The organism is Microcystis sp. T1-4, from assembly GCF_000297435.1.
Lineage (GTDB): Bacteria > Cyanobacteriota > Cyanobacteriia > Cyanobacteriales > Microcystaceae > Microcystis.
Genome location: NZ_CAIP01000155.1, coordinates 1 through 49420 on the forward strand (window position 1 = coordinate 1; position 49420 = coordinate 49420).

Below are 49420 nucleotides of genomic sequence, written 5' to 3' on the forward strand. Positions count from 1 at the left end.
GGGTTTCATTACTTATAACCCCCTCCATTGCATAGGACAAACCGAAGAACCATAACTGATAACTGATAACTGATTACTGATTACTGATAACTGATAACTGATAACTGATAACTGATAACTGACAGCTATAAAAAAACCGACCAACAAGAGAGAATTCCTGTCAGTCAGTCGGTGATGATAGGCTGAATTTTAGTCAGCTTTATTTCTTAGCGGGGGCAGCCTTAACGAGTTCCAATTCACTTTCAGCGAAGTTATTGGTATTCAGTCCACCGGCGCTACCACTAAAACCGTGGTAGTTAACAGTGTTAAAACGGACGATAACGGGATAGAGGATACCACTTTTATCAACACTGGCTACGGTTCCTACATCGTTGTACCAGTAAGACTCTTTCCGTTTGACTCTAACTTCGGCTCCGCGTTCGATTCCAGGCATAGCTGTTGTTTTTTTTTAAGGGTTTAGTTAACAGGTTACAATCAGAGCGAATTTGCCGAAAGGGTTTTTACTTTAAGTTTTATTGCAAATCTTGCCACTCTGTTTGGACGAAATGCCCCGAACGTCCCCATAGGTCTGCCTTTGGGGCAATATTAACGATTGTTAAGTTAAAGGGAATGGCCGTAGTCAGGTATTTTTGGGCCGACATTCCCACATCTGGCCCGATTTGAAAAGCGGCTGCAGTGGCTAAACCTAAGCCTAATAACTGAGAAATCGGACCTCTGGGGAAGATAAGATGAGTTCCTAAGACTAAGCCGGCGGTTAAGGCTAAAGTTACCGATAAATTGGTGCCACAACGCGGATGTAGTGCCAATTGCCCCTCGCCATTTTTGAGACGATGAAGAGCCTGTTTGGCCGCCATTTGCAGTTCATTTGTATTAACCTGTCCGTAGAGATAAAAACCCCTATCGGTGGACAGTCCCCCCAGGGCCTCGTTATCCGCAGGGGAATGGTCAAAGGGTGATTGACGACGGGCAGCCATTTCGCTTAATACCCAGACGGTGGCGTGTTCCAAGGCGTGAACCTGTCGCAGGGTGAGAAATTCTTTCAAACCGGGGATAAAGCCGATTTGTGCCAGTAAATCGCTGTCTTGCCGGGGGGAGGGGTTTAACCAGTCAAAAGAGAGGTTAGAAGGGCTACTAGGGGTCATAAAGTTGTGGTAGGGGGCGTTTTTTCGAGGAGGACGAGGGTGCTATAGGGTTGCAAGGCGGTGTCCCAGTAGGTGTCTTTAATGGGGATTGACCAGGGTGGTTTCGGCAAAAGGTGGAAAATCTGGCCACAGGGAAACCGCTGCTAGTTCTTGCTTTAGGTAAGAAGCGAAATGATTCCAGTTATCTGGATTGCTGGTCTTGGTCATAGAAACTCTAGTCAATTAGCTGTCTAAATAGGCGTTAATGATAGCAAGAGCCACTAAGGGAGCGGTAATTGTTCTCAAAATGCGTTTTCCCAATGATACAGGTAGAAAATCAGCGGCGAGCGCTTGTTCTATTTCTGCCTCCGTCCATCCCCCTTCCGGTCCGATGGCCATGGTTATCTCGGTTGATGTTTGCAATTGAGAAAGTAGCGGGGCCACTGTTCTACGGGTAACACCAATATAACAAGTTGTCTGTGGGTTAGCTCCCCGCTTAAGGATGGCTAAAAATGATTGTGGTTCTTCGATAATGGGAATAATCTGTCTTTCTGATTGTTCTACAGCTTCCCGGGCAATTTTTCGCCAACGGTCGATTTTTTGAGGACTAGGATTGACTAAACCCCGTTCTGTCAGCAGCGGGATAATCCGATAAACTCCTAATTCGGTGGCAGCGCGGACGATATCATCAAAGCCATTTTTGGGAATTGCTACCATTAAATTCACTTGTACTGGTAGTTCGCTAGTTTCGTTTATCGCTTCTAAAAGATGGGCCGAATTATCAATTATTTCTGCTAACCACGCTTGTCCTTGTCCATTGAGGGCAATAAAACGTTCATGGGATTTTAAACGAACAACTTTTTTAAGATAATGACTTTGTTCGGGTGTTAAGGTAATTAACCCGTTTTCTAGGTTGTTAAAATCAAGAAGAAGACGGTAATACAAGGCGGTTTAGTCTATATTGATATTGTGATTAGGATCACTGTCAGCTATCTATTTTAGCTTTTATGGTGTTTTTGTATAGGGTTGAGAGTAGATTAGCTTATAGCAGTTATCTTAATGATGAAGTACGTAGTTTTCCTTTTGGGTAGTCAGTCGTCAATACCAAATTAGGTTATACTTCCTGTTGATGACAAAGGCTATAACTTACTATGGCCTCACCTACTCATATCTGTTATAAAATTTATCCTCATCAAGGTATCTCTTGGCAAATAAGAATTAAGACTTGACAGTCTCCACTCCCCAACCCCTAACCCCCAGAAAATCCATGGACATCACTGCTAAAATTAAAGATCTGGCACAAAAATATGATATACCTCCTCAACTGCTCAAAGAAGCCATGGCTTTAGAAGTGGAAAAATTTGCTCTAAAAAATCGGCGGCTATCACCTAAAATTATCGAACTTATCGAAAAATATACCGACTCCCCACAATCATAAATTTTATAGCTCTCTTGCATAATTTATTTTTGGTAAGTAGGGAGGCACAATTATTTGTAGGATGGGTTAGCGGTAGCGTAAGATGATCAGGCGTTGGTTTTCATGCTTCAAACCAACCTACGTTCATCTTATATTTAATGCCACCCACCCACTTAGTTTAAAAACGACAAAAATAAATATCAAGTTGCATAAAATCTCTAAATAAACCATTTAATTGGATTATTATTCATTCTTAATTCTCCTGATTACTGACTACTGGTTACTGAATCCTACCCAACCACAAAATTTTTGATTTTTACAAGAGTTATTATGACTTTGAGACTGAAACAAATTCGCTTAACTAATTGGAAATGTTATCCTAGTCAAAATATTACTTTTAACCTGCATCCCGACAGAAAAATTCAGATTATCTTCGGTAATAATGGCCACGGTAAAACTTCTCTGATGACAGGGATTTTATGGTGTCTCTATGGGGTAGATATTGTATCTAAAGAGACTCTGAAAACCTATTTTTATCGAGGTAAGGATGATTCTTCATCAGCAGAAGAAAAAGAAATGCGGGTAGAATTAAATTTTACTAAAAACGAGAAAAATTACTTTATCAGTCGCACAGCGAAACTAAAATTTAATGGTAGCAGTTCCTATCCTAGCGTAGAGGAAGCATTATTTTATGAAGATGGAACCATGAGAAGTAACTCTAGGGAATATATCGAAGCATTGCTTCCTAAATCTATTCGAGATTTTTTCTGTTTTGATGGCTCAAAAATCGAACAATATACCCAGATAACTCAAACTAAAGAAGCAAAAGAAGCAATTGAAAAAGTTTTGGGTATCCCTGAATTAAGAAACCTGCGCGATGATACAGAAAAAGCCTTACAAGAATTAGAAAAACGTTTAAATAAAGCAGAGGGAACCAGTCATGATTTTAGAGATAAGCTGCAACAATTGGGAGAATTAGAAGAAGATATTGACCTTAAAAAAGGTCAGCTTAAAAATGCCAAAGATAACGAAAAAAATGCTGTAGTTATTCATCAGGATGCTCAAGAAAAAGCTGCTCAGATTGAAAGTTTACAAGAAAAATTGGAGGAAATTCATGATTTAGAGAACAAGCGTATTGATTGGCAATCTCAGTTAAATAACCTACAAAAGTCTATCGATTCTTGGTTAAAAAAAGCTGCGATACCTTTGCTGATTAACTTTGTGCAGGAAATGGCTGACGATTTACAAGTTACTAGCTTAAAAAGCACTTCTAAAACTAATTCTACAGCAGTTTTAAAAGCAATACTTGAGGATAAAAGCTGTCTATGTGGTCGTTGTTTAGATAAAAATTCTCGTGATTTTATCCTTGAAAAAATTGCCGAACTAGAGTCCTTAGAAGTGGACAACGTCACCAGAATAGAAAAAGAGCAAATTAGAATTGATTTACAGGGAATTATCCGAGATAATGCCAAATTTAGTAATTATAGTCAATGGTTTTTACAAAGAGATCGTTTAGAAGAAGAAATTGAAGAAATTAATCAACATATTAGACAGCTAAAACGGGAAAGCACAGGAATAAATCAAGACTCGGTGAGGGAGATTTGGCGAAAAGTTATCGAATCGGAAGGAAAAGTTAAGGAGATTGAAGAAAAGATCGAACGCTTGCAAAAGGAAATCGAAATCAAAGAAAAGCAATTAGAAAATTTACGCAAAGAAGTGGAAATTTTAGCTAGTGAAAATCAAACCACCTCGATGTTATCTAATCAGGTTAAAATGGCCAGAGGTTTAAAAAATGCCACTAACGAATTAATCGAATGGCATATCGATAATTCCCAAAAAATGATTAATCAAGTAACCAGCGATCGCTATTTACAAGTAACCAATAAACCAGAGGAATATAGAGGAGTAGAAATCACTCCCGAATACACTTTAGGAATCCGTACCATCACGGGAAAATTATTAAATCCCGATGTCTTAAGTGCCGGAGAAAAGGAAGCTTTAGCCTTTGCTTTTATCACTGGTTTAAATCAAATAACCGATACTTGTGTACCCCTAATTATGGATACACCTTTCGGCCATTTAGACAAAGAACATCAAAAAAATATTATTAATTCCCTCCCTAATTTAAACTCCCAAGTAATTATTTTAGCCACCGATCGCGATCTTCCCGATCGACTTTTAAATCTGCTGCTCCCCTATACTACTGATATGTTCAAAATACACCGTTTGGCTGCCGATGAAGATGCTTCCGTGATTGAAGTGATGGAGAGTTACTAATGCAGAGAATCGATCCCAGTTTGAAGATTTATGCCTCAGAAACTTCCAGAAATTATCTACAGGTACTAAAAGATAATAAAACCTTTGAGCGCATGGTAGATGCTTATTTATTCGCCGCTGCTTTTGCCATTAAACAAGACTTCAGTATCTACGGAACCACTTTGAGCAATCGACAGGATTTAATTACTATTAGCCAAATCGAGCCAGAAGTTATTTTAGCTTTAACCGCGGGAATTTATATTATCTGTAAAAAGAATTCCTATCCTCAACCCAGCGACGGTAAAGAAGTTTTAGATAAGATCTGTCAATACGCAGAAGTGGGATTAAGGGAATTAAAAGAACGCTGGCAAGGCAAAGTCAGCAATCAAATCCAAGCTGACATTGAGAGAATTATCAATAATCTCTAAAATTCTCCCTATCTAACTATCTTTTTTAGCGATAACGACAAATTAGATTCTTTCCACACTGCCAAAAAAGACGGGTTCCACACGAATAGCAACGATACTAGCCGGACGTAAAACCATATATTCCCCTTGGATATTTCTGATCGGAACATTGATAAAATCGAGGGAATCGGCTTTCGGAATTAATTCGTTACTGTACCACTTTTGAAATTCTTGGATAGTCAAAAAACGGACTTCCTCGCGATGTCCGCTGCTTAAGAACAAATGTACGGCGTATTCGTCAGCCTTTCTACTCATTTTTTTAACTAATCAGATGGAATTTTTGTAATAAAGTTGCCATTAAAGGCGGAAAAGTGAGACGCAATTCGCTCAGATCCGAGAAAATTAATTTTTGGTAGCTTGGCAGGTCAAAAGCTAGTTTACCCTTTAATTCCGCCCGATTTTGATAGGTTAGCAGAATTTGTCCGCCCTGTTTACAAGCGATCGCATAACCTAATTCTACACCCACTAGGGGACTAGGCAGTAATTCCGTTTCCTTTTGGCTAATCGCCGTAGCATCGGCAATAAATAATAAACTTTTGCGAATTTGGCGTAATTGACTATCACTCAATCTGGTGACATTGCCCTCAGTTCGGGGCGTTTCTTCGATTTTTAAGGGCAAACGGGAGCGTTTATTGAGATTTTCGACGGTTTCGGTCAAAACTGTTTTTAAAGCGGTGCTAGAGTCCTTAAATTGGCTTTGGGAGCTAAAATAAATGACGGGATCCAACCAAGCGCTGAGGTCCTGTTTAGTAAAATAAATTTCTTGGGAAATCAGGTCAATATTCGAGATGACGTAACCGCCACTACCTTCGAGGTAAAATTCCACCCTTTCCCCTTCTAGATAGCGTTGGAACCAGACAGAACCCTGTATTGTCAGACTATCATCGAGAAAATCGGCTCTTAAACCCGATTTTAAGAGACTATTGCGACTTAAGCGCAAGTCGTGGGGACGTTTGACAACCTCGCGGATAGGTTCGTATTGGTCCAGATACCAAGCTTTCAGGGCAATGATGGCCATAGGTGTGGCGATTAAAGACACTCACCCATTTTAGCAGTAAGCACCGATATCCTCTCCACATTCATCGGCAAGGTAAGAAAGAGCGCGAAATCTTAACATCATCAGGTTTTCGTAGAGGGGATTTAGCTTGCAAAGGGGCGGAATCTCTAGAATTTTCCAGCTAAATAGGGTAATTTTCCGCGCAAAGGGACATTGAGCCGGAATTAGACGACAAATTCGATGAGCTAGTGCGGGTGTATTAATCTCTAGGCGATCGATTCGTTGCCGCAGGGGTTGCCATAAATCCCATTTTGGTTGCGGTGACGGATTTTTCCGATTGCCTTTCGACCAAGGGGCGATCCAATTAGACACAATTATTTTATTTGTGGTATAATCTGATACATCAGCATCGGCCATAGCTTTATCTTCAATTGATTGACTCATAAGGTTCTATCTGAGACTACGGGAGGGCAAATGCTCTTTGCCTAAAATCCTCTAGGACTTTCGGACATTTGACCGCTTTAACGATAACATCTCTGGGATAAAATTACCCGTTAAGACTGCACGGGAACGCTGGGGCTGCGGCGAGGAAACTTGAACATTTGTACTAACTTTCCATCTCCGAGTTATCACCTGAAAGCTAATAGGCAACAGACGACAATAAGATAACGTCACCAGTGAGTTTAACTAGATTAATCTCTAAGCTTCCCCCAAAGATATTGGCTCTGATTAGAGCTATTTCTAGGTTAGCAAAAAGTCAGGTTTTTTCACGTCAGCATAGTACACTTTTTCTGGGTATAAAATGGCACCCAGTTTTGTCAAAGATACGCAATGCAAGGGGTGGGGTGTGGGAATTATCAATTATGAATTATCAATTATGAATTGGGTAGTTGGCTCTCTTAGGTTTGGTGGGCAAAATGTATTCTAAGATACAGTCCTGCTGGCGGTCGCAACGCGCTCGCTACGCGAGACCGAGTGGAAGGAACCACAAAGACACAAAGGACACAAAGATTGATCGATCATAGTGTAAGTTAAACTTATCACACAGAACCTAGAAGAGCCAGGAGTTTTTTGCTGTGAACTGATAACTGATAACTGATAACTGATAACTGATAACTGATAACTGATTTACATTCTTTCCAAAACGGGAATTCCCAGGAGATATAAGCCTAATTTTAGGGTTCTTGCCGTTAAATCACACAAAAGTAAACGAGAGGTTTTAATCGGTTCTGCTGCTTTCAGAACGGGACAATTCTCATAAAAACGATTATACTTTTTACTGAGTTCATAAAGATAATCACATAAACGATTGGGTAATAAATCTTCTTCCACGGCACTAATTACTTCCGGCAGTTGCAGTAATTGTTTAGCCAGAATTAATTCGCTTTCATCCTTGAGAATTAGCGGTGAATTGGCACTTAAATCCTGAAAATTAATACCACCTTCGCGACTGATACTCTGAACCCTAGCGTAAGCGTACAGCATATAGGGGGCGGTGTTGCCTTGCAGATTGAGCATTTTGTCGTAACTGAAAACGTAGTTACTATTGCGATTTTGGCTGAGATCGGCGTATTTAACGGCACTTAATCCGACAGTTTCGGCAGTCTTAGCCATAAAATCGCTGGTTTCTTCTCTTTCCTCGCTTGTCAGTCTTTTTTCTAAGTCAGCTAGGGAACAGGCGATCGCTTGATCGAGTAATTCTTGTAATTTTACTGTCTCCCCGGAACGAGTTTTTAATTTTTTACCATCTTCCCCTAAAACTAATCCAAAAGCGACGTGAACCACTGCCACATTATCGGGTAAAAATCCCGCTTTTTTAGCCACCTGAAATACTTGGGCAAAATGGTTAGCTTGTCCAGCATCGGTGACATAAATTATTCTTTCGGCTTTATCTTGACGCACTCGATAACAAATTGCCGCTAAATCGGTAGTAGCGTAATTATAACCGCCGTCGGATTTCTTGACAATTAGGGGCAGAGGATACCCCTCTTTGTTGGTAAAACCATCGAGAAAGACGCATAAAGCGCCGTTGTCTTCTGTTAGCAATCCCTGTTGCTCTAATTCTCTGATTACTGTCTCAAGGTAGGGATTATAAAAAGATTCACCCCTTTCAGTTAGTTTTATATCGAGAATATCATAGATTTTCTGAAATTCCCGTCGTGATTGTTGACAAAGTAACTGCCATGCTTGACGACTTTGAGGATCACCCGACTGTAATTTTACTACGGCTTGGCGGGCAGTTTCTTTAAAGTTTTCGTCTTCATCAAAACGAATTTTGGCCTTTTTATAAAAGCTAACTAAATCCCCTAAATCCAGAGCATCTGCTTGGGTTAAAGCACTAGGATAAGCTTCTTGTAGATAGGTGATTAACATCCCGAATTGAGTCCCCCAATCCCCGACGTGATTAAGACGAATTACTTGATGATGACGAAATTCCAAAATCCGAGCAATACAATCACCGATTATAGTCGATCGCAAGTGGCCAACGTGCATTTCTTTGGCAATATTGGGACTGGAAAAATCGACAATAATTTTTTGACTGGGGTTAGCAGCGGCAACTCCTAAACGGTTGTCAGTAATTAGGTCTTTTAATTGGGTTTCTAGATAACTGGGTTTAAGGGTAAGATTGATAAAACCGGGTCCGGCAATTTCGGGGGGTTGACAGAGATCATCTATCTCTAGATTTTTTAGTAAAGTTGTCGCCACTTCCCGGGGTTTTTGTTTTAATTCTTTGGCTAAAGAGAGGGAAATATTACATTGATAATCGCCAAAACGGGGGTTACTAGCGGCCACAATTAGGGGATCGGTAGCGGCGAAGTTTTCCCCAAAGGATTTAACTAGGGATTGGGAAAAACGTTCTTTTATTTGTTGGATAATGGCAGTCATAGAGAGAATTTAGGAATGAATGTTAGAAATCTATGGGTAATGAGGAAATTTATCTTGCTCTCATCTTGAATAGAATTGAGCCGGACGGGGTATTATGTCCATTTTCTTGGTACATTATAAGCATCAAATTTAGTATCTTTACTAATTAGAATTAGTGATCTGTTTAGAGACTGAGCAATTAGCATTCTATCAAATGGATCACGGTGATGCAAGGGTAAAGTACAAATTTTTAGAGTATCAGAAAATGATATAGACAGTAAGGTTATATCTGATGCTTCTAGTTTAGTTTCAATGGTTTCATAACTTTTTTGTAGGTCTAACTTACCTAAATTTAACTTAATCGCAATTTCCCAGAGACTAACAATACTGACATAAACTTCAGGAGCAAAATCTATTTCCTCCCGAAGATTATTAGGCAAGTTAGAATCGTTTTCAGTTAACCAGATGAAAGTATGAGTATCCAGAAGAAAAGATGTCATCACATATATTCCTGAAAATCTTCCAAAGACTCATCAAAATCATCGGACAAAGGTAAGGTAAATGTACCTTGTAAAATTCCTGAACGACGTTTTCTAGGAGAAGGTTTCTCTATAATAACATCTGATTGATAATTGGCCATCAAATATTCAGCATAGTGAAGCAGTTCTATTTTTAATAACTCTGGCATTGCTTCGACAGTTTCTAAGATTTTTGTGTCTATATTCATAGGTTTGGGATACTTAATCTCAGCAAATTTTTACTAATTACTTATTCCTTAACCAATAAAACCACGGCATAAACTGCGATACCTTCTTCTCGTCCCACCGGTCCCAATTGTTCGTTAGTAGTGGCTTTAATTCCCACCTGGTCAGGATTAATCTTGAGAGTTTCTGCTAATTTGGCTCGCATCGCACTGAGGTGGGGTTTCATTTTCGGTTTTTCGGCAACAATTACCGAATCAATATTATTAATCTGCCAACCTTTATCGATAATTAACTGATTAACTTGCTCTAATAATTTTAAACTATTCGCCCCTTGCCATTGTGGGTCTGTGGGGGGAAAATAATGACCGATATCGCCTAAACTAAGCGCACCCAGCATGGCATCCATAATAGCGTGGGTTAAGACATCGGCATCACTGTGACCCAATAAACCCACAGTATGGGCAATCTCTAATCCTCCTAAAATTAAAGGTCTTCCTGTTACCAATCGGTGGATATCGTAGCCGTTACCAATACGAATATTCATAGAGCAGTCTCCTTGAAGTTATATTAATTATCTTATCGCAAAAGGGAACAAGTTAGGGAAATCTTTTCCCTAACTTGTCCTTATTAGTTAATTAGCTAGGAAGGATGAACTATTCTGCTGAAGTTTTTCCCAATACAATGAAAGCTTATACTAAATTGATTTTTGATAGTATCATTAACTGCCAATCCAACTTTAAAAACCCACTTGCCACTTGCCACTTCCCACTCTATACTTGTTAAATAAGATTTAGTATAACTCGATCGCTGTTAAAATTGCGGTAGAATCAGGAGAGCGTTGGGTTTCATGCTTCAAACCAACCTACGTTCTTGTTAAATAAGATTTATAGCGTTTTTCAGTCTGCTGAGGTACAAAAGTTATGGGTTTTAGGCACTCATGCAAAAGGGAAGAAAAATAGGTGTACCTTACTAGCTTAGGAAACGCTATAGTTAAACACCGAATTTTGAACAATTATGCAACAATTTATTCAACAGTTAAAAATCGATTTATCCTTGACAGTAATCTAGCAGTTTCATCATTTACTTTCCTAAATATCCTTAGCTAATCATCGCCAATAAACCTTGATAAAAAATCTGAAAACTAGGAGAACAATTATGAGCAGGAGTCATAAATTGAGAAATTTCTCGGGCTGCTTTCACTTTTTCTAAACCTCCTCGATGATACCCAGCTTTTTGAAGTATCTTTTCTAAGTTTTCCCAAGTTCCGCCCGTAATTTCATCGGGTTTTCTGTATTTTGCTTGCTGTCCCACATTAGTAGAAACTTTGGGATAGGCTGAGACTATAGCCTGAATATCACCAAAAAACCAAGCTTCTAGTTCTTCTATAGCAATTCTATTTAACACCTGAAATGTTTTTTTATCTTCACTAATCGTTTTGGTGATCAGTCCTGTTTGTTGGGCAATATTTTCTAACTTTTCTTTGAGCATTTGACAATCTTCATTATCTCTATCTACAAGAATAATGATTCGATAATCATCGGGTATCCAGCATTGATAGCCTTTTAATCGCTCCGGTAGTTTTTTGATTAAATCGGATTTACCTCGAAAGGCATGAATTTTATAGGTGACATTCTCAAATAATATTTTAGGTAAAATTTGATTTAAACATTCTTGGGTAGAAAATTCTTCAACTAAAAATTCAATATGCACTTTTTCCATCCTTTGCTATTAAATTTAAATGCTAGGATTACCCACATCAAAATAGTCCTCCATCCATAATTGACCCAACAAAGCACCATTTTGAATAAATTCCTTAACTCCTTGCATTGCTGAAGTACGTTTAGCTTGAGTAAAACCATTTTCATCTCGATAAAGTACCCAAACCTCCTCTGGTTTCAAACCATCTACAAAAAAGGGAGAATGAGTTGTTACCATTAATTGTGTACTTGCGGTCGCTGCCCGACATTCTTCTGCTAATTCAGGTAATAAACGGGGATGAAGATGATTTTCTGGTTCTTCTATTCCCAGTACTTGCGGAGGGCTTGGATCATATAATATAGTTAAATAAGCCAACATTTTTAAAGTGCCATCGGAGGCAAATTTGGAAAGAATTGGCTCTTGAAAAGGTGCGTCTTTAATTTGAAGTAAAAGCTGTCCATTCGGCATAATAGATGCTTCGACTTTTTCTAATCTAGGAATTCGACGAGAAAGGGTTTGTAAAATAGATTCTAATCGTTGAGGATGATCTTCTTTTAAATATTGAATAACATTAGGTAAATTGTCACCAGTTGGCGATAATCTTTCTTGCGCTCCTGCTTCTGGTTGAGTGCGAGTATTATCTGCGGTTAAGTAGGAAAGATACCAACTTGTGATAAAACGACGCAAAGCACTAACCCGGGGATGTTTGGCCAATTGTCCGAGGGTACTAACAGCTAAAAATTCTGGGGAGTCTAATCGTTCATAAATTCGTTCATCTTCTTCTTGGGGATTTTCTCCACTAATCACTATTCCTTCCCCTTCTTTAAAGTTTAAAAAGCGATAAGGTTTGCCCCTCGCTCCTTGTCTCCACTGTAACCATTCTTCGGCAACATAAGGGCGATTGTTAGCTTCATTAATAGCCAAATGATAGGTAATTAAAGGTGATGCAAATTTTTCTCGATATTTTAATTCGATAATGATGTAACCTTCTTGTCCTCTGGTTCTTAATTCTTTAAATCTTCCCCGTTTGTCCCAAGCTTTTTTTAAACCAACAGTAAAACATTCAGAGAGGAAAGCAAAGACATCAAATATGGTAGATTTTCCGCTCCCATTAGGACCGAGAAAAACGGTTAAAGGAGCAATGCTTTTTAATTCTAAGTCCTGTAAAGCTCGGTAATTTTGCACGCGCAGATTTTCGATTCGAGGTATAGAGTTTTTAGACATTGATTGTTGCTCTCTGCTGCTTTTAGCTCGTCTTGTCCCAGATTAGCTGTTAATTTTCCCAGTTCCCGCAAAAAACTGGTCAATTTTTAGTAATCTCGCTCTTCTGGACTGGTTATAGCAAATTAGCTCTCCTGATTCTACCGCAATTTTAACAGCGATCGAGTTATACTAAATCTTATTTAACAAGAACGTAGGTTGGGCTTCGGCCGTGAGCTTTTGCCGAACGGTTGAAGCATGAAACCCAACGCTCTCCCGATTCTACCGCACTCCGAGTTTTTTCTTGGGGATAATCTGCTAACTTCTGACTATCCACTGCCGATTACTGCAAAGGATAGCCATTTATTCTATCAAATTGATTAAGTATGATAACACTTGTGACTATATTTTTCACTGCCTTGCTGGCAGTTACGGATTTTACTTACCAAGTTTTGATTCATTTTCCCATACAAATCATCAATTTTTTGGGGTCGTTGTTGTCCTATGGAGTAATCGGACTGATAATTTTTGTCCTAGTCTGGATTGTGGGTGACTGATTTCTCGGTAGAAAAAAATGAGAGAATCAGCCTTAGCCAATTCTCCCCAATTTAAGCCAACTTTTAATTTTTACTGTTCACTAGCCACTGCTTGGGGTTGTCCTTGCGGTTGGAATTGGAACAGGGAATAAACCACATTGCGACGGATATCAATCATCATTTCTAAAAACATCTCGTAGCCTTCCTGTTTATACTCAATTAGGGGGTCTTTTTGACCGTAACCGCGTAAACCAATCGACTCCCGTAAAGCTTCCATAGCTTGCAGGTGTTCGCGCCATAACATATCGATTTGTTGCAGGATAAAATAACGTTCGGCATCGCGCATTAAACCGGCGCGAATATTATCCACTTGACGTTCCTTAATTTCGTAGGCTTTGCGAACTTCTTCGTGTAGGAACATCTTGATATCATTGACACTCATCTCCTCGACATCTTTAGCGGTAATATCTGCCAATAGATAGACGAATTCCTGAGATTTACTAATCAGTTTTTCCAAATCCCATTCTTCCGCCGGCAGTTCGGGATTAACATAAGCCATGACGATTTCATCCATGGTTTTTTCGGCGTATTGCAGCACCTGTTCTTTTAGGTCCATCCCCTCCAAAACCCGACGACGTTCGGCATAAATAGCGCGCCGTTGATTATTCATCACCTCGTCGTATTCAAACACCTGTTTCCGGGCATCATAATAGAAGGTTTCCACTTTTCTTTGCGCGCCTTCCAGGGAACGAGTTAACATTCCCGACTCAATAGGCATATCTTCTTCCACCCGGAAGGCATCCATTAAACCGGCCACGCGGTCGCCCCCAAAAATCCGCAATAAATTGTCTTCTAGGCTTAAAAAGAAGCGTGTGGAACCGGGGTCGCCCTGTCTGCCCGCCCGGCCTCGCAATTGGTTGTCAATGCGGCGGGATTCGTGGCGTTCCGTCCCGATAACGTGCAGTCCGCCTCTTTCTACTACCTCATCGTGTTCTTTACCCGTGTAATCTTCATAACTTTTGCGAATTAATTTATAGACTTCGCGTAACTTTTGAATAACTGGGTCATCCGTGGGGGCTTTTTCGGCTGCGATAGCGATTTTTTCTTCTACTTCTAATTCCGGTAAACTTTGAGTTCCGTGGGTATCAACGGCAAATTTAACCGCTTCTTTCAGGGCATTTTCTACCTCTTTCGGTAACTCGGTGGGAAAAATTTCCGCCGAGGCGCGCCAGTTTTTCTTCTTCTTACCCGGGGCGAATCCCTGCGGGCGATTGCGTTCTCCTAAACTGGGTAAACTAAAGGCCAGATTGTCATCCTCGGGCATAACTAATTTGGGCATTAAATACTCGCGAATTTTCAATCGGGCCATATAGTCGGAGTTACCACCGAGGATGATATCGGTTCCCCGTCCCGCCATATTCGTAGCAATAGTTACGGCCCCGGCCCGGCCTGCTTGGGCGACGATTTCCGATTCCCTTTCCACGTTTTCTGGACGGGCATTAAGTAAGTTATGGGGAATCTTTCTTTCCTGTAATAACAGCGAAAGCACTTCCGATTTTTCCACACTGGTGGTACCGACTAAAACCGGGCGACCCTGTTCGTGCATTTGTTGACATTCTTCGGCGACGGCGTTCCATTTTGCCTGTTCATTTTTATAGACCACATCGGCTAAATCTTGCCGGCGAGAAACGCGGTTAGTGGGAATAATTGTTACTTGCAGGTTATAGACTTTTTCTAGTTCCGTTTCTTCGGTTTTAGCCGTCCCGGTCATGCCAGATAATTTCGGATAGAGTAGGAAAAAGTTTTGATAGGTAATCGTGGCTAAGGTTTGGGTTTCCTGTTGAATTTCTACCCCTTCCTTAGCCTCCACTGCCTGATGTAAACCATCGCCCCAACGTCGCCCCGGTAATACCCGTCCCGTGAACTCATCAACAATAACAATTTCACCACTGCGGACGATATAGTTAACGTCTTTTTTCTGGAGTTCTTTGGCACGAATAGCGTTAGAAATATAGTGCGCCCAGGGATTTTCTTGGTCGTATAAATCGGTAACTCCTAATAGTTCTTCCGCTCTTTTAAAGCCTTCATCGGTCATTAAAACGTTACGGTCTTTTTCGTTAACTTCGTAGTCTCCCGGTCCGTCTTCTACTTTTTGGCGCACTAATTGCTTGGCGATTTCGGCGGCGAGAATATATTTTTCTGTGGGTCGATCGATCTGTCCTGATATAATTAATGGAGTTCTGGCCTCATCAATAAGAATTGAGTCCACCTCGTCGATAACGCAGTAGTTAAAGGGTCTTTGGACAACTTCCCCCATCACTGTAGCCATGTTATCGCGCAGATAATCAAAGCCGAGTTCGCTGTTAGTGGTGTAGGTGATGTCACAGGCATAATTTTTCTTTCTTTCTTCCGGACTCATGCCGGCTTGAATTAGTCCCACACTTAACCCTAAAAAGCGGTGTACCTGCCCCATCCACTCCGCGTCACGACGGGCGAGATAATCGTTGACGGTGACGACGTGAACCCCTTTTCCGGTCAATCCATTCAAATAAGCGGGGAGTGTGGCAACTAGGGTTTTTCCTTCCCCGGTTTTCATCTCGGCGATTTGTCCTTTGTGCAGTACCATTCCCCCCAATAACTGCACGTCAAAGTGACGCATCCCTAAGACTCGGATTCCCGCTTCCCGGACAATGGCGAAAGCTTCGGGGAGGATTTCCTCGAGAATATCCTCTCTTTGCTCATAATTTCTCGCTTTGTCCAATCTTTCCTTAAATTCGCTGGTTTTGCTCCTTAATTCCTCATCGGACAGGTTTTTAATGTCTTCTTCCAGCAGGTTGATTTCGGTGACGAGGGGCTGAAATTTTTTAATTTTGCGGGCGTTGGGATCTCCGAGTAGGGCTTTTAACATAGCAGTTTTTATTCTCTCGCTTCGATTGGCTCTTGATCTGTGGTGTTAACAATTGTATCACTCTCGTTGGGAGTAGAGAGTCATTTATCGCTGAAAAGGGACTCTTGCCAGTGGGCAAAAATTAAGTTAGAGATGGTATCTTAGAGATAAGAATATACTGATCTACTTTGATTCCCTAAAACCTTAAAAAACTTAGTATTGCCGACAAAGGAGGGTGAAACCATGACAGAAAGCCTTACCATGGCAGCCCTCTACGGGAAACTCTCAAAAATCGGACTAAAAAAAGATTATGTCCGAGAAAATGGCTTGCCCAGTTGGTGGGATGATGAACTCAATGATAAACCCGTTGCAGTCCTAGAAGGGGCAGGTTATATCGCCAAAAAGCTCAATCTTGACCTCTCATCCTTATTAACCCCTCAAGAAAAGGTCAAATTTAATCGACCTCCTCATACTAAATTTAAACAGCACAATAGCCAAAATAACCAACATCCCCATCTAGCACAAGCTTTAGCGAGTCGTTTTGCTGAGTTAATTTCCTTGGGGGTTGAAGTTAATTATACCCCTTTACCTAAGGATGCTAAAACCATCAGAGAAGACATCTTAAGTCAACAGCCAAAGGTTGACTTGACCTCTCTTTTAGATTATTGTTGGTCTCGGGGAATAGCGGTGGGATACTTTGATCATTTTCCTGACAAAACTAAGAAATTTGCTGGATTAATTCAATGGTATTCCACTTGTCCTGTAATTATTCTTAGTTCAAAATATCAACAGTCGGCAAGACTCGCTTTTGACTTAGCGCACGAATTAGGACATTTAGCATTAGCACATCTAAAAGATGGGGTATTAGTTGATGAAGAGATTACATTTGATAATGATAGAGAAGAAAAAGAAGCTAATCAATTTGCCACTGAATTACTCTTAGGTGATTGTGATAACTGCCTTGGGGATAGGAAATTCCAAAATGTTGAAAGATTCAGTAAATATGTTCAAGAGCATTTTATCTCTCATCATCCGGATATTGATATAGGTGCAATTATTCTGAACTATGGATGGCATAACAGGCGCTACTTTGCTTTAGCCATGGCTACTTTAAAATTATTAGAACCCAACCCAAATGGCAATAAGATTATTAATGAATATTTGGCTAATAAGTTAGACTGGGATAAATTTGATGACGAAACCTACGAATATCTAGAAAAGGTGTTAGGAGTTTAACCTTGACTGATTCTCTTTATTGTTTGGATAATGACATTATCCTAAAATTGTCCACCTATGGCTTATTTGAGAAAACCCTCAATACCTTTGGAGTTGAGATTAATCAAGTTAAAATTCTTCAGACATTTCAATATAAATTTAAAAGGCAAGCGCAACAAAAAAGGAAGAAAAACCCTGTTAAATATAACCTAGAATACGCTTTATCTGTGGTTGAAACCTGCGATAAAATATCAATCAATAATATCAATCAAGAGGATTTTATTCAATTACAGAAAATCGAAGGAATAGATATAGGTGAGGCTATTCTCATCAGTTATGTTAGCTACTTGAATAAACAAAATAATTTAAGCTATTTACTCACGGGAGATAAACGCTGCTTGAAAAATTTAAATGTTCCTGAAACTAATCAGATTACTGACTACCTTCAAGGTAAAATATGGTGTTTAGAACAATTAATTTTAAAAGATATTGAAATTTATGGATTTAAGTGTATTCAAGAGAAAATTTATCCCGTTCGAGATTGTGACACTAATCTTAAATTTATATTCGGTTATAGCAGAGAATCAGCAGAGCAGGAAGTCAGAGAATTGTTAAAAACTGAAATTAGGGAATTAAGAAAAGAAACGGGAAACTTACTTTATCCCTACCCTCCAGGATAGCAAAATTTGTTGTTTATTTTCGTTGATACAGTCCTGTCAGCAAGCGAGTGGAAGGAACCACTCCAGACACAGAGGACACGAAGAATAAGAGAGCATCCTTGGGAGTGGAGAATCATTTAAGTAGGGAGGCACAATTATTTGTAGGATGGGTTAGCGGTAGCGTAACCCATGCAGGCGTTGGGTTTCATGCTTCAACCCAACCTACGTTCATCTTATATTTAATTCCACCCACCCACTTATCGGTGAAAAGGGACTCTTGCCAGTGGGCAAAAATTAAGTTAATCTTCTCTCACCGGTGGCTTAACTAAAGGGGAAACCACCATATTTATTGATAATTATATCTATAGTTTCCATAATTGCGATCAATTCGCCCAAAATGGAGATAATTTGTTGATAATGTTCTAGGTCATCGTAGCTAAGGTGGCGACCTTTGCGGTCTTTTAGCCACTTCTGACACACTTGATAACCGCCGATATAAAAGTTCCAAATTTGGGGCGGAATCCCCGCAAAATACTGGTCAGAATTAATCGAAATTTGTTGTTTATTTTCGTCATATTTCACCTGTTCGACTATATTGGAACCTGCCACGGGATAGCTACTAATTTCTTTTCCCGTTGCTTTCATCAGGTGTAACTGCACTAATCTGTCACCTTTTTTGACTAATTCCCAGAATAATTCTTGATTACTGGTGAGAGGAACACGAGGAAAGTCTATTTTTAAAAATTCGGCGTAACGTTGGCGATATTGGGGAGAGTGAAAGACAGCATAGATATAGTTAAAAATGTCTTCTGGTCCAAAGGTTTTCTTTTTGTCTCCTTTGCCATCACTGATAAATTCTAATTCAAGTTTTGCCGAAAGTTCCTTAATAAATTCAGGCGCTAGATTGGGACGGCGACCATTTGGCGAGTTGGTTGGTTCTGTTTCAAATAGGGTTGGGGTATTGGTTGGATAAAGATAAAGGGGGAAGTTATGGTTAGATTCTTTCGTGATATTTGAAATCAAACAATCATTAGGAACTAAGTCAGTTATCCAAAAATGTCTATATTCATTATTTGCTATTTGACGAGAACAAACTAAACACAAATTTTCTTTGTTAAATATATGGTTTCTTAAATCAGGTCTTGTTCTATCCATAACATAATCAGAATAAAACATAAACCTATTGTCGAAGGGTCTATAAGCGCATAAGTCAAGGAATCTCCACAAGTCTATCTCTTGTTTCAAAGCTGTAGATGCTTTCTTCCAATTCCACTTTCCTAAATCATATTTATCAGAAAAAGAATTGTCTAATTTATCTTGATTAACTAATTCAGTAATTCGTTTAACTATCTGCTCTTTATCGAAATCTATAGCAAAGTGATCACGATGACTCTTGAAACCATAGATATGAGTAATATATATTTCATCAATTCTATGATATTTATTATATTCACCCAACAATTCTTCTGATTGACTTCTTAACAAATAAAATGGCTTTTTAGGCTCTATATCTAACCATTCAGTTGAACTAATATCATTTTCATCTAACCAATGATACTTACCACCAACTAACTCCTTATTCTCTTTAACCTCTCTAACACCCCACAAATCAGCATGATAAACCTTGGCTAAATCTTGCTGACTATCTTGATACTTAATAAAAAATGCAATCGCTACACCTTGCTGAATATCAAACACATTTTGATCGGTTGAACCATCGGGACAAACTTCTTTTTTCTTACTATTCCCATGCAAATCTAAAACATAAATCTCATCAAAAGTCTGCATCAAATTTTGACGCATTCCCCGAAAAGTGGGATTATCCAAATAACCATGATTTGTAATTAACGCCACAACTCCATAACCAGTTTCCGCTACCCGATACTGAGCAAAGCGAATAAACTTCACATAATCATCTAATAAACCTTTAGGGTTTCTCTCTCCCAATGGTTTTCCATCTAATTGATAATAATCCTTAACCAAATTCACAATCCAAGGGTCAGTATTCATCGACTGATAGGAATAGGGTGGATTGCCTAAAATCACCATAACTGGCATTTCTTGCTTAACATCTTTTGCCGCAGCTGCTTCATCGCGAATGCGATTTAAAAACCCATCAGCAGGGGGAATTTGAAAAGCTTCCTGTAGGGTGTTAGTGAGATAGATTCCCAAGCGTTCATCGGCACTAAAATCATAGCCTAATTCCTGAAGTTGTAAACCTAATTTCATGTGTGCTACGGTGTAGGGAGCCATCAGTAACTCAAACCCAAAGAGACGGGGTAATAAATGTTTACTAACATAACTAGACCACATCCCTTTCTGTTGACGAAAACTGTCATAGATATGGTCGATAACCGAGTGTAAAAAAGTGCCAGTTCCCACAGCAGGATCGAGGATTAAAACTTGGTGAACTTCCTGATTTTCTTGGCTATTATTAGGATTTTTAATCGTAATTTTTTTAGCATCGGCCAAACCTTTAGGAATCTGAAACTTATTTTTTAGAATATAGTCCACACTGCGAACCATGTAAGAAACCACGGGTTCAGGGGTATAATAAACCCCCCTAGACTCACGCATTTTACTATCGTATTCTGCTAAAAAAGTCTCATAAAAGTGAACCACAGGATCCTGCTTGCGCGTGCGTTTTCCAAAGCTGCTAAGAATACCATCCATGTCCGTTTGTTGTAAAATAGTCGCTAGAGTATCTACGGCCCAAGTAATCCGCTCATCTAATTCTGTACCAGCAATTTGATGAAAAATTCCCCGCAAAAAAGGGTTAGTTTTCGGTAGTCGAAATCCCGCCGTTTCCCTGGAAAAAGAACTTATTTGATCCGTATTACAGCGTGCTGCGAATAAACCATAACAGATTGTTTGTGCATACATATCCGCAAACTGCGCTTCATTGAGATCACTAATTAAAACTCGTTGAAAAGATTGCAATTGTTGCCGCAACATTCCCCCGCAATCTTGATCTTTTAAAGCTTGGCCGATTGCATCTCGAATTAACTGCGCTAAAGCGGCCATTTTTTTGGCTAATTCTCGCGGTGTTGTTATCTGAATAACTTTTGAGAGGAAAAATTGACAGAACAATTGTTCTACTTGTAAAATACCCTGGGAATCAGGTTTAATTTGCTTTTTTTGATTAAGACTTGCCACGGCAGCTGATAGACGCAATTCTCCCGATACATACCAACGAAATTCTAAATGATCGGTGATAATTAAATTACCTAAAGCCTGTAAATAACGTTTTATTTGGGGAGTATTTTCAACCTTTTTGAGAGAAGTTCCGATATCTTTTGCTTCCAGATGGCCAATTTCTACTATACCCTGATTAATCACAAAATCCGGAGCGCCACAAGCAATCCTTTTGGGTTCATTGAGAGCTTGTAGGTTATTATTTAGGGATTCAATTAATTTTTTTAAAGCAGGACGATAACTGTGTTCTGTGGCGTTACCCTGTTGATAAATGCCTGTGATTTCCTCTAGATATTTTGGCAGTGAATTACTCATTATCGTTGCGACATACAAACGTTCTTCTCTAGATAAAATATAACCTCATTTAGCCCCAATGTCCACTGAGATGCCCTCATCCTACTTTATGGCTGCATCTGACATTTGCAGAAATACCGACAATCAGCAATTATCAGTGATTCTTGAATTATCACAGATATATCAGCAGCTGCCTGTAAGCATCCCACCGAAAAGCTAATGCGCTGCCGGGTTTGGGGGGTTCTACCCCCCAAAAGCTGGGATTGAGTAATAAAATCGGAAGTAATGCCCAATTTTATCAGAGAGTTTTTGCGTAAAAATCCCAACTTGCTAGATTTACAAAAATAAGATGTACCCTGCTTTATCCCTCTCCTCAAGGATACCAAAGTTAGCTAAAATGAAATAATAGGCGATAATCTCATCTCAACAACTTCACCAAAATATTAACGATGGTCGATGAATTGTACTGTACGAATAGCTTCATCTATGGCAGAAAACTGACTTGGTTTGATCACTGCTTTCATTTCTAAGATCATCATTGTTGATTCACCTCAAACAATTTATTTTGTGCTAACTTTACAGTACAGATTGTCAAGATTTTAGTGGACACTGAGCTTGTCGAAGTGTCGTGCTTCGTGTCCCTGAGCTTTTACATTGAGCCTTTTTACATTAAACCTCTTGCATAATTAATTTTTGAGGGTTCAAAAACGGTAAGTAGGTGGGTGGAATTAAATATAAAATGAACGTAGGTTGGGTTGAAGCATGAAACCCAACGCCCGCATGGGTTACGCTACCGCTAACCCATCCTACAAATAATTGTGCCTACCTACTTAAGAATAAGGATTAAATTGCATAAAATCCTTAAATAGACCATTTAATAGACCATTTAATTGATTATTGTTCATTCCTAATTCTCCTGACTCCTGACTCCTGACTCCTAACCCTAACAACAATTTTTGATTTTTACAAGAGGTCTATTGAGCATATCGAAATGTGTCGAAATGTGTCGAAGTGCTGTTTTATATTGGTCGGGGTTTTATCCCGTCCCACTAAGCGCGAGGGTCTCCACCCCGACATTTGAGATAAAAATTCTGCGCTATCCATAGCGTGGCAGAAAATGGGAGTTAGAAGACAAAACAGGATAGACTTTTCTCTAGTCCGATCGATTTTGAGGGCCATGAAGGATTTATTGGCAATTTTTAGCAAGGAATTAAGCTCTTGGTTTCGGCGCTGTTGGTTAGCGCTACTATTAACCGGCAGGGTTTTTTACTTCCTATTCACGCGCAAACCCGATTGGCGCGTCACTCAAGAACAAATGGTGGCAGCTGGGCCCGCCTCACTGATTATCGCTATGATCACGGCTGCGGTGATCGGCATGATCTTTACCATCCAAGTGGCCCGGGAGTTCCAAGCCTTGGGCGCCGGCAGTATGGTGGGGGGAATTTTGGCCCTTGCTCTCGGTCGGGAACTCTGTCCGATTATGATGGCGATCGTGGTAGCCGGTCGGGTAGGATCGGCTTTTGCGGCGGAAATCGGTACCATGAAGGTGACAGAGCAGATCGACGCACTCTATATGCTCAAAACCGATCCCGTGGAGTATCTGGTGCTGCCTCGTTTAATTGCCTGTTGTCTGATGGTTCCCGCTTTGAGTGTTATGGCGTTGCTGATCGGTTTGGGTAGCGGTTTGCTGGTCGGCCAAAGTTTATACGGCATTGCCAATTCAGTTTTTCTCGACTCGGTTCGCGGTTTCCTGCGTGTGGGAGATGTGCTGAGTGGACCGGTTAAAGGGTTGGTTTTTGGGGCTTTAATCGCGATTATCGGCTGTAATTGGGGTTTAACGACCGATGGCGGTGCTAAAGGAGTCGGCCAAGCTACTACCGCAGCCGTAGTCACTATGCTCTTAGCGATTTTTGTATCTAATCTGCTGATGACTTGGATCTTGTTCCAAGGAGCCGGCAATAGTTCGGTTTTATTTGGACAGTAATTTCAGTTAAAAACGCTCATTTTCTCGCCATTGTTCTCAATTCTCTACTGACCGAAAATCTAATCAAGCTTATCCTCAGTTTTATAAATTTTATCGGGAAAGACTGGGGATATGGGCAGATAATTCGGCAGCAATGCCACCTATAGGCCGATTTAATTGACTTAGAAGCAAATTGATGGCTTCTTCTTGTCTTCCTTCCTCAACAATTGTTGAATATTGATTATCCCTAGGTTGAGATTAAATTATCTCCTATAAGTAGGTGGGTGGAATTAAATATAAAATAAACGTAGGTTGGGTTGAAGCATGAAACCCAACGCCCGCATGGGTTACGCTACCGCTAACCCATCCTACAAATAATTGTGCCTACCTACTTAACTATCGGGGAAATGTTTGGCAAGACAATCGGAACAAATTCCTGCTTTGCTAAAATAATCTCCATAGTCTTGTACGTTAGCTGATGCTTGACCACAGTAGGAACAAATTTGAAATATCGTTGCTATCGTTCTCTGTTCGTCAACATCGTCAAAATCAGAAAAACACTCATTAGTGAGAATTTCGCCGATATTGACATCGCAAAGGTATGATTCTTTAATTATGTCCAAAACTATCGACTGTTGTTCCTCAAAACTTAGGGACTGAAACGCCTTATTTTTCAAATACAATCGACCTAACATTGCATTGACAGCATAACTAGCTTGATGATCTGACATAATGATAATAGAAGGAATTAAGAGCAGAAAAATAAGCCCAGTAATTTCAGTTTATAGGTATAAATTAAGGGCAAAATAGCCGATTGTTTTGATTTATATCCTAAGACATAAATTGCTATAATGTCCATTCTACAAGTCTTTGAGTCCATCCAAAGCCAAGGAAATAGGCTAAAATAGCTGAAACTCTTGGCAGTTCTAATTTTTGCCAAATAATGATCCAACCCGGTAGCTCCGGGGGTAATCTCAGGAGGATAGAGGTAATGGCCAATTCAGATTCATCCGCCTCAACGGGGGAAAAATTTACTCACAATCCCGCCAGTTTCTTGGCCGCTGCCGGGCAAGTGGCAAACCAGATCGCTCGGGCGGCAAAAACCGCGGGCGAAGCGGCCGCCCAGCAATGGCAGGCAGCAAGCGACTCCGTTCTCGAAGCCGCTAACCCCCTCCTCAAAGCTACCCAAGACACGGGCCAAGTTCTCATGGAAACGGCGGTGGAAGCAGTCAAACCCCTGACCGAACAGGCCAGTCAAGTGGGGCAGACCGCCCTGGAAAAGGCAACGGCAACCGCCGACTCCGTCGTCTCGGCCACCGGGCAAATCGCCAGCCAAATCAGCCAAGCAGTGGATCCGGCGGCCGTTGGCGGCGCTTTCCTGGGAATGTCGGCAGGACAAGTGGCCGGCGGCGTGATCGGCGGGGCGATTGGTTCGGCACTCGGACCAGGGGGGGCGGTTTTGGGCGCTCAAGTGGGTGCTTTTGCCGGCAGCACCACCGGAGCAAAGTTAGGCTATGATGTCACCCACGAAATTGTCCACCCCGAGCCCGGCAAGGCTCAGGCGGGAGCAAATCCCATCGAGATCGCAGAACACCTGAGCAAGAAAAGCGGCGAGAAGCTCGGTGAAACCCTGGGGACGGCGGGCGGCGCAATTCTGGGGACGGTCATCGCCGGGCCCGCGGGCGGCATGGTAGGCGCTCTGGCCGGAGAGGTTTTCGGGGGACAGTTAGGGGAAAATACGGCGGTTGCCTTTAATCAACAAGTGGAGCGGCAAGGAAAGCCCTCTGAGGAAGCCTCCCCCGAGCAGACAGACGTGAGGGATTGGACGATCAAGACGGGCAGTAGTTTTGTCGGGGAAACAGGAAGTGCTTTGGTCGGTAGGGCGATCGGTAAGCTCGTGGCCGGTGCGGCGGGGGCAGAGATCGGTCGGAGCTTGGGTGCGATCGCTGGGGAGCGAATCGACTGGACCTCTCAGCCTCAACCCGGTTCGCTCCCTCGGCCCTCCCAAGAGGGTCAAGAAGAACCCCCCCAGATCAGCTAAGAACAAAATTTTGCCCTTGCTGCTCACTGTCCGAAGTTATTCCTCTTCCTCTCTGCTCTCGCGCTCGACTTAACAAGGGTTTGCGGCAAAAAGTTTTTCGTGGGGGCAGGGTGTGGGGAGAAACAATTCATAACTTGAGAGTTAATCACACTATTAAAAACGGATTTGGTATCACTCCAAGGGTCGGCACTTTTTGAGGGAAAAAAAGTCTAAAAACCTTGTTGGATAAGGTTTTTAGATTTATTCGGCCAACCCTAACAATATCCAGTTGACCACAACTACCCCTGCACCACCTGTTTAAGGGTGGTAAAGGTTTCTAGGTTGATTAAGCCCCGACGCTGGCCTTTTTGGTTGGAAATGCCCAAAAATACCGATTCTCCCTGTTTGGGATTGCGATCGAATCGGGGGGAAGAATTGATATAAACTAAAGCACTATCGGACTCCATGGCGAATTGACGACTTTCTCGATAGGATTCGGTGACAATACAATCGGCATGACCGCTACTATACTTATTAATCCAAGCGATCGCATCAGTAAGGGTATCCACTAACCTAAAGGCCACCGTTTTTTCTAAATAGGGTCTTTGCCAATCATTATCGGTGGCCATGGTTAAATGTTCCGGAAAATCCGCCGCTAATCGGGTATCCCCCCGCAATTTAAAGCCTTTTTCCTGCAAACTTTTAAACAAACGACTTAAAGTCGAAGAATTCTGATGGGGACTAATTAAAACTTTTTCGATCGCATTAACCGGATCGGGTATGCTGCCATGACTATCGATAATTACCTGACGGGCTAACTCCAAATCGCCACTGGGAGACCAATACAAATAACAGTTTCCCATGGCCGCACGCAAAACGGGAACCGTGGCCAATTGACTCACCTGACCGATTAAACTAGGGCGACCGTAGGGAATAATCAAATTAACATAATTTTCCTGGGTCACTAACTCCTCTAGGGAGGGACTACAATCACAGGGTAAACCACTCAGACAATCCAGCGGTAAACCCACATCTTGCAATGCTTCTTGGATAATTTCCGTAATCACCCCATCGGAATGACTAGAAGCATTGGAACCGCGAATAATCAAACTATTGCCACTTTTTAGGGAAAATCCCGCCGCTACCATCGCTAATTCCGGAAAACCTTCATAGACTAAGGCAATCACTCCTAAGGGCATCCTTTGGCAATAGGTTTGGGAAGGATTAAGTTGATAGGCCGCGTTAATTACCTGTTGCAGCGGATCCGATGCTTCCGCTAGTTGTTGTAATACCTCCACCGTCGTCTCTAAACGTTCGGGAGTTAACCTTAACCAGCGAATCATTTGTTCTGAGACAGCCATCTCTCGACTGACTTCTAAATCGAGGGTATTGGCTTCTAAAATGCGATCAAAGCCAGTTTTAATGCCCTTAGCGATCGCAATTACCCCGCGATTTCTTTCGTTGCCATTAAATTGACCTAGAGCCAGAAAAGCATTGTATGCTTGCTTAAAGATCGTCAGGGGGGTTTTGGGGGAACTTTCGCTCATAAATTGATAGATTGATTGTTGTCTAGCGTCGATAGGCTAACCAAAAGATGAACGCAGGCAAAATAACTAATAGCATAACTAGAATTGCCCCAAAAATTACGCTTACCCCCGGCGGTGATTTTAAAATTAAGGGTAGCCAGACGATCGATAATAACAGAATTATCCCCATCATCAGGGGTAATACCTCTTGCCCAAGGCGCTGATTGGTACTCACCCAACGAAATCCCGTCCAGCGCCAAGTGCGTTTATAGGGATAGTGGGGGGCTAATTGTTCGATAATTTGACCGTTTTCCTGGAGCACAAATATCTGTTGACAGCGATCGCAACCAAAGGCATCGGTCAATAAAATTGGGCATAATCTCCCTTTCCGACGACAGGGACAGGGATAGTCTTGGTGTTGGTCGATTTTGGTATATTTATACGGTCGCACAAGCTAAATTTTTGTTTATAAACGGTTGTTTTTAGTCGCCTGCGGTCAATAGCTAAGGGATTCAACGGTTGCCCCAAATCCTCAACCCTATTGCTCACGGGTAATTCCCATCTTAAGGGATGCCTTTGAATTATTCACCCCAATATTAAGATTTATTTCCTGATTTTTCTAAGCGGGCAACGCGATTCGAACGCGCGACATTCACCTTGGCAAGGTGACGCTCTACCACTGAGCTATGCCCGCAAGCCTTTTTTTTCGCACTCTTCCAATCTTGCCAAATCTCAGCGCATTTGTCAAGTGGTTTGGAGTATTTTTTTACAATGATTCATTTTCCGGCAAGTCCCCCAAACCCGTAATAGCTTCGAGAACCACTTCTATCTTCGCCTGTAGTCGGTTGAACTGATGTTCCAAGCGATCAAAACGCTTGTCAATGGCGGCGAATTTTTCATCCACTGCGGCAAATTTTTCATCTATATGCCGTTCCATAGCCTCAAAAGCTTCTGTAATCCGCCCCTCTGGTTCTAGGTCTAATTCCAGAGTCTTGATCCTCTCGACAGCGTTGACTAATTGCCGTCTGAGTTGGTTAATATATTTGTTCTGTTCAGCTTCGCTCATCAGTGGAACTCCGGGGGAGTGGGGACAGCTAAAACCCTCAATGCTGGCGGAATTTTCCTAGCCTTCTATCAGTGCCTGTTGGGGATTATTTTGCAATAATTCTAGGGGTTTATCTTCATCCCGGGGACGCAATTGACGCATGAGACTAGCCATTTCTAGGGCAGATAGGCCATAATTCCAGCCCAAATTACTTTTAATACCGGCCCGTTCGAGGGCCTGTTGTAGAGTATCAGTGGTGAGAATACCGAAGACAACGGGAACACCCGTCTGAAAAGCGGCCGCAGCGATACCTTTAGCGGCCTCGGCGGCAACGTAGTCAAAATGGGGCGTTTGGCCGCGAATAATTGCCCCTAGACAAATAACGGCATCGTAACGGTGGGAAAGGGCGACTTGACGGGCTACCATTGGCACTTCAAAGCTACCCGGTACCCAGATATAATCCACTTGAGTGCCATCGGGATTAACATCAACCCCGTGACGCTTGAGACAGTCTTGACAGCCTGATAACAGTTTATCGGTGACGAGATCATTAAAACGACCAATCACGACCGCAAAGCGCAAAGAGGATATATCCTCGGTAAAATTTCCCTCAAAAACAGTCATAAGGTGTGGGGTGTGGGGTGTGGGGTGTGGGGTGTGGGGAGGTGGGGAGATGGGGTAGTGGGGAGGTGGGGAAACTGTCTCATCACCCTATCACCCTATCTCCTCCTGTCTCCTGACTGCTGATCAAGGCTAAATCACTAAAAAGTTTAAAATAGCGACGGCAACCACTAAAATTGCCCAAATTGCCGAACCCAGATAGAGAAGGGGTTTCGATTGGTCCCAGTTTTGGGGGGAAGCATAGGCAACGGGGACACCAATTACCATCAGCAAGGAAAATAAAACTAGGGCAATGAGAAAAAATTGAAAAACAATAGACATGATTGGGTTCTCCTAAAGCAGTTGATCTTTATTTAGATAATTCTCCCAGATTTGATACTTGTATGGAAGAGCCTCGCTTCCACTCAACCTTAACTGGACGATCCTTCCTCTAACTCCTGCCTGAATCAGGGTTTAAAGGATATATCCCCGTCAGACCGAATCCACGAGCATATTAATTTTACTGCCAGTGACTATCTAACCGCAGCGGGGCTGAAAACTTTTTTCCATTGTCTATCCTTGCCAACAACAGCAGGGCAAGGGTTAGGTGGGAAAAGGGACTCTCTGTGATCCCTTACCCAGATTAGCCTATTTTGGCGTTTTCGCCAAACCTAGCCTATAAAGGTCTCCAGACTGCTGAACTGCTAAAAGCTAATGGTCAAGCCCCCCAAACGGATGCCGGCACCGAAAATGACGAATAATACTGCTAGAGTGGTGACGGCGACTATGTGCAGGGCGAGGAAATTTAAGTTTTCCTCGCTCAGTTGAGGAAGGAGAAAAAAGCGGGAATGAAGGGCCAAGATGAGAGTTAAGAGCAGTAAAGCTAACTTAATTCCTATATAAACCGACAAAAAACTATCAAATGACCAAAAATCACGAAATCCGGGCAAATAAATCCAAGTCAGTCCTAGGCCTGTTATCACCTGCAACAATAGCGCAGATAACCCAAAACCTTCAAAATATTGCTCAAATTGACGAATTCGGTCTGGTTCTCGGTTTTTGAGGGCCTGGGGTAGAACGGTGACTGCCAACAATAAATGACCACCGGCCCAGACGGTCGCCCCTAGGGTGTGGAGAATTACTAAAATTTTGAACAACATCGGTTTCTCTCAGTCATGATTTGCTAACTTATAGTTCTTGACCCGGTTATTTCCGAGCATTTAGTAACAATAGATACAGAAAAAATCTCGATAACTTCTCCTTACTAAAAAATATGGATTTAATTTTATGTCATCAAACGGCGGATTTTGACGCTTTGGGGGCAGCGGTGGGTTTATCGTTGCTGAAAGCGGGTAGTCGCATTGTGTTAACGGGGGGAGCGCACCCAACAGTGAGGGAATTTTTAGCCCTGCATCGGGATGAGTTCGCTTTAATTGAAATGCGGAGTGTCAATCCGGCCCGTATTCGCTCTTTAATTATCGTTGATAATCAGTGGCGGGAGCGTCTGGGAAAAGCTTCCCAGTGGCTCGATTTAGACCATTTACAGGCGATCGAATTGTATGATCATCATTTGGATAGTGAAAGTGATATTCATGCCTCTAGCGTCCATTTAGAAGGGGTGGGAGCCACCACGACTTTAATTGTCGAAGCTTTACAAAAAGCCCAGATTAAACCAAACTCGATGGCAGCGACGGTAATGGCGCTCGGTATTCACGTTGACACGGGTTCCCTGACTTTTGCCGGTAGTACCCCCAGGGATGCCTATGCTTTGGCCTGGTTAATGACCTGTGGTGCTAACATTAAAACGATCGCCCAATACTGTCAACCGAGTTTTTCCCCGCGCTTACAGGAGTTATTTAGCCTTGCCTGGGAAAATCTAGAGATTAAAACGATCCATGACCGTAAAATCGCCCACGTTCTCCTCCATACTGCCGATTTTATCCCCGGTTTGTCTAGTGTAGCCGAGCGCCTAATGGAATTATCCGATAGTGATGCGTTACTTTTTGGCCATAGTTATAGTAAAGACGAGGAAGATAATTCCCGACAGCGTTTAACTGTGATTGGTCGCTCTAGGATCGATGGAGTGAATCTATATCAGCTTTTTTCCCCCTATAACGGCGGTGGTCATGCTCAGGCCGCTTCGGTGAGTTTTCGCGATGTTCAGCCGGCACCACAGTTAAACCAACTGCTGGGGGACTTAATTGCCCAAATTCCTCCTTCTCCCACCGCGAGGGATTTAATGTCTTCCCCAGTGCGAACAATTCGTCCCGATACTTCTATATCTCAAGCCGAGCGCATCCTTTTCCGTTACGGCCATTCGGGGTTATCGGTGGTAGATGAACAGGATCGCTTAGTTGGGGTGATTTCTCGTCGTGACCTCGATTTAGCTCTCCATCACGGCTTTTCTCACGCTCCTGTGAAGGGATACATGACTTGTAATCCGAAAACTATTACCCCCGACACTTCCCTTCAGGAAATCGAGTCACTGATGGTAACGTATGATTTAGGGCGTTTACCTGTACTAGAAAACGGGCAGTTAGTCGGTATCGTCACTCGTACAGATGTATTAAGACAGATCCATCAAAATGAGCGGGTGCGCTTTGAAGGGGTTGCTTTGGTTTCCTGTCTTTTACCAGCGATTAAAGAGCGTTTAGAGCCGATTTTATGGTCATTCCTGCAAGCTGCCGCCACTGCCGCTCAACAACGGGGTTGGCATCTCTATCTGGTTGGGGGTGCGGTGCGTGATTTACTTTTAGCCACAGAAAGGGATACTTTATTGTTACAGGATATCGATTTAGTGGTGGATGGCTGCCATCGTGCCGCCAGTGTGGGTGCGGGGGTGGAATTGGCTAATTGTTTACAGGAAATTTATCCGGGGGCCCGGTTATCGATTCACGGGGAATTTCAGACGGCGGCTTTGTTATGGCACAAAGATGAGCGTTTTGGCTCTTTATGGGTGGATATCGCCACGGCACGCACGGAATTCTATCCCTATCCCGCCAGCAATCCCCAAGTGGAGGCTAGTTCGATTCGACAGGATTTGTATAGAAGGGATTTTACGATTAATGCTCTGGCAATTCGCCTAACTTCGCCGAAAGAGGGGGAATTACTCGACTTTTTTGGCGGTACGTTGGATTTACGCGCCCAACAAATCCGGGTTCTCCACGCTAATAGTTTTATCGAGGATCCGACGCGTATCTATCGAGCGGTGCGTTTTGCCACTCGGTTAGGATTTGTTATTGAACCCTTGACAGAAAGCTATATTAGGTATGCGATCGAAAGTGGAGTTTATGAGCGCTCACGGCAACAAAATCAGAATGCACCTGCTTTACAGTCCCGTTTAAAAGCGGAGTTGAATTATATTTTAGAGGCGGATTACTGGGAAATTGCCTTAGAAAAGTTGGCTGAGTTGGGGGCTTTGCACTGTTTACACGGGGATTTAAGTTTAAATCGGGCTTTATGGCGACAATTGCGCTGTCTCAGTCGTTGGTTAGATTGTTTAAGTCTGGAATTGCCGGTGAATGCCTGGTTAATGCGCTTGGAATTATTAATCGCTTCTCTGGCTGTGGGGGAGAGAATAGCGATCGCTAATAATTTACAATTGCCCAAAGATAGTCTGGGGCGTTTACAAAAACTAGAAGTTATGGAAAAGGAGATTAGCAATAATTTTGCTTATGATCGACCCATTAGTCAAATCGTCAGCTTTTTCAAGGGTTATCAGGTTCCTAGTTTGTTACTGGTGGCGGTTAGGAGTCAGACTAGGATGCGGGCTTTAATCTGGCAATATTTAACTAAATGGTCGCAGATTGAGGCTCCTATCGACGGCAATGACCTAAAAGCTTTGGGTTATCAACCGGGTCCCGGGTTTAAATCGTTACTTGCGGCAGTCTTGGGGGCGACTTTAGATGGAATAGTCAGCAATAAAAGCGAGGCTAGGGCTTTTATTGCTAGATTAACTAAGTCAGCAGATTAGGTATCGGCTGCCCCTTCATTTTCCGAAGATTGTCTTTGATCGCTGGAATAACCGCCTCTACCTCCTCTGGTGGTGGTACGATTAGACGCGGCCCGGAATTGACGAGCGTAGGCGCGGTTGCGTTCAGCTTTTTCTTTTTTCAAATTACGACGTTTAGCCACAAGAATCTCCTTGGGATAATAGATAGACAAGCGGGGAAACGAGCGCTCGCTTCCCCTATTGACATTGACACTCTCCGCACTTTTCGGGCGGAGATTCTTGGGCTGAATCCTGCCTCTACTAGCAACGCTAATTTTGGTCTTACAGTTTCATGTCTAGTCCGACTACACCTATAAGGCCAGCACTCTTATGGACTACTCCCCAAGCGTAAATTTCTGTGTGTCCCACAGTATTTAATTGTTTGGCGTTCTGACAGTTTGGACTTAATTGAACACCATTGACTGTCAGAAATTTTGAGATGACGGAGTAGGACGTTTAACCTGTTTGCTCACGTTCTCACGGTCGGAACCACCTGCAAACATTCTACCACAAAGCCGTCCTTTGAGGAGGGGGTTTTAAAACCAAACCTCCGATAACCTAGAATGGTTACGATCGGGGATTAGTAGCGACGATCTCGACCACGATCGCCGCCAGCGAAGGAAGGTCTGGGTTCTTTTTCACGAGCTTGATTGACTTTTAATTCTCGTCCCATCCATTCGGCACCGTTAAGAGCGGCAATAGCGGCCGATTCTTGCGCTGGGGTTTCCATTTCTACGAAAGCAAACCCGCGTTTTTTTTTCGTTTCCCGGTCGATAGGAAGGTGAACGCGCTTAATTTTACCATATTCGGTAAAAACCTCCACTACGTCTTCTTGGTTAACCTCGAAGGGGAGATTACCAACATAAATTGACATAAAAGCTATCCTTGCACAGATAAAAACAACAGATTTTTAGAGAACCAAGATTTCGGGAACTAGCTGAACCAATACTAAACAGAAACGCTTTGACCATTAATACTGACAACGAGCCGCAGTGCCGACTTTTATTCTCAACTTCCATCCTAGCATATAGCTATTAGCTTTGATCGATGCTGCCGCTCTCGCCACCCGAGCAGATAAACTAGACTAGAATGCTGCCCTATAAAATGCCCTAATTATGAGTTTATCCCCCCATCCGATCGAAACTGCCCTAAAAACCCTGGCAGGGAAAGCGGAAAATTCCATCGAACAAACAACAACCCTAGAAGACTTAGAACAGCTAAGGGTGAATTATCTGGGTAAGAAAGGAGAATTATCGCAGATTTTACGGGAAATGGGCAAATTAACCCCCGAAGAGAGACCGCGATTAGGTGCGATCGCTAATGAGGTCAAAGAATTAGTACAATCGCTGCTGGAATCCCGGCGAGAAAGTCTCCAGAATGCCCAAATTAAGGCGAAATTAGCGGCGGAAACCCTCGATGTCACCCTGCCTGCTCTTAGCCGTCCTTTAGGGCGAATTCACCCCTTAAATAGCACAGTTGATCGCATGATCGATATTTTCGTCGGTCTGGGTTACACCATCGCCACTGGGCCGCAGGTAGAAAGCGATTATTATAATTTTGAGGCTTTAAATATCCCTGCTGACCATCCGGCCCGGGATATGCAGGATACTTTTTTCTTGAGGGATGGTCGTTTATTGCGGACCCATACCTCCCCGGTGCAGATTCGCTACATGGAAAGTCACGAACCCCCGATTCGGATTGTGGCCCCGGGCCGGGTTTATCGTCGCGATACCGTGGATGCAACCCATTCCGCGGTTTTCCATCAAGTGGAATTATTAGCGGTGGACCGGGGATTAACCTTTACGGATTTGAAAGGAACAATTAAAGAATTTCTTAAGCAAATGTTTGGGGCCGATTTACCGGTTAAATTCCGCGCTTCCTACTTCCCTTTTACCGAACCCTCGGCCGAGGTAGATGTGCAGTGGAAAGGCAAATGGTTGGAGGTGATGGGCTGTGGTATGGTGGATCCCAATGTCTTAAAAGCAGTCGGTTATGACCCCCAAATCTATACGGGTTTTGCGGCTGGTTTTGGCGTGGAAAGATTTGCTATGGTATTACATGAGATAGACGATATTCGCCGTTGTTATAATAGCGATATCCGCTTTCTCCGCCAATTTTAGGGGGATAAACCCGATGGTCATGAGTGAAGATTTAACCAAAAAAAGACTCCTATCTGTGGCTTGTCATGCTTCGATCTTTTTGAGTGCTACGCTGGTATCGGTGGGGATTCCCTTAGCTATTTATTTCATTTCTGATGATGGAACGGTGAAGGAAAACGCCAAAGAAGCTTTAAACTTTCACCTGAATATGTGGTTATACTACCTAATTGCCGGGATTCTAATTTGGGTTTTAATCGGTTATTTGCTCTTACCGATTCTTGCTGTGGTGAATATTGTTCTTCCCATTCTTGCTATCCTGCAAGTCTGGAAAGATGCCTATAAGGTTTTCCGTTATCCTTTTATTTTCAGGGTTCTGTAATTAATTATCGGGGTTGAAACCTGTTCAACCCTGGGTGCATCTCATTTTTGTCAATCTGTTGAGTTGGGATTTTTAAATGCAAACTGTCTTCTAAAATTGGTAATTACTTCCGATTTTATCACTCAATCCAAGTCTTTGGGGGGTTCTACCCCCCAAACCCCGGAGCGCATTAGTTTTTCGGTGGGATGCTTACACGCAGCTGCTGATATATTTGTAATAATTTAAAAGTCACTGATAATTGCTGATTGTCCGTATTTCTGCAAATGTGAGATGCAGCCTCAACCCCTTTTTAGTCCTATTCCCACTAGAAAAATAGCCTCTGGAGTTTATAGAGTTCTTGCATAATTAATTTTTGAGAGTGCAAAAATGAGAAAAATAGACATAAAATTGCGTAAAATCCCTAAATAGAGCATTTAATTGATTAATGCTCATTCTTAATTCTCCTGACGACCGGCTACTGGCTCCTGACTCCTCACCTAAAGGAAGATTTTTGATTTTTGCAAGAGGTCTTATGACTAAAATTGTCATCATCGGTGCGGGGATAGTGGGGGCCACCATTGCCTACGAATTAAGCGCCATCGAAGGATTAGAAATTACCCTCATCGATGAAAAAAAACCGGGACAAGGAGCAACTGGGGCTGCCCTAGGGATTTTAATGGGGATTATCAGCCATAAAACCAAAGGGAGAGCCTGGAAACTGCGGCAAGAAAGTTTAAAACGTTACGAAACCCTCCTTCCTGAGCTAGAATTCCTCACTGGACTGACTATTCCCTGTAACCGTGATGGTATTGTCCTCCTGCGATCGAGTGCCGAAGACGAAGAAAATTGGCGCAAGTTAGCCCAAATCCGCCAAGAACAGGGATATTGTCTAGAAATCTGGGATAAAGAGACTTTGAAGCAAAAATGTCCCCAGGTGGCCGGGGAGCATCTCCAGGGTGCTATCTATTCTCCCAGTGATCATCAAATTAACCCAGTCCTGCTCACGGAGGCTCTCGTCACTGCTGCGGCAAGAAGGGGGGTAAAATGTCAATTTGGGGTAAAAGTTGAAAATTTCGGGAAGACAGAGCTTCAAGACTCTAATTTGAGGCAATGCACCCACGTTTATAGTTCCAATGGTATAGAGGAAACCGACTCTTTGATTCTTTGTGCGGGAATCGGTGCCACTTCTTTAACCGAAACTCTTACCCATCCAGTGGAGATTCGACCGGTTTTAGGGCAAGCTTTACAGATAAAATTGACGCAACCCTTAGAAAGTTCCGATTTTAAGCCGATTTTAACGGGAAATGACCTGCATATTCTGCCTTTGGCCGGAGCAGAATACTGGATTGGGGCAACGGTGGAATTTATGGACGAAAAGGGCGAAATTATCGCCGATACTGCCCTATTAGAGCAAGTGTATCAACAGGCGATCGCTTTTTGTCCCTCTTTGGCTGCGGGTGCGATCGTGCGTACTTGGTCAGGTAAGCGACCGCGACCGGAGAAAAAATCCGCTCCCATCATCGAATATTTGCCCGGATACGATAACGTTATTCTGGCCACGGGACACTACCGTAACGGGGTTTTATTGGCCCCCGCTACCGCTAAAATCGTCAGGGAAATGTTAAGTGGTAAGTTAGCTATCGATCGCTAAATTAGTGGCTTGCCGATGTAGTCCCCTTAATCTCTCGGATTTGAGGAGCGGGTGTTTACTCATTTTGCGCTGATAGGAAATGCGATCGAGATACTGTTCGATAAGCTTGTTGAGGATGGTTCCTTAGTTGGGGGTGTTTAAGCTCCAGCAATCCCTCATCTATCATCGGGTTGACATAGTGATTACGAATAGTATCAGGTTCTCTTCCGAGCAGTTGAGCTAATGTTCCGAGGGGTAGATATTGTTGGGAGCATAGTTCAAGAATCACTTTTCGTACCGAGTCTTTACTAATGCGGCCTTTTCTGCGTATGGGTTCAGCAATTGCCTCTAACTGTTGGTAATGTTCGGAGCTTGGTGGGTAATGTTCGGAGCTTGGTGGGTAATGTTCGGAGCTTGGTGGGTAATGTTCGGAGCTTGGTGGGTAATGTTCGGAGCTTGGTAATAGAGAAAGTTGCGCTGAAGAATTCTGGTTCGGTAGGGTGTAGCGTGTTCCCCGACACTTACCTGACTGGTGTAACCAGCCATTTTGAACTAAATTACGAAGGCGTTCGCTAATATCTCTGGGATGTTCTGATCGATAACGCTGAATGTCAGTATTACTAATTTCCTCAAACTGATGCGCTAATACTAATATTATCCTATCAAGATCACCTAACTGACGGTAAGCATCCCCGATAATCCTTTTTAATTCCACTTCAACTGCTTCGGGGATAAAACTTGTCATCGGTAAATTAACAGATGTAACTTCTAGGTCAAGTTTTTCCGAAACTAGGGGACTCAACCATTGTTGTTCTTTCCAAGCACGAAGAATTTTCCCAAATCCAGAGCCAGCTTTTTCACCTAATCCGAGCATTTGAAACATTTTTTGTAGATGAGGATTACGAGGATCGCTAGTACCGCCTTCATAGAGACGCTGTAGGGGAATTCTCAGACGACCGGGATTAGAAAACAGATAGCCATCGATAGATTTTACCACCTTTATAGGCCGTGACGACTGGTGATCGGCGTGGATTAAAGTATTAACTAAAGCCTCTCTTAAAGCTTCATGAACATGGGTTTCATCTTTACGAACGGCATCTTTGTCTAATTGAAAAGGAACATCTAAATTATTAATTAATCTGCCATAAACACGATAATAAGAGTTAAGTAAATTAGCTTCCCATTTACCATCAAGAGTTAAGCGATATGTCCATCTTTTTTCAGGATCATCAGATAATTTTTCCTGATAGTCGAGACTATAATGGGGGAAAGCATCTAAAATACTGCGTTCTCGTCCAAACATGAGTAAACCCGCTACAGTTAATCCTTCTTTGCTAGAATTTCTATCTCGTCGCCATCCTCCTAACTGATGGAGTAATTGTTAATCATTGTATGCTAACCAAGGATGATCGGGTTCGCGATTGCTGAACCGTTGGCGAAATACTTTCAGAGTATCAGGATCAATATCGTTGAGATTAAAATTATCTAAAACTTGAAAATCTTGAGGTTCATTGCTGGCATCGCGAAACATTTGCTCTATTTCCTCCTTATGACAGCGATAATCTCCCTCATAATTTCGCTTATATGTACCAGTCATTGGGTTATTGTTAATATATACAGGACGCTGAGTTCGGGTAGCTCTAGGAATATGAATAATGAGAAGCTGATATTCATTAATCTTTTTTACTTCTACGTCTGAATTAGAACAGATAGATATATTCAGTTTTTGTCGGTTGTTGTGGTTATCCCAAAACTCTTGTTGAAGATTTTTAGGGTTACGCACTCCTGTAATTTCTAATCTAGGTTTCTTTTCGCTAACACCCAAAATAATGTAACCGCCATCGGTATTAGCGAAAGCTGAAAGAGTTTCCCAAATGTCTTTTGGCAAGCCTCCCTCGGCTGATTTAAACTCATATTCTTGGTCTTCTCCAATATCAATTTGCTGCAGTATTGTGTCAATTTCCATGCTAAAATTCGGCGATAAATTTATGGATGCAGTTTTTGCGGTGAAAATGAGCAACTAGGCTGAGTTCTAGGTCGGCTAAAACTCTGAGACTATCGTCGGCTGAAAGTTCGATGTAGAAGTCATGGTAAAAGATACTTAAACAAAACTGATCTTAAATCGCCAATTCAAAAATGAAACGCACGACTCCTTAAGAGTTGACAGAGAAAGGCTCATGAGGTATTGTCCGATCAATGCAACAACAAATCCCAAAAACTAAGCCACCAACACCTTAACATAGAACAAAGAAACTTGCTCTACCAACCTAGTCAAGAGGGAAATTTATCTCAACGGCAAATGGCCGTCTTGCTCGGATGTCATCAAAGCACGACCAAAGGGATAATTAAGAAGTAATCAAAGTTGCCTCGGATGCTATCTAGCCGATGACCCTATCTGAACAAGAAAGACAACAACTCTGTGACACTGCTCGGGAAGTGGCGAAACTTTCCTATTCTCCCTATTCCCGTTTTCGCGTGGGGGCAGCGGTCTTGACAAATAAAAAGATTTATGCTGGTACTAATGTGGAGAACGCTAGTTATGGCTTGAGTTTATGCGCGGAAAGGGCAACTTTAGCGCAAATAATCGCGGCAGGCGATCGAGAAGTACGGGCGATCGCTATAGCCTGTATCGATGGGGTGGACAAGGATGATATTAGTCAGTTAACTCCCTGCGGAGCCTGTCGTCAATGGATAGCCGAATTAGCGCCGCAAGCAGAGATTATTATCTGTGGAACCCAGCAAAATTATCGTTTTAATCTCTCGGATTTACTGCCTTTTTCCTTTCGTTTTTAACTGTGGGTAAAGTATAGGGTTTAAGGTACTACAACGCTATCGCCTTGAGGCACTTTTGGCTATGAGGTAATTAATGTATGCTGAACAAACCGAAAGCATAAATACGGCAACATCTTTTGTTGCGGCGCTATGATCAATCAGTGCATGGCGTATTCCCGATTCATCGCTTGTGTATCCATATAACTTGGACAAAGCCTCCTTTAGAACAGGATGAAGATACCCGATTTCTTCAATTTTCTTGATTGATTTCCCAAGTGTAGCTTTTGGATCACCCGTAAAGTCTCTACAGGCAGATTCAACCGCAGATATAGATTCTTTTATTGAATTACGATAATCTGGGTCTTCTCTATCGTAAAGAAATCTAACGGATGTTGTTATATGTGTGGCAGCACCAGCAAACCGATTTTGGTTTGCCGCATTTTCAATAGAATCTATTGTATGTTCATCAATTAAGTCTGCTACCTTTCCATCAACAATTCTATAGCCACAGTTGTCTCGTTCCATAACACTGTTCATAAATTCGGTCATACCCCTAACTATGTTTTCGTCCTTTTCATCAAAAGAATATATCAGGCATTCGATGAAATCGTAAACCTCGTACCACTTAAACTGGAAAAAACGCTCACGGATAAATTCAACAAGTTTAGGCCAAGAAGTTGGGCATTCATCAAGTGGCATCTTAAAATAATTATGCCATAACCGCCTTAAGACAATCACATGGCTACAATTGCCTTTCTGGACGTAGTACAAAGAACCCGGTTCTACAAATTTTAATGATATAGCAGACCATAACCCATTACGCAATCCCCTATCCATAGAATCTATCTGGACAGGAACCTCCGTCGGTTGAATATTTTTTCGTTGTGAAAATGTCATTGTGTTCTTTTTGGATAATTTTGTCCCCTAACTATTAATTCAATTATAGCAATTCTCATCCTGTTGAAGTACCAAGTCTCTTGTTTGAGAAAACAGGGAACAGAGAAAAAGGAGTGAGAAATCAATAGTTTAAGTGAGGTTATATCATGATACTGGTAAACTCTCTGGGTAGATTAAAAAGACAGGGTGAGCGTATCTCAAACGCTATTGACAATTGGCCAATTTTGTGAGTCGCTTGCTGTGTAGGCATTTCAAGTAATACCAGTCAATCATAAAAGTTACGAACTCGACCCATTTGGTCGATTATTGCTTAACAATTGAGATGGCAAATTATAATCAAATATGCCTGAATTGTCCTCTGGGTAAGCAACCTCAATAAACTTCATTTTGTCAAGGATTGTCAAGATGCACTTACCCTAGATTAGAGAAACCAATTTTCAATCACTAAACCCTGAAAATCTTTAAAATCGTCAACATTATTGGTAACTAAAGTCAAATTGTTGGTAAAAGCAATAGACGCTATTTGAGCATCGACAAAGGCAGGACTCTTACCAACTTTAGATAACCTTGCCCTTTCCCGTGCGTGATATTGGGCTGATTTTAAGTCATAATCGAATAAAGGTAGATTGGCTAAAATAACATTATTTACATAATCTTCTAGGTCTTGGCGTTTTTTGGACAAAGGAAGTCGAAAACAACCAAATAATAGCTCATGGATAACCAGAGTAGCTGTGGCTATTTCCCGTTTAGATAACCTGAGCTTTGTCATGACCTTCTGATTAGGTTGAGGTCGTTTAGCCTCTGACAAAACATTAGTATCTAGTAAATACTTGAGAGTCATAAATGAACATCTCTCCCCGTTGACTTGTCCCGTAAATTATCAAAAGTATCATCATCAAGACTTGCCAAATCTACCCTTTGCCTAAAATCTTGCAAGGCTGACCAAAAATCATTAACCTCTCTAATTTCTACTAATATCTCTTCATTATCGGGAAAATCAACTTCCTCTAATAACTCAATAATTTTGCCTTTTTTAATTCCTTTAACTAACATAATATCAACTCCTTCTAAATGATCTGTATCGTAGAATTCAACATAGAGAGAATCATCAAAAATAGTTTTTGCTTCCTCAATTGAGACTTCGTGCTTTGATAGATTGCGTTCTGCCTTATTTTTATCCCAGTCAAACTGCATAAAGCCATTATACTGCTACTCACTGAAACTGATGGCACATTTTTGATATGTTTTGTCTATTACTTGAACGGGATATATTCAACTGTATTGAACCATAGATCTGGTTGAAAAGCCCAAGTAAATTTCCAGTGGGGCTAAAGCTGACGAATATTACTAAAATCTCGCTAACTTGAAGATATGCTACTTGTCTTAGGCTGCTTCATCTCCAACACTTAAGGGGCTAATAACTACATTTTATCTTCCCCCGTGGCGACATTTTTAAATCTTTCTTGGGCAGCAGAAAAAGCCTCTTTCATCACCCTTTGAATCCTCTTAGGATCGGGTTTTTTACCCCCCATTAAATCGCCAAAATAGACACAAGCGCCCTCTCCTAGGGCCCAGGTATAGGCAGCGGACCAAGAAGCGGCGATAACACTGCCAAAACCGGGGATAAATTTCACCAATTCCCGGCCGATGGCCTGGGCTAAAAAGCCGCCAGCGATCGCACTGACGACTCCACCGGCTTGGGATGGAGTTAAGACTTGACCGTATAATTTGCCTAAAACCCCCACCATTGACACTTGTAGGGCGGTTAACACTGGCATAGTCGCTAAGGGTAAGGGAATCGCCGCCAAGGTTCCCGCTATGACAGAAAAGGCCAACATATAGCGTCGGGCCACGTCCCGATAGAGATGGCCTAATTTATTGCTGGTTTCCCGGTCCAAAAGTTGGTGGATGGTGTTAGCCTCGGCTTTTGGCAATAAATCGGCTAAATTGTCCCTAAATGCCTCTAAACCGTAAAAAACGGGGTTATAACCGTCTTCCTCTAGGGTGAAATCTATCAGCACAGAATTGTCGTATAAATCCTTAAAAGTTTCTTTAATTTCTTGATAGGCGCGATTGATATCCTCGAAATCGGGAGGATAAGGGGGATGATCAACGGTATTAGGAGGATAAAGCTGATGAAGACAGGTGACAGCCAGTAAACAGGGGATTTTAGGATATTTTTGCCGCAATTGTCTGGTAATTTCCAGAAGGCTATCGGTGGCAAAATCATTAATTTTTACCGTCACGATAAAAACTTGGGCGCGTCCCGTGTTTTCGCTTAAATCTGCCAATAATTCCGCGATTACTGTGTCTGTGTGTTGATAGGCATCCCCTAACCCCACCGTATCGGTAAAAATCAACAGGGGTAAGTCTTCCGCTGGGTAGGAGTAGCGCTGGGTGTTTTGGGTGTGGGGACGGAAACCTTGCCCGACTATTTCCGCCGAAACTCCCGTTATTCCCCTAATAATCGCACTTTTTCCCGCTTGCGGTTTGCCGATTAACAGCGCTTCGGTGGTGGGTAATTCTTGACGGACTTTTTCTAAAATTTCCGCCACTTGAGTGTCACTAACACTAAACCATTGCAGGACAGTATTAGTCAACTGGTCGATGGGGAGTCTTTTCATCACTTCCCCCGTGAGACTATTCCAAGTATTGACCAAAGAATCAATGGGCAGTTTATCAGTCATGGGGATTAGAAGGGTTTATGATAACTAAAATAGAAATTTTCAGCGATAGAATCAGACGATGACAAAAGCCGCAATTAGTCCGCAAGATTTATCATGGCCTTTTTGGCCAATTGTACCACTTTATCCCTATGGTCAAAGACGGACAATTCGCCAAGAAGTGGTGAAAGATACGCTCTGGACATTTGAGCAATTGCAGGGTATTTTCTATGTGGTTGTGCCGATTCGCATGACGGTAATTAAGTTAGCATCCGGGGGTTTATTTGTTTATGCACCAGTGGCCCCGACTCCGGAATGTATTCGCTTAATGCGTGAGTTGGAAAATGAACACGGGGAAGTTAAATATATTATTTTGCCGACGATTTCTGGGATTGAACATAAGGTTTTTGTCGGTCCTTTTGCCCGTTATTTTCCTAAGGCTATAGTTTATGTTGCTCCTAATCAATGGAGTTTTCCTCTTAATTTACCTTTGAGTTGGTTGGGTTTACCAGCAAAACGAACGGAAATTTTACCCTCTGACTCGGCAACCACTCCTTTAGCAAAAGATTTTAGTTATGAAATCTTACCCGCAATCGATCTGAATGTGGGATACTTTTCGGAAGTGGCTTTTTTTCATCACTACTCTCAAACTCTGCTGCTGACCGATGGCATTATTTCTATCCCAGAAAATCCTCCCGCTATTTTAGAATTAGACCCCTATCCGCTGCTGTTTCACGCTAAAAATAGTGCTAAGGATCTGGTGGAGGATACTCCAGAAAATCGCCGTCGGGGTTGGCAGAGAATTTGTCTTTTTGCTCTTTATTTTCAACCTCCTGTTTTAGCTGTTCCCAATTGGATTAATGTGTTTCGAGATGCTTTTAATGCTAAGGAAAGGAGTAAAAAAGCCTATTTTGGTTTATTCCCTTTTCAATGGGGTGATGATTGGCAAAGGACTTTTTTAAATTTGCGTCAAGAGGGGAGGTTAATAGTCGCGCCAATTTTGCAAACTTTGATTCTTAATCGCAATACTGACGAGGTGAGTCAATGGGTTGAGAGAATTTGCCAATGGCCGATTAAACAGGTTATTCCTTGTCATTTTGCTAGTCCAATTCAAGCTGATAGTCAAGAGTTTCAGCAGGCTTTTTCTTTCTTGTCAAAAGATTCTTATTTACCTAAAGATGACTTAGAATGTTTAGAAAATATTGATAGTTTTTTAGTGCGCTGGCGATTGACTCCTCCCCCCGATAAAAAATTGTAATTTATGGCTAAGAACTGCTATAATATATGCAGTTGTTCGTTGATTGCTAATTAAGGTTATGCAAATTCCCGAAAATCACAGTAATGATGACATCAGAGAAGCGTTGATTCAATTAAGTGATGAAGTTAGTGATTTGCAAGAAAAATTCAGCCAATCACAAGACGCATTCAGTAAGTGGCGAGATGAAATAGGACAAAAAATTGATCGCATAGATTATAAATTTGATGCCTATCAAAAAGGTACAGATGGTATGGTGAGAATGGCTACTACTATCATCATTGCCACCGCTTCTGTGGTGGTTTTATCTAGTCTTAGTCCTGCGGTGACAGCAATTATCACCGCTTTATATTCTGCTAATGCTCATTAGACCTCTTGTAAAAATCAAAATTCGTATTGTTGTTAGGGTTAGGAGTCAGTAGCCAGTAATCAGTAGTCAGGAGAATTAAGAATGAATAATAATCAATTAAATGGTCTATTTACAGATTTTAGGCAATAATCCTTATTTTTTTCGTTTTTGAACCATCAAAAATTAATTATGCAAGAGGTTTATTAATTAATTTATCACTAAATTCCGGTGCGTTACTACCTTTCCTGAATTTTTACCCGTTGGTTTAATTGATTCATAGCCAGAGAAATCACCAGATTAAAGAATAAATAGGTGGCCATAACTACTATTAACATCTCTACAGCTTTTCCTGTCTGATTAGCGATGGTACTAGAGATAGCATAAATATCATTATAACCAATAGCGATCGCTAAACTAGAGTTTTTAACAAGGTTTAAACATTCATTAGTTAAAGGAGGAATAATCACTGGCAAAGCTTGGGGAAAAATCACTAATCTCATCACTAATAAAGGTTTTAATCCCAAGGCTTTAGCTGCTTCCCATTGTCCCAGATTAACCGATTGAATCCCCCCCCGTACCGTTTCCGCAATAAAGGCAGCTGTATAAACAGTTAAACCGATTAAGAGGGTGGCAAACTCGGAAGAAAGATGTAAACCAAAGTCAATATTTTGATTAAGAGGATTAACTTGGGGACTTTGCCATTGTAAACCCCAGATTAGAGGAATTATAGCTAGGATTAGTAGGCTAGTTATACATAAACCAAGTTTATTTTTTAGGTATGAAAATACTGAGATAATTATTCCTAAAATAATGACAGCAAAGGTTAACCATGTCCTGAAACTATTAGCGGGAAAAGGTAAATAGACTCCTGAGTTATTTAAAAACACCCTGCCAAAAAACTCTAGAGAGTCCTCAATCTTCGGCAGTTTCAGAAATACGGCAAAATACCAGAAAAATAATTGTAATAATAGAGGAGTATTGCGAATAGTTTCCACATAAATTGTTGCTAACTGACGAATTAACCAATTATCCGACAAGCGACCTAACCCGATGACTATTCCCAGACTAATCGCCAAAAATATGCCAGTAATCATAATGCGGAGGGAATTAAGCAATCCCACCAAAAGAGCGCGAAAATAGGTATCGGTGGGACTGTAGGCAATAGGAGAGTCACCAATAGCAAAAGAGGCTGGTCGGTCGGGATCAAAGAGAAAGCCAAAGCCAAAACTTAAGCGTAGGCGTTGGAAATTAATCACTAAATTGCGACCAAAAAACCAGAAAATTAGACAGACAATTAGCAGGATAATTACCTGTAGAAAAATCTTCTGAAATCGCTCATCGTACCAAAAAGAATTTTTTTGAGGTAAAGTCATAATGGGTGCATCTCAATTTGGTCGAAATATCTATATTACATTTGGGCGCACGCAGTTCGATAAACTCACTGACCACGATGCGCCCCTACCATTGGCGCGATAATATTATTGTAGGGGCGAATGGCATTCGCCCTCTTTTAATAACTTCTGCTGCTCACCAATATGTGAGAGAAAGTCACAAAGATAAGATGCACCCAGTCATATTTATTGTATAGTCCAGAATTTTTCACAAAAGAAATCGGTGACTTTTGGCCACCGATTGAGAAAATCAAAACATATTTAGATAACTCCCAGACGGGAAAGACCGAGGATGACACCAGCGCCGAGGACATGACCAAAACTGGTAGTACCCAGTAAAGCGCCTAATCCCATACCACCGAATAAAGCGGGGGAAGGTAAAGCAGGACCGACATTTTGTTGTTGAATAGTCGCTTTACCGAAAGCAATAGCGAGAATATTGCAGATAATCATGACAATCGCCACTTTGGGACTCCATTCGCTGGAACCTTGCACGGCGGTGGCGGCCATTAATAGGGTTGAATACATTGAAATTCTCCTGAACAGGTCGTTTTAAGTTTTTAATCTTAAAGGTAGTTTTCACCCCACATCACGCCCTGTTGCAATACTTAATAATCAAAAGCACAGGAGTCAACGATACGGCCGATTTGTCTCCACTTATGAACTACTAAATTAGTACAAATTCAAGTTTAAGCCTACTTCTCTAGCGAAGACGGCTAATCCTTTCTTTTCAATGGTTTTGATAGCTTTGGTGGAGAGGCGTAGTTTTACCCAACGGTTGCCTTCCGACCACCAAACTCTTTTCCATTGCAGGTTAGCTTCTTGTAATTTTTTGGTGCGACGGTGGGAGTGGGACACTGCATAGGCGTTATTGGCCTTTTTCCCCGTCATAGTACAGACTCTAGACATAATTTGCTCCTGTGCGATCGATGTTTGTCAATAGTCAACCTTTCTAGTTTAACTCAAATCTCGCCAGATTATGCTTTGACGATCAATTGTACCATAAAAAAATTATGCAAAAGGGATTTTTTTGATAATTATGACTCTTTCAGACAGCCTTGCTACCTCACTCCCAAAAATCAGTCGTTAAAATCCTCTGCCAATCCCTCCCATAGGGCCATTCCTCCAGAAAAGACAGCGCCTTATATTCACCGTTTTTGCGAAATGCCTAACGCCTCTACCTCCTCAATCAAATGCTCCCAATCCAAACTAGCAAAATCTCTTGCTTTCAGTTGTTTAACCGTTTGCTCCACCCAAAGCAAAATATCCTCTTAGTAAAGTGATGTAACCATTTGTCTTTGCCAAAATTAATCACGTCTTTTTAGTATAGTTTAGTCCACCCAACAGTAAATCCTCTGCCTAAAAATCAGGCAAAAATTTTATCAATGATCGCACCTTAACTAATGAGAAGATAAGGGATAAGTCGGTTGATTAGGGTTTTTATGGTAATTCTTGAAGCTATGAGGTACAATGGGGAGCAAATAGACAAATAATAGAACTCGAAGGAAACTGTCTGATCATGGATAACGCCAAGATTCATCTCGAAGAAATGGCCAGAGAAATAATCGAACAAGAACAAGCTAGACTCATCTATTTACCTCCTTATTCTCCCGAATTCTCTCCTATTGAAAACTTTTGTTCAAAAGTCACAGCGATGTTAAGAAAACTGAAGGCGAGAACTTACAAAAAAGAAATCAAAGCATTCGTCTCATATCAGCCAGAAAAGCCAATGAACGGGAGAGAAAACCCTATGAGCAACCCTGAATTTTCCCTTGATATGCCTCTTAAAGAGCGACAAGAGAAATTTATGCAAATGTCCGATGAGGATATTGATTATTCAGATATTCCTCCCCTAGATGATGAATTTTTCAAGAATGCTAAACTGGTTAAACCAAATCCACAAACAGAGCAAATTAGTATCAGGTTGGATTCAGAAATCCTTGAGTGGTTTAAGAATCATGCTCAAGAAAAGAGCTATCACGTCCTGATTAATGATCTATGAGGACCCTGCGTCAAACATCAATCGCAATAGCCGATTATCTACCGAGTAAAGAACCTCAAAGGAATGATTTCTTTCATCATCAACCGGTTTCTTCTTTCTTGATTGTTTGTGGTAGTCCTAAAGGCTGAACTTGATAATAATCATAATTATAGGCGCTCACACTTTTCAATTATCAACAATAAAACAGCGATCGCCTTTTTCCAAAAATATCAACCGCAATCGCTTTGGGAAAAGATATTTTATACTAAGCCAGTTATTGCTTAGAATGAAGCATATAACTAAATGGAGTAACAGTAATGTTAGTTTGCTACGCTTTAAGTGATTATATCCAAGAAGCTCTGACTATTTCCCAAATTGAACAGTTAGAAGATGCTAGTTATGTTGGTACAATTCCTAACTGTCAAGGGATCATTGCTTTTGGAAATACTTTTGCAGAGTGTCAGGTTGAGTTACGTTCTACCCTGGAGGATTGGGTTTTATTGGGATTAAAGTTAGGTCATACTTTGCCTGTCATTGCAGGAATTGATTATCAATAGGGAGCATCTCATTTATGCAAGTGAGTAATTATACTTGTCCCTAAAACTGGTTTCTAGCAAGGCTTTTAAAATAGCTTGACATAAAACCTGATTTAGAGGTTACAAAGGTGAGATGCTCCCCATCAATACATGAAAAAAGTGTTCTTTTTGAATCGATTGGCGGGGGGATTGGCTTTTGGCAAAGCCTCCAGAAATTGAGCAAGCGGGAGTTAACGATCTCGATGGTTTGGAGGTGTGGGGTGGCCTAGCAGATGCGACTCCTGATGATGCTGATGTGTACTCTTTGCTGGGAGGTCCCCTCATTAACGGTACGAGAACGTCATTATGGTACTACAACGGTAGTGTAACCCACATTCCGCACTTTATGATTAAGTCGCAATAATGCCACCAAGAAAAACTGATTGAACGACAAAATTTGTTGAGATTGTAGAATTTTTACATCTGACTTCACCAAAAATAATTTGACAGAAGCAAGAGTCGCTCAAGTTAGACATGGTTAAACTAAAGTGTCCTAACTTATTAGACACTTTTCGGGGAAAAAGTTTTTTCTGGAATTGGCTTAAACTGAATTTGTCCAATTTGATTCTCAACTTACTCGGTAGTAATTTTGGCAATAAATCGAAAAATATTGAAGAATATCAAGAATCTCGTCAGTTAAATTACTGATGTGGCTTTGAGCATTAATCTTCACTAAGTGAATTCCCTGTAAAACCTGAAATATCCATCTCAAAGTTGGTTTATCTGTGGCTTTACCAAGTTGATTTTTGACTTTTCCTCCTTTCCTTTCCTTTCCTTTCCTTTCTAGTTCCCCT

51 protein-coding genes, 1 tRNA gene and 5 pseudogenes are annotated in these 49420 nt (G+C 41.6%); 18 read left to right on the forward strand and 39 right to left on the reverse strand.

Annotated features, from left to right (window positions below):
• Positions 1-199 precede the first annotated feature (199 nt).
• From MICAI_RS09320 to MICAI_RS09330, 4 genes are all read right to left on the reverse strand, one after another.
• A complete protein-coding gene (locus MICAI_RS09320; protein WP_002800416.1) occupies positions 200-433 on the reverse strand; it encodes a photosystem I reaction center subunit IV in 234 nt (77 codons plus the stop codon).
• A gap of 79 nt (positions 434-512) precedes the next feature.
• A complete protein-coding gene (locus tag MICAI_RS09325) occupies positions 513-1142 on the reverse strand; it encodes a DUF6391 domain-containing protein (protein WP_008200845.1) in 630 nt (209 codons plus the stop codon).
• 78 nt (positions 1143-1220) lie between these two features.
• Complete coding sequence (locus MICAI_RS27565; RefSeq protein WP_255348753.1) at positions 1221-1349, reverse strand: hypothetical protein; 129 nt, start codon at positions 1347-1349, stop codon at positions 1221-1223.
• A 15-nt stretch (positions 1350-1364) separates the two neighbouring features.
• Positions 1365-2066 (reverse strand): 16S rRNA (uracil(1498)-N(3))-methyltransferase, encoded by a 702-nt coding sequence (locus tag MICAI_RS09330; RefSeq protein ID WP_008200848.1) that lies wholly within the window; start codon positions 2064-2066, stop codon positions 1365-1367.
• 322 nt (positions 2067-2388) lie between these two features.
• Here MICAI_RS09330 and MICAI_RS26370 point away from each other — a divergent pair, with 322 nt between their 5' ends.
• The 3 genes from MICAI_RS26370 (at position 2389) to MICAI_RS09345 (ending at position 5222) form a co-directional block, all read left to right on the forward strand.
• The gene (locus MICAI_RS26370) at positions 2389-2559 is read left to right on the forward strand and encodes a hypothetical protein (protein WP_008200850.1); all 171 of its coding nucleotides are present in this window, start codon (positions 2389-2391) and stop codon (positions 2557-2559) included.
• Between the two features lie 309 nt (positions 2560-2868).
• Positions 2869-4815, forward strand: a complete 1947-nt coding sequence (locus tag MICAI_RS09340) for an AAA family ATPase (protein ID WP_008200852.1) — start codon at positions 2869-2871, stop codon at positions 4813-4815.
• On the forward strand, positions 4815-5222 hold the full coding sequence (locus MICAI_RS09345) for a hypothetical protein (protein WP_008200854.1): 408 nt from the start codon (positions 4815-4817) through the stop codon (positions 5220-5222). The genes MICAI_RS09340 and MICAI_RS09345 overlap by 1 nt, the downstream gene beginning before the upstream one ends.
• Before the next feature lie 42 nt (positions 5223-5264).
• Here MICAI_RS09345 and MICAI_RS09350 read toward each other — a convergent pair whose 3' ends face one another.
• The 10 genes from MICAI_RS09350 to secA all read right to left on the reverse strand — a co-directional run bounded on the left by MICAI_RS09350 (position 5265) and on the right by secA (position 16169).
• A complete protein-coding gene (locus MICAI_RS09350; RefSeq protein WP_008200855.1) occupies positions 5265-5516 on the reverse strand; it encodes a hypothetical protein in 252 nt (83 codons plus the stop codon).
• Between the two features lie 4 nt (positions 5517-5520).
• On the reverse strand, positions 5521-6279 hold the full coding sequence (locus MICAI_RS09355; protein WP_008200857.1) for a hypothetical protein: 759 nt from the start codon (positions 6277-6279) through the stop codon (positions 5521-5523).
• Positions 6280-6309: 30 nt separating this feature from the next.
• Positions 6310-6702 carry a Mo-dependent nitrogenase C-terminal domain-containing protein gene (locus MICAI_RS09360; protein WP_008200859.1) on the reverse strand — a complete coding sequence of 131 codons (393 nt, stop codon included), beginning with the start codon at positions 6700-6702 and terminating at the stop codon, positions 6310-6312.
• A 684-nt stretch (positions 6703-7386) separates the two neighbouring features.
• Complete coding sequence (argS, locus tag MICAI_RS09365) at positions 7387-9144, reverse strand: arginine--tRNA ligase (RefSeq protein ID WP_008200861.1); 1758 nt, start codon at positions 9142-9144, stop codon at positions 7387-7389.
• 92 nt (positions 9145-9236) lie between these two features.
• Positions 9237-9623, reverse strand: a complete 387-nt coding sequence (locus MICAI_RS09370) for a type II toxin-antitoxin system VapC family toxin (protein ID WP_039899913.1) — start codon at positions 9621-9623, stop codon at positions 9237-9239.
• Entirely contained in the window at positions 9623-9850 is a 228-nt protein-coding gene (locus MICAI_RS09375; protein WP_008200865.1) for a type II toxin-antitoxin system VapB family antitoxin, read from the reverse strand. Before MICAI_RS09375 ends, MICAI_RS09370 begins: the two co-directional genes overlap by 1 nt.
• Before the next feature lie 41 nt (positions 9851-9891).
• Positions 9892-10371, reverse strand: a complete 480-nt coding sequence (ispF, locus tag MICAI_RS09380; protein WP_008200866.1) for a 2-C-methyl-D-erythritol 2,4-cyclodiphosphate synthase — start codon at positions 10369-10371, stop codon at positions 9892-9894.
• 554 nt (positions 10372-10925) lie between these two features.
• Positions 10926-11546 (reverse strand): DUF4276 family protein, encoded by a 621-nt coding sequence (locus MICAI_RS09385; RefSeq protein WP_008200868.1) that lies wholly within the window; start codon positions 11544-11546, stop codon positions 10926-10928.
• Positions 11547-11561: 15 nt separating this feature from the next.
• Complete coding sequence (locus MICAI_RS09390; RefSeq protein ID WP_008200870.1) at positions 11562-12749, reverse strand: AAA family ATPase; 1188 nt, start codon at positions 12747-12749, stop codon at positions 11562-11564.
• Between the two features lie 603 nt (positions 12750-13352).
• Positions 13353-16169 carry a preprotein translocase subunit SecA gene (gene secA / locus MICAI_RS09395; RefSeq protein WP_008200871.1) on the reverse strand — a complete coding sequence of 939 codons (2817 nt, stop codon included), beginning with the start codon at positions 16167-16169 and terminating at the stop codon, positions 13353-13355.
• Between the two features lie 222 nt (positions 16170-16391).
• Between secA and MICAI_RS09400 the strand changes: the two genes are divergently transcribed.
• Both MICAI_RS09400 and MICAI_RS09405 read left to right on the forward strand, forming a co-directional pair.
• Positions 16392-17384, forward strand: a complete 993-nt coding sequence (locus MICAI_RS09400; protein WP_008200874.1) for an ImmA/IrrE family metallo-endopeptidase — start codon at positions 16392-16394, stop codon at positions 17382-17384.
• A gap of 2 nt (positions 17385-17386) precedes the next feature.
• Entirely contained in the window at positions 17387-18043 is a 657-nt protein-coding gene (locus tag MICAI_RS09405; protein WP_008200876.1) for a hypothetical protein, read from the forward strand.
• Positions 18044-18343: 300 nt separating this feature from the next.
• On the opposite strand, the gene MICAI_RS09410 is transcribed toward MICAI_RS09405, so the two are convergent.
• On the reverse strand, positions 18344-21532 hold the full coding sequence (locus MICAI_RS09410; RefSeq protein WP_008200879.1) for a type ISP restriction/modification enzyme: 3189 nt from the start codon (positions 21530-21532) through the stop codon (positions 18344-18346).
• 425 nt (positions 21533-21957) lie between these two features.
• Positions 21958-22050, reverse strand: a pseudogene (locus tag MICAI_RS27020) (transposase); the annotation flags it as partial.
• Between the two features lie 638 nt (positions 22051-22688).
• Here MICAI_RS27020 and MICAI_RS09415 point away from each other — a divergent pair.
• Positions 22689-23495, forward strand: a complete 807-nt coding sequence (locus MICAI_RS09415; RefSeq protein WP_008200884.1) for an MlaE family lipid ABC transporter permease subunit — start codon at positions 22689-22691, stop codon at positions 23493-23495.
• A 90-nt stretch (positions 23496-23585) separates the two neighbouring features.
• On the opposite strand, the gene MICAI_RS27570 is transcribed toward MICAI_RS09415, so the two are convergent.
• Both MICAI_RS27570 and MICAI_RS09420 read right to left on the reverse strand, forming a co-directional pair.
• Positions 23586-23702: a DUF4351 domain-containing protein gene (locus tag MICAI_RS27570; protein ID WP_071989031.1), complete on the reverse strand. Its 117-nt coding sequence runs from the start codon at positions 23700-23702 to the stop codon at positions 23586-23588.
• Between the two features lie 164 nt (positions 23703-23866).
• Positions 23867-24205: a hypothetical protein gene (locus MICAI_RS09420; RefSeq protein WP_008200887.1), complete on the reverse strand. Its 339-nt coding sequence runs from the start codon at positions 24203-24205 to the stop codon at positions 23867-23869.
• A 260-nt stretch (positions 24206-24465) separates the two neighbouring features.
• Here MICAI_RS09420 and MICAI_RS09425 point away from each other — a divergent pair, with 260 nt between their 5' ends.
• Positions 24466-25515 carry a hypothetical protein gene (locus MICAI_RS09425; RefSeq protein ID WP_008200889.1) on the forward strand — a complete coding sequence of 350 codons (1050 nt, stop codon included), beginning with the start codon at positions 24466-24468 and terminating at the stop codon, positions 25513-25515.
• Between the two features lie 278 nt (positions 25516-25793).
• Here the strand turns inward: MICAI_RS09425 and MICAI_RS09430 are convergent, their stop codons facing one another.
• The 7 genes from MICAI_RS09430 to MICAI_RS09460 all read right to left on the reverse strand — a co-directional run bounded on the left by MICAI_RS09430 (position 25794) and on the right by MICAI_RS09460 (position 29825).
• Positions 25794-27041, reverse strand: coding sequence for a glutamate-5-semialdehyde dehydrogenase (locus MICAI_RS09430; protein WP_008200891.1), 1248 nt, complete (start codon positions 27039-27041; stop codon positions 25794-25796).
• A gap of 22 nt (positions 27042-27063) precedes the next feature.
• On the reverse strand, positions 27064-27471 hold the full coding sequence (locus tag MICAI_RS09435) for a hypothetical protein (protein WP_008200892.1): 408 nt from the start codon (positions 27469-27471) through the stop codon (positions 27064-27066).
• A 171-nt stretch (positions 27472-27642) separates the two neighbouring features.
• A tRNA-Gly gene (locus tag MICAI_RS09440) sits at positions 27643-27714 on the reverse strand.
• 72 nt (positions 27715-27786) lie between these two features.
• Positions 27787-28086 (reverse strand): hypothetical protein, encoded by a 300-nt coding sequence (locus tag MICAI_RS09445; RefSeq protein WP_008200896.1) that lies wholly within the window; start codon positions 28084-28086, stop codon positions 27787-27789.
• 57 nt (positions 28087-28143) lie between these two features.
• Positions 28144-28689: a 6,7-dimethyl-8-ribityllumazine synthase gene (gene ribH / locus MICAI_RS09450; protein WP_008200898.1), complete on the reverse strand. Its 546-nt coding sequence runs from the start codon at positions 28687-28689 to the stop codon at positions 28144-28146.
• 129 nt (positions 28690-28818) lie between these two features.
• Positions 28819-29007: a photosystem II reaction center protein PsbZ gene (gene psbZ / locus MICAI_RS09455; protein ID WP_004160875.1), complete on the reverse strand. Its 189-nt coding sequence runs from the start codon at positions 29005-29007 to the stop codon at positions 28819-28821.
• A 362-nt stretch (positions 29008-29369) separates the two neighbouring features.
• Positions 29370-29825, reverse strand: a complete 456-nt coding sequence (locus MICAI_RS09460; RefSeq protein ID WP_008200901.1) for a CopD family protein — start codon at positions 29823-29825, stop codon at positions 29370-29372.
• Between the two features lie 113 nt (positions 29826-29938).
• Between MICAI_RS09460 and MICAI_RS09465 the strand changes: the two genes are divergently transcribed.
• Positions 29939-32638: a CBS domain-containing protein gene (locus MICAI_RS09465; protein WP_008200903.1), complete on the forward strand. Its 2700-nt coding sequence runs from the start codon at positions 29939-29941 to the stop codon at positions 32636-32638.
• On the opposite strand, the gene MICAI_RS26375 is transcribed toward MICAI_RS09465, so the two are convergent.
• Together MICAI_RS26375 and MICAI_RS09475 are read right to left on the reverse strand one after the other, a co-directional pair.
• Positions 32635-32799 carry a hypothetical protein gene (locus tag MICAI_RS26375; protein WP_002733784.1) on the reverse strand — a complete coding sequence of 55 codons (165 nt, stop codon included), beginning with the start codon at positions 32797-32799 and terminating at the stop codon, positions 32635-32637. The two genes, MICAI_RS09465 and MICAI_RS26375, sit on opposite strands and share 4 nt — an antisense overlap.
• A gap of 437 nt (positions 32800-33236) precedes the next feature.
• A complete protein-coding gene (locus MICAI_RS09475) occupies positions 33237-33530 on the reverse strand; it encodes an RNA recognition motif domain-containing protein (protein WP_008200907.1) in 294 nt (97 codons plus the stop codon).
• A 241-nt stretch (positions 33531-33771) separates the two neighbouring features.
• On the opposite strand from MICAI_RS09475, the gene pheS reads away from it, so the two are divergent.
• The 3 genes from pheS to MICAI_RS09490 all read left to right on the forward strand — a co-directional run bounded on the left by pheS (position 33772) and on the right by MICAI_RS09490 (position 36764).
• Entirely contained in the window at positions 33772-34776 is a 1005-nt protein-coding gene (gene pheS / locus MICAI_RS09480) for a phenylalanine--tRNA ligase subunit alpha (RefSeq protein ID WP_008200909.1), read from the forward strand.
• A 13-nt stretch (positions 34777-34789) separates the two neighbouring features.
• Positions 34790-35134 carry a DUF4870 domain-containing protein gene (locus tag MICAI_RS09485; RefSeq protein ID WP_008200911.1) on the forward strand — a complete coding sequence of 115 codons (345 nt, stop codon included), beginning with the start codon at positions 34790-34792 and terminating at the stop codon, positions 35132-35134.
• A gap of 511 nt (positions 35135-35645) precedes the next feature.
• Positions 35646-36764, forward strand: a complete 1119-nt coding sequence (locus tag MICAI_RS09490) for an NAD(P)/FAD-dependent oxidoreductase (protein WP_008200912.1) — start codon at positions 35646-35648, stop codon at positions 36762-36764.
• 55 nt (positions 36765-36819) lie between these two features.
• On the opposite strand, the gene MICAI_RS27025 is transcribed toward MICAI_RS09490, so the two are convergent.
• A complete protein-coding gene (locus tag MICAI_RS27025; RefSeq protein WP_008200914.1) occupies positions 36820-38046 on the reverse strand; it encodes an ATP-binding protein in 1227 nt (408 codons plus the stop codon).
• Between the two features lie 78 nt (positions 38047-38124).
• Positions 38125-38709 (reverse strand): AlbA family DNA-binding domain-containing protein, encoded by a 585-nt coding sequence (locus tag MICAI_RS27030; protein WP_008200917.1) that lies wholly within the window; start codon positions 38707-38709, stop codon positions 38125-38127.
• 219 nt (positions 38710-38928) lie between these two features.
• Between MICAI_RS27030 and MICAI_RS23615 the strand changes: the two are divergent.
• Positions 38929-39130, forward strand: a pseudogene (locus MICAI_RS23615) (helix-turn-helix domain-containing protein); the annotation flags it as partial.
• Positions 39129-39536, forward strand: coding sequence for a cytidine deaminase (gene cdd / locus MICAI_RS09505; protein ID WP_008200919.1), 408 nt, complete (start codon positions 39129-39131; stop codon positions 39534-39536). The pseudogene MICAI_RS23615 and the gene cdd, both read left to right, overlap by 2 nt.
• Before the next feature lie 36 nt (positions 39537-39572).
• On the opposite strand, the gene MICAI_RS09510 is transcribed toward cdd, so the two are convergent.
• The 5 genes and pseudogenes from MICAI_RS09510 to MICAI_RS09525 form a co-directional block, all read right to left on the reverse strand.
• Positions 39573-40412, reverse strand: a complete 840-nt coding sequence (locus MICAI_RS09510; RefSeq protein ID WP_039899915.1) for an AbiJ-NTD4 domain-containing protein — start codon at positions 40410-40412, stop codon at positions 39573-39575.
• A gap of 421 nt (positions 40413-40833) precedes the next feature.
• Positions 40834-41253, reverse strand: coding sequence for a type II toxin-antitoxin system VapC family toxin (locus MICAI_RS09515; protein WP_008200920.1), 420 nt, complete (start codon positions 41251-41253; stop codon positions 40834-40836).
• On the reverse strand, positions 41250-41465 hold the full coding sequence (locus MICAI_RS27830) for a hypothetical protein (RefSeq protein ID WP_024970209.1): 216 nt from the start codon (positions 41463-41465) through the stop codon (positions 41250-41252). The genes MICAI_RS09515 and MICAI_RS27830 overlap by 4 nt, the downstream gene beginning before the upstream one ends.
• Before the next feature lie 57 nt (positions 41466-41522).
• Positions 41523-41606 (reverse strand): annotated as a pseudogene (locus tag MICAI_RS27835) (hypothetical protein); the annotation flags it as partial.
• A 227-nt stretch (positions 41607-41833) separates the two neighbouring features.
• On the reverse strand, positions 41834-43099 hold the full coding sequence (locus tag MICAI_RS09525; RefSeq protein WP_008200923.1) for a YcjF family protein: 1266 nt from the start codon (positions 43097-43099) through the stop codon (positions 41834-41836).
• A gap of 58 nt (positions 43100-43157) precedes the next feature.
• On the opposite strand from MICAI_RS09525, the gene MICAI_RS09530 reads away from it, so the two are divergent.
• Both MICAI_RS09530 and MICAI_RS09535 read left to right on the forward strand, forming a co-directional pair.
• Complete coding sequence (locus MICAI_RS09530; RefSeq protein WP_008200924.1) at positions 43158-44333, forward strand: DUF4336 domain-containing protein; 1176 nt, start codon at positions 43158-43160, stop codon at positions 44331-44333.
• A gap of 58 nt (positions 44334-44391) precedes the next feature.
• A complete protein-coding gene (locus MICAI_RS09535) occupies positions 44392-44700 on the forward strand; it encodes a hypothetical protein (RefSeq protein ID WP_008200926.1) in 309 nt (102 codons plus the stop codon).
• 215 nt (positions 44701-44915) lie between these two features.
• On the opposite strand, the gene MICAI_RS09540 is transcribed toward MICAI_RS09535, so the two are convergent.
• From MICAI_RS09540 to MICAI_RS27575, 4 genes are all read right to left on the reverse strand, one after another.
• On the reverse strand, positions 44916-46052 hold the full coding sequence (locus tag MICAI_RS09540) for an amino acid ABC transporter permease (RefSeq protein WP_008200927.1): 1137 nt from the start codon (positions 46050-46052) through the stop codon (positions 44916-44918).
• A gap of 279 nt (positions 46053-46331) precedes the next feature.
• Complete coding sequence (gene psaK, locus MICAI_RS09545; RefSeq protein ID WP_002760753.1) at positions 46332-46598, reverse strand: photosystem I reaction center subunit PsaK; 267 nt, start codon at positions 46596-46598, stop codon at positions 46332-46334.
• A 144-nt stretch (positions 46599-46742) separates the two neighbouring features.
• Positions 46743-46979, reverse strand: a complete 237-nt coding sequence (gene rpmB / locus MICAI_RS09550) for a 50S ribosomal protein L28 (protein WP_004160843.1) — start codon at positions 46977-46979, stop codon at positions 46743-46745.
• A 239-nt stretch (positions 46980-47218) separates the two neighbouring features.
• A complete protein-coding gene (locus MICAI_RS27575) occupies positions 47219-47332 on the reverse strand; it encodes a DUF29 family protein (RefSeq protein WP_255348754.1) in 114 nt (37 codons plus the stop codon).
• Positions 47333-47571: 239 nt separating this feature from the next.
• Between MICAI_RS27575 and MICAI_RS25335 the strand changes: the two are divergent.
• The 3 genes and pseudogenes from MICAI_RS25335 to MICAI_RS09565 form a co-directional block, all read left to right on the forward strand.
• A pseudogene (locus MICAI_RS25335) lies at positions 47572-47769 on the forward strand (transposase); the annotation flags it as partial.
• 114 nt (positions 47770-47883) lie between these two features.
• Positions 47884-48072: a BrnA antitoxin family protein gene (locus MICAI_RS25340; protein ID WP_232306172.1), complete on the forward strand. Its 189-nt coding sequence runs from the start codon at positions 47884-47886 to the stop codon at positions 48070-48072.
• Positions 48073-48368: 296 nt separating this feature from the next.
• Positions 48369-48608 (forward strand): type II toxin-antitoxin system HicB family antitoxin, encoded by a 240-nt coding sequence (locus MICAI_RS09565; protein ID WP_008200934.1) that lies wholly within the window; start codon positions 48369-48371, stop codon positions 48606-48608.
• A gap of 586 nt (positions 48609-49194) precedes the next feature.
• Here MICAI_RS09565 and MICAI_RS27040 read toward each other — a convergent pair.
• Positions 49195-49420: pseudogene (locus MICAI_RS27040) on the reverse strand (IS1634 family transposase); the annotation flags it as partial.

What these genes read in the sequence shown, in the direction of transcription:
- MICAI_RS27030 (WP_008200917.1), bottom strand. Translation starts at nt 38,709, where the DNA reads ATGGAAATTGACACAATACTGCAGCAAATTGATATTGGAGAAGACCAA.
- MICAI_RS09490 (WP_008200912.1), top strand. Translation starts at nt 35,646, where the DNA reads ATGACTAAAATTGTCATCATCGGTGCGGGGATAGTGGGGGCCACCATT.
- MICAI_RS09345 (WP_008200854.1), top strand. Translation starts at nt 4,815, where the DNA reads ATGCAGAGAATCGATCCCAGTTTGAAGATTTATGCCTCAGAAACTTCC.
- psaK (WP_002760753.1), bottom strand. Translation starts at nt 46,598, where the DNA reads ATGTATTCAACCCTATTAATGGCCGCCACCGCCGTGCAAGGTTCCAGC.
- cdd (WP_008200919.1), top strand. Translation starts at nt 39,129, where the DNA reads ATGACCCTATCTGAACAAGAAAGACAACAACTCTGTGACACTGCTCGG.
- MICAI_RS25340 (WP_232306172.1), top strand. Translation starts at nt 47,884, where the DNA reads ATGTCCGATGAGGATATTGATTATTCAGATATTCCTCCCCTAGATGAT.
- MICAI_RS27025 (WP_008200914.1), bottom strand. Translation starts at nt 38,046, where the DNA reads ATGTTTGGACGAGAACGCAGTATTTTAGATGCTTTCCCCCATTATAGT.
- MICAI_RS09350 (WP_008200855.1), bottom strand. Translation starts at nt 5,516, where the DNA reads ATGAGTAGAAAGGCTGACGAATACGCCGTACATTTGTTCTTAAGCAGC.
- MICAI_RS09540 (WP_008200927.1), bottom strand. Translation starts at nt 46,052, where the DNA reads ATGACTTTACCTCAAAAAAATTCTTTTTGGTACGATGAGCGATTTCAG.
- MICAI_RS09515 (WP_008200920.1), bottom strand. Translation starts at nt 41,253, where the DNA reads ATGACTCTCAAGTATTTACTAGATACTAATGTTTTGTCAGAGGCTAAA.
- MICAI_RS09370 (WP_039899913.1), bottom strand. Translation starts at nt 9,623, where the DNA reads ATGACATCTTTTCTTCTGGATACTCATACTTTCATCTGGTTAACTGAA.
- pheS (WP_008200909.1), top strand. Translation starts at nt 33,772, where the DNA reads ATGAGTTTATCCCCCCATCCGATCGAAACTGCCCTAAAAACCCTGGCA.
- MICAI_RS09510 (WP_039899915.1), bottom strand. Translation starts at nt 40,412, where the DNA reads ATGACATTTTCACAACGAAAAAATATTCAACCGACGGAGGTTCCTGTC.
- ribH (WP_008200898.1), bottom strand. Translation starts at nt 28,689, where the DNA reads ATGACTGTTTTTGAGGGAAATTTTACCGAGGATATATCCTCTTTGCGC.
- MICAI_RS26370 (WP_008200850.1), top strand. Translation starts at nt 2,389, where the DNA reads ATGGACATCACTGCTAAAATTAAAGATCTGGCACAAAAATATGATATA.
- MICAI_RS09410 (WP_008200879.1), bottom strand. Translation starts at nt 21,532, where the DNA reads ATGAGTAATTCACTGCCAAAATATCTAGAGGAAATCACAGGCATTTAT.
- secA (WP_008200871.1), bottom strand. Translation starts at nt 16,169, where the DNA reads ATGTTAAAAGCCCTACTCGGAGATCCCAACGCCCGCAAAATTAAAAAA.
- MICAI_RS09320 (WP_002800416.1), bottom strand. Translation starts at nt 433, where the DNA reads ATGCCTGGAATCGAACGCGGAGCCGAAGTTAGAGTCAAACGGAAAGAG.
- argS (WP_008200861.1), bottom strand. Translation starts at nt 9,144, where the DNA reads ATGACTGCCATTATCCAACAAATAAAAGAACGTTTTTCCCAATCCCTA.
- rpmB (WP_004160843.1), bottom strand. Translation starts at nt 46,979, where the DNA reads ATGTCTAGAGTCTGTACTATGACGGGGAAAAAGGCCAATAACGCCTAT.
- ispF (WP_008200866.1), bottom strand. Translation starts at nt 10,371, where the DNA reads ATGAATATTCGTATTGGTAACGGCTACGATATCCACCGATTGGTAACA.
- MICAI_RS09430 (WP_008200891.1), bottom strand. Translation starts at nt 27,041, where the DNA reads ATGAGCGAAAGTTCCCCCAAAACCCCCCTGACGATCTTTAAGCAAGCA.
- MICAI_RS09340 (WP_008200852.1), top strand. Translation starts at nt 2,869, where the DNA reads ATGACTTTGAGACTGAAACAAATTCGCTTAACTAATTGGAAATGTTAT.
- MICAI_RS09525 (WP_008200923.1), bottom strand. Translation starts at nt 43,099, where the DNA reads ATGACTGATAAACTGCCCATTGATTCTTTGGTCAATACTTGGAATAGT.
- MICAI_RS27565 (WP_255348753.1), bottom strand. Translation starts at nt 1,349, where the DNA reads ATGACCAAGACCAGCAATCCAGATAACTGGAATCATTTCGCTTCTTAC.
- MICAI_RS09415 (WP_008200884.1), top strand. Translation starts at nt 22,689, where the DNA reads ATGAAGGATTTATTGGCAATTTTTAGCAAGGAATTAAGCTCTTGGTTT.
- MICAI_RS09355 (WP_008200857.1), bottom strand. Translation starts at nt 6,279, where the DNA reads ATGGCCATCATTGCCCTGAAAGCTTGGTATCTGGACCAATACGAACCT.
- MICAI_RS09485 (WP_008200911.1), top strand. Translation starts at nt 34,790, where the DNA reads ATGGTCATGAGTGAAGATTTAACCAAAAAAAGACTCCTATCTGTGGCT.
- MICAI_RS09375 (WP_008200865.1), bottom strand. Translation starts at nt 9,850, where the DNA reads ATGAATATAGACACAAAAATCTTAGAAACTGTCGAAGCAATGCCAGAG.
- MICAI_RS09400 (WP_008200874.1), top strand. Translation starts at nt 16,392, where the DNA reads ATGACAGAAAGCCTTACCATGGCAGCCCTCTACGGGAAACTCTCAAAA.
- MICAI_RS09530 (WP_008200924.1), top strand. Translation starts at nt 43,158, where the DNA reads ATGACAAAAGCCGCAATTAGTCCGCAAGATTTATCATGGCCTTTTTGG.
- MICAI_RS09475 (WP_008200907.1), bottom strand. Translation starts at nt 33,530, where the DNA reads ATGTCAATTTATGTTGGTAATCTCCCCTTCGAGGTTAACCAAGAAGAC.
- MICAI_RS09420 (WP_008200887.1), bottom strand. Translation starts at nt 24,205, where the DNA reads ATGTCAGATCATCAAGCTAGTTATGCTGTCAATGCAATGTTAGGTCGA.
- MICAI_RS09465 (WP_008200903.1), top strand. Translation starts at nt 29,939, where the DNA reads ATGGATTTAATTTTATGTCATCAAACGGCGGATTTTGACGCTTTGGGG.
- MICAI_RS09325 (WP_008200845.1), bottom strand. Translation starts at nt 1,142, where the DNA reads ATGACCCCTAGTAGCCCTTCTAACCTCTCTTTTGACTGGTTAAACCCC.
- psbZ (WP_004160875.1), bottom strand. Translation starts at nt 29,007, where the DNA reads ATGTCTATTGTTTTTCAATTTTTTCTCATTGCCCTAGTTTTATTTTCC.
- MICAI_RS09565 (WP_008200934.1), top strand. Translation starts at nt 48,369, where the DNA reads ATGTTAGTTTGCTACGCTTTAAGTGATTATATCCAAGAAGCTCTGACT.
- MICAI_RS09360 (WP_008200859.1), bottom strand. Translation starts at nt 6,702, where the DNA reads ATGAGTCAATCAATTGAAGATAAAGCTATGGCCGATGCTGATGTATCA.
- MICAI_RS09445 (WP_008200896.1), bottom strand. Translation starts at nt 28,086, where the DNA reads ATGAGCGAAGCTGAACAGAACAAATATATTAACCAACTCAGACGGCAA.
- MICAI_RS09385 (WP_008200868.1), bottom strand. Translation starts at nt 11,546, where the DNA reads ATGGAAAAAGTGCATATTGAATTTTTAGTTGAAGAATTTTCTACCCAA.
- MICAI_RS09425 (WP_008200889.1), top strand. Translation starts at nt 24,466, where the DNA reads ATGGCCAATTCAGATTCATCCGCCTCAACGGGGGAAAAATTTACTCAC.
- MICAI_RS09460 (WP_008200901.1), bottom strand. Translation starts at nt 29,825, where the DNA reads ATGTTGTTCAAAATTTTAGTAATTCTCCACACCCTAGGGGCGACCGTC.
- MICAI_RS09390 (WP_008200870.1), bottom strand. Translation starts at nt 12,749, where the DNA reads ATGTCTAAAAACTCTATACCTCGAATCGAAAATCTGCGCGTGCAAAAT.
- MICAI_RS09535 (WP_008200926.1), top strand. Translation starts at nt 44,392, where the DNA reads ATGCAAATTCCCGAAAATCACAGTAATGATGACATCAGAGAAGCGTTG.
- MICAI_RS27830 (WP_024970209.1), bottom strand. Translation starts at nt 41,465, where the DNA reads ATGTTAGTTAAAGGAATTAAAAAAGGCAAAATTATTGAGTTATTAGAG.